This window comes from Novosphingobium sp. ZW T3_23, from assembly GCF_044987305.1.
GTDB lineage: Bacteria > Pseudomonadota > Alphaproteobacteria > Sphingomonadales > Sphingomonadaceae > Novosphingobium.
The window spans coordinates 1-57,671 of the sequence record NZ_JBJDRF010000034.1 but is presented as its reverse complement, the minus strand read 5'-3'; the positions used below and the strand labels follow the sequence as shown (position 1 = coordinate 57,671).

The following is a 57,671-nucleotide window of genomic DNA, read 5'->3' as shown; positions in this document are numbered from 1 at the left end:
CCTTCGCCTCGTCGGCCTGGCCCTGCTGCTCTCCACCGCGACCACCGGCATAACGCATGCCCAGTCCGCTGGCGTGGACGCGCTGCTGCAGCAGGCGAAGTACTGGCGTTCCAAGGGCCGTGAAGACCTGGCACAGCAGGCGCTGCGGCGTGCGAAGGCGCTCGATCCCGGCAATGCCTCGGTCAATCAGGCGCTCAATTCGCGTCCTGCGGCCCCCAAGCCGCAACCCGCGGCGAAGCCCTCATCGGCTCCCAAGTCCCAAACAGCGCCCAGGCAGGCTGCAAAGCCTGCGCCGGCACGCGCCCCGGCGGCCCAGCCCAATCCGCAGCCCGCGCGAGTTGCAGCGGCCACCCGGACCGCGCCTGCACCCACCACTTCGGCCAATCGCGCAGGTCAGGCCCGCGTCGCCGGTTTCGACGCACTCGAGGACGGCAATCTCGCTTCCGCCTCCAGCCAGTTCCAGCGTGCGCTTTCCGTCAACTCCCGCGATCCCGACGCCCTGGGCGGCATGGGCCTGGTGCGCCTGCGCGAAAGCCGGTTCGCCGAAGCGGCCAACTACCTCGAACAGGCTTCGCGCTACGGCAAGGCCAGCCAGTGGGCGGAGGGCCTGGCTTCGGCCCGCTTCTTCGCGGGTCTGGACGATGCCCGCAAATTCGTGGCGCAGGGCCGCCTGGCCGATGCGCAGTCCGTGGCCGAAGGGCTGGTCCGTTCCGGCTACAACGAGCCCGCACCGGCGCTTGAACTCCTGGCCGACATCTACGAAAAGCAGGGCCGCTACGCCGACGCCGCCGACCTCTATCGCCAAGCGGGCCAAGGCGGTGGCGGCTCCGACGACAAGCGCCTCCAGATGCGCGCCGCACGGGGCCGCGCGCTTGCCGCTGCCGCCAATGGCGACGACATGGGCGCCATGCGCGAATTCCAGAACGGCCTCGTGCTCGATCCGACCGATCCCTGGATCCGATACGAATTCGCGGAGTTCCAGATCCGACGCGGCCGCGTGCCCGAAGCGGAATCGCTGATCCGTTCGCTGGCCTCGATGGGCCAGCCCGACGCGATCTATGCCGCCGCGCTGCTCAACAACGATCTGGGCCGTGCATCGGAGGCCGCGCGCCTGATCGACATGATCCCTGAGGCACAGCGCACCGCCCCCATGCGCAGCTTCGCCATCGGCGTGAAAACCGACGGCGCGATCGCCCGTGCCAAGGCGATGGCCGCCAGCGGTCAGCAGGCCCAGGCCCTTGCCTCGCTGCGCCAGCTCGGCGCCATGTCGGCCATTCCGGTCGGCAAGCAGGCCGCCATTGCCAATGCGCTCTATGAACTCGGCGACGTGCAAGGCGCCGCCTCCGTGGCCGAAAACGCCATGCAGGGCCAGGTTTCCGGCGTTGCCGACTACGAGGGGCTGATCGGCGTGCTCGCGCGCGTCGGCCGCGACGATCTGGCGCAACAGGCGCTTCAACGCGCCGGCGCCATGGCCGGCACCTCGGCCGAGGGCCAGCAGGCCTACGCAAGGATGAACGCGGCGCTTCAGGTCAGCCAGGCCGACCGCGCCCGCCAGGAAGGTCGCTTCGCCGAATCCTTCGATGTTCTCCAGAGCGCCTGGAGCGCCTCGCCGCAGAACATGGACATCCTGGCCGGACTTGCCCGTCTGTACCAGAGCGGCCGGATGCCCGCGCGCGCGGCGCAGACCTGGCAGCTCGTGCTCGCCCGCAAGCCGGGAGACAAGGACGCCCTGCTCGGCCTCGCGGAGACGGCGCAGGCGGCTGGAGACAACGACCTGTCGCGCCGCGCCCAGACCGACGTGCTCCGCGCCTTCCCGCAGGACTACCAGGTGCGCCTCTCGCTGGCCAATGTCGAGCGCGCCCGCGGCAACGACCGCGCGGCGATGAACCTGCTCAAGGACGCGCAAAACCTCTACGCGCGCGGCCAGGGCGGCACCTCGATCGATGGACTGACCGGCGGCAACCCCTTCGCCGCGATGACCCCGGCCGGCGGCTCCAACCCCTTCCGCGACCGCCCTGTGGCGGCCCCGCAGCAGGTCAATCCATTTGCGCTGGGAAGCGGCACCCGTCTTCAGGCAACTGGGGCCACTGCGTTCGGAGCGCCTTCCGGCAACGGCGGATCGGGCGGCTATGCCGCTCCCGCCATGGCGCCGGCTCCTTACGGCGCCTCGGGCAATGCCTATGGGGGAAGTAGCTACGGGAACGGCGCCTATGGAGGGAGTTGGGCCGATACCGGCATGGACGCCGGTTCCGCGAACAACTATTCCGCCGACCCCGTCATGGCGCAGATCCAGTCGCAGATCGCCGATCTCGCCCATGACAGCGGTCCCCGTGCAGACATCGTCACCGGCTATCGCCGTCGCTCCGGCGAAGCAGGCCTCAGTCAGCTCGACGAGATCAAGGGCTCGGCCCGGTTTTCCACGGACGCACCCGGCGGCCGCGTCTACGCCAAGTCCGAAGCCTCGGTGATCGATGCCGGCCGCGCCAACCAGTCGGGCCAGGCCCGGTTCGGCCTCAACGGCCTGATCGAGGCGGCCTCCATCGTTGCCGAGCAACCCTCGGTGTTCCCTTCGGCGGAAACCCAGAACGCGTCCGGCGTCGCCTTCTCGGCGGGGTACGAGAGTGACTCGGTCAAGCTGGAAGGCGGCACCACGCCGGTGGGCATGGGCAAGACCAAGGCCACGTTCCGCGCCGAAGCCAGCCCCAAGCTGTCAGACACGGTGCGCGCCAAGGCCTTCGCGGAACACCAGCCCGTGACCGACAGCGTGGTCTCCTACGCCGGCGCCCGCGACCCCGTTACCGGCATGCGCTGGGGCCAGGTGATGCGCACGGCAGGCGGCGCCGGGCTGTCCTATGACGAGGACGGCAGCGGCATCTATGCCGAGGGCCGCTACTATCGCTTCCGGGGCACCAACGTCGCCCGGAACAGCGGGTTCGAGGCCAACGTCGGCGGCTATCTGCGCGCCTATCACGGCGCCCATTCGAACCTGACCGTGGGCCTCAACGTCAATTACCAGGGCTACGACAAGAGCCAGAACTACTTCACCTGGGGCAATGGCGGCTATTTCAGCCCTCAGAACTTCATCAGCGTCGGCTTCCCCGTGAACTACACGATGGAAGACGAACTGTTCGACATCAGCGCTTCGTTCACGCCCGGTTTCCAAAGCTACAAGCAGGATCGGACCAATCTCTATCCGATCAACCCCGAGTTGCAGACCGCGCTCGACCTGCTCAAGATCGCGAACAACGATGTGCGCTCCTATTACGACAGCATCAGCAAGACCGGGTTTGCCGTGTCCAGCAACCTGTCGATCTACTACAAGCTCAGCCCCACCACCCGCATCGGCGGCGAGGCGGGTTACAACACCTTCGGATCTTATGACGAGTTCCGGAGCTTATTGGGCGTGAGACAGAATTTCGGGAGCACAGGCCGATGAAACTGCACGCATTTCCCTCGCCGCGCTCGGAAGGCGAGCAGAGCGGCGCCGGAGGCCTCGCGCTTCTGGCGATGATGGCCGCGGCCGAAGTCTGCGAAGGCGCCCCGCCCGCGCAGGCGCAAGGCTTCTTTTCAGCCATAGGACGACGGATGGCGACGCTGGAGCCTTTGGAAGGCGTCAGCGACGCGGCCGTGCTGGCCGCGCGGATCAACGGCTTCTGGCAGGATCTCGGCTGGGGCGAAATCGAGCTGGCGGTCGGTGACGATGCCATCGTCGTCCACCATCGCAACCTGCCCAAGGCACTTGCCACCGATCAGCAGGGCAACTGGCAGACGATGATGCTGGGCCTGCTCCAGGGCGCCTATGACGCCTGGTTCCGCGTACTCGGCAGCGGCCCCGCGCTGCATACGGTCGCCCAGTGGCAAGGCGACGTGGTCGAACTGCGCCACGGCCGCTGAGCCCTTCGGTCGATCAACGAAAGAACATCGGCATGAACCTTCTTCTCGACACCGGCATCAACCGGCGCAACTTCACCCTGGGGCTGATGCTGGCGATGACGGCTGCATGCAACACCGACGCCCAGAGCCGATCGCCGGTTCGCGACCCTTTCTGGCGGGTCTGGCGCGATGCCTATGTCAAGCCGGACGGCCGCATCGTCGATACCGGCAACAACGGCGTCAGCCACAGCGAAGGCCAGAGCTACGGCCTGCTCTTTGCCTACCAGGCGGGAGATGCCGAAGCCTTTTCGAAAATAGCCGCATGGACGCAGACGCACCTCTCGCGGGCCGACATGGCGCTCCACGTCTGGCGCTACGATCCATCATCGCCGAACCCGGTGGCTGACCAGAACAACGCCACCGATGGCGATCTCGTCATCGCCTGGGCCCTGGGTATGGCCGGACAGCGCTGGAACCGGGGAGACTATACCGCCAGGGCCGCGCAGATCCGCTCGGCCATCCGCAGCCATTGCGTGATCGAACGCCATGGCCGCCGCCTGCTGCTTCCCGGCATCCAGGGCTTCGTGAACGGCGACGAAGTGACGCTCAACCCGTCCTACTTCGCCTGGCCGGCGCTGGACGCCTTCGTCAGGCTGGACGGCCAGCAGGTCTGGGGCCCAATCATCAGCGACAGCGAGGCGATTACGCGCCTGGCCCGCTTCGGCAACCATCGCCTGCCCTCTGACTGGGTCGTCATCAACGGCGCCAACCAGGTGGCACCGGCAAGGGACAAGCCCCCCCGTTTCGGATACGATGCCATCCGCGTGCCGCTCTACGCCGCCGTGTCGGGGCGCCAGTCGCTGGTTCCCGACGTGGCCGCCTACTGGCGCGCATGCCTCGCCGCCAACAAGCCGATCCCGGCCTGGGTCGACGTGGTGACCGGCGAAGAGGCGAACTATGTCATCTCCGCGGGCGGCGCTGCGGTAGTGGGAAGACTGCTCGGCAGCGCTCAGCCTTCGCAGCTCACCAACGACTATTACGCGGCGTCTCTGCAGATGCTGTCCCGTTACCAGTGATGCCGTCAATCGCCTCTGCAAATGCAGGGGCGATTGACGTATAGGTCAGTAGCAAAAAGCATCAGAATCATCGTTTTTGGTCGCAAATTGTCGCACTTGCGAAAACCCGTCTTGCGGGCAGCAACAATTGGCTGAATAGCAGCGCCGACTGGACTTTTTGACGGTGTGCGACTTGAAAATCACGTCTTCTGCGACAACGGCTTACCCTCTTCTGCGTCAGGCCGGCCTGACGCTGGTCTGCGCGGGCCTGCTCGCGGGCTGCTCCACAGGTGAGAAGAAGGACGACAAGCGTGGCGCGCCCGAGGTGGGCTTCGTCGTCGTGGAACCCGCGTCGGTTCCCGTGGCCGTCACCCTGAGCGGCCGCACCGTGGCGTTCGAGAGCAGCCAGGTGCGCCCGCAGGTCACCGGCGTCATCGTCAAGCGCCTCTTCACCGAAGGCGCGATCGTGCAGGCCGGTCAGCCGCTCTACCAGATCGACCCCAGCCTCTATCGCGCCGCCGTGAACCAGGCCTCGGCCGACCTCGCCAGCGCCCGCGCCACCGCCGAAGCCGCTTCCGCCAAGGCCCAGCGCTACAAGCCGCTGGCCGACATGGAGGCCGTGGCCCGGCAGGACTATATCGACGCGCTCGCCACCGCGCGGTCCGCCAAGGCATCGATCGCCCAGAACGCGGCGACGCTGGATACCGCGAAAATCAACTTGCGCTTCACCACCGTGCCCGCCCCGATCAGCGGCCGGATCGGACGCTCGCTGTCTACCGTGGGCGCCTTGGCCAGCGCCACGCAAACCGATCCGCTCGCGATCATCCAGCGGATGGATCCGATCTTCGTCGACATGCAGCAGTCCGCCGCCGACCTCACCGCGCTGCGCCGCAAGCTTGCAGCCGGCGGCGTCAATCCGGGCAGCACCGAGGTTCACCTCAAGTTCGACGACGGTTCGCAATATGCGCTGACCGGAACGGTGCAGTTCTCGGAAGTCACGGTCGACCAGGACACCGGCACCGTCACGCTGCGCGCCCGCTTCCCCAACCCGGATGGCCTGCTGCTGCCGGGCATGTTCGTTTCCTCAGTGTTCGACCAGGCCACCGATCCCAATGCCTTCCTGGTGCCGCAGAACGCGGTTCAACGCGATTTCGACGGTTCGGCCTATGTCATGGTGGTCGGCGCCGACAACAAGGCGGCACGCCGCAAGGTTTCCGCCGAACGGTCCCAGGGCGTGAATGCCGTCGTCACCGCCGGTCTCCAGAAGGGCGACAAGGTCATCGTCCAGGGTTTGAACGGCCTCAAGCAGGGCGCCCAGATCAAGCCGGTAGCCGCCTCCACCGCGCAGACGGTGGCACCGCCCTCCGGCAAGCCTGCCGAAGGCGAAGGCGCGCGTCCCGCCGCCAAGGGTCGCTGAACCGCCCATGTCACGCATATTCATCGACCGGCCGATCTTCGCCTGGGTTCTCGCCATCATCGTCATGCTGGCGGGCCTCGGCGCCTTGGCGTTCCTGCCCAACGAACAATACCCGGACATCGCCCCGGCCCAGGTCAACATCCGCGCCACCTACAACGGCGCGTCGGCCGAAACGATCGAGAACAGCGTCACCCAGGTGATCGAGCAGCAGCTCACCGGCATCGACGGCCTGCTCTATTTCAGCTCGCAATCCTCCAACCGTGGCCAGGCGACGATCAGCGTGATCTTCGCCAAGGGCACGGATCCCGACATCGCGCAGGTCCAGGTCCAGAACAAGGTCCAGTCGGCCCTCTCCCGCCTGCCTCAGGCCGTGCAGAGCCAGGGCGTCACCGTCACCAAGTCCAACCCCGACCAGCTCCTGCTGGTCGCGGTCTATGACGAGACCGACAGCCGCTCCAACCAGGACGTGTCCGACTACCTGACGTCGAACATCCAGGATCCCCTCTCGCGCGTGGAGGGCGTGGGCGACGTCAACGTCTTCGGCGCGCCCCACGCCATGCGCATCTGGCTCGACCCCACCAAGCTGGCCGCCGTGGCGCTGATGCCCAGCGACGTGACTTCGGCGATCACCGCCCAGAACACCGAAGTTGCCGCCGGCGAGATCGGCGGCCTGCCCGCACCCAAGGACCAGGCGATCGACGCGATCGTCACCGCCGGCACGCGCCTCCAGACCGCGCAGCAGTTCCGCGACATCGTCCTCAAGACCAACGCCGATGGCTCGGTGGTGACGATCGCCGATGTCGGCCGCGTCGAAATCGGCGCCGAGAACTACAACACCGTCAGCCGCATCAACGGGCACCCCGGCGCCGGCATCTCCATCTCGCTCTCCCCCGGTGCCGACGCACTGGCGACCGCCGAATTGGTGAAGGCGGAAATGAGCACGCTGGCCCAGGGCATGCCTGACGGGCTTGGCTACATCTACGGCAACGATACCACCTCGTTCATCAAGCTCTCGGTCGCGGAAGTCGAAAAGGCGCTGTTCGAGGCGATCGTGCTGGTCGTCATCGTCATGTTCGTGTTCCTGCAAAGCTGGCGCGCCACGCTGATCCCGGCCATCGCCGTGCCGGTCGTGCTGCTGGGCACTTTCGCGGTGTTCTACATCGCCGGATTCTCGATCAACACGCTGACCCTGTTCGGACTGGTGCTGGCCATCGGCCTGCTGGTGGACGACGCCATCGTCGTCGTCGAGAACGTCGAGCGATTGCTCGAAGAAAATCCGGGCATGTCCCCGCGCGAAGCCACCATCAAGTCGATGGAGGAAATCCAGACCGCGCTCGTCGCCATTGCCCTGGTGCTCTCGGCGGTGTTCCTGCCGATGGCCTTCTTCGGCGGATCGACCGGCGTGATCTACCGCCAGTTCTCGCTGACGATCGTCGTCGCCATGGTGCTTTCGGTGTTCGTCGCGCTGATCCTCAGCCCGGCACTCACCGCCACGCTGCTCAAGCCCAAGACGCTGGAAGGCGAGGAAACGCCTACCTGGATCGAGCGCCGCCTGCCCTGGCTCGCGCGAGGCTGGGAATGGTTCCACACCCGCTTCAACCGCGGCTTCGAGCGGATGACGAACGCCTACGCGCACCGCGTGGAGCGCGTCATCGAGCATAAGTGGCGCTGGCTGGTGCTGTTCCTCATTGCCTGCGTCGCCACGCTGATGCTGTTCCAGCGCCTGCCCACCGGCTTCCTCCCCAACGAGGACCAGGGCACGATCATGGTGCAGTGGCGCCTCCCCGCAGGCTCACCCCGCAGCCGCACCGAGGAAGTGCAGCGCGCGGTGGAGAAATACTTCGAGACTTACGAGAAGGGGAACGTCGCCAGCATGTTCACCCTCGCGGGCGGCGGCATGGGCGCATCCGGGCAGAACAGCGGCCAGGCCTTCATCACCCTGGTCGATTGGGAACAGCGCCCCGGCTCCGAGAACAGCGCGGAAGCCATCGTCCAGCGCGCCAATGGCGCCCTGCGCGGCTTGCGCGATGCCCAGGTGTTCACTCTGGTCCCCGGCGCCATTCGCGGCCTCGGCTCGTCCTCCGGCTTCACCATGGAGCTTCAGAACCGCAGCGGCATGAGCCGGGCGGACTTCCAGAAGGCCCGTGACGAAGTGCTGGCCAAGGCGATGGCCGACGACCGCCTGACCAATGTGCGCCTGAGCGACCTTCCCGACGTCTCGACGCTGAAGATCAACACCAATACCCGCGCGCTGACGACTTACGGCGTGACCGCCGCCAGCGCGAACTCCACGCTGCAAACCGCCTGGGGCGGCACTTACGTCAACGACTTCCTCGACAAGGGCCGCGTCAAGCGCGTCTTCGTCCAGGGCGACGCACAGTTCCGTTCGCGCCCCGAAGACCTCGCCAACTGGTTCGTACGCGGCACGAGCGGCCAGATGGTGCCCTATTCCGCCTTCTCGAACATCAGCTGGTCCACCGCGCCCAGCAGCTCCTCGCGCTTCAACGGCCTCCAGGCCTACGAATTCTCGGGCAGCCCGGCACCGGGCGTAAGCTCGGGCACGGCGATGGACGTGATGGAGGAACTGGCCAGCCAGGTGTCCGGAACCGCAGTGGCCTGGGCCGGCTCATCCTATCAGGAGCGGCTTTCCTCCGGCCAGGGACCCCTGCTCTATGCACTGTCGCTGCTGGTGGTGTTCCTATGCCTGGCCGCACTTTACGAAAGCTGGTCGATCCCCGTCGCGGTCATCCTGGTGATCCCGCTCGGCCTGCTGGGCGCGATCATGGCGGTGACGCTGCGCGGCCTGGAAAACGACGTCTACCTCCAGATCGGCCTGCTCACGACCATGGGCCTCGCCGCCAAGAACGCCATTCTCATGATCGAGTTCGCCGAACAGGCCGAACGCCAGGGCAAGCGCGTGATCGAGGCCGCCCTTGAAGCCGCCCGCATCCGTCTGCGTCCGATCCTGATGACCAGCTTCGCGTTCATCTTCGGCGTGGTGCCGCTCGCCATCGCCAGCGGCGCGGGCGCCAACAGCCGCATCGCCATCGGCACGGCGGTGGTCGGCGGCATGCTGACCGCGACGCTGCTGGCCATCTTCTTCATCCCGCTGTTCTTCGTGCTCGTCAGGCGGGGCGTCCGCGACGGCCTTGCTTCGGTCCGTCGCCATGTTCAGCAACGCCGCGCACGAAAGGGAGACGCCGCATGATCCGTTCGCGATGGCTGCCCGGCGCCGCGCTTGCCTCGATCTCCGCGCTGGCGCTCGGTGCATGCTCGATGGCGCCAAAGTACGTCACCCCCGCGCCGCCGGTTGCGGCGTCATGGCCAGTCGGAGACGCCTACCTCGCCCAGAGCGAGGCGACGCTGCCCTTGGTTTCCTATACGGAGATTTTCCAGGATCCTCGGCTTCAGTCGCTGGTCGAACAGGCGCTCACCAACAACCGCGACGTGCGCGTCGCCGCCGCGAACCTCGCCGCCGCCCGCGCGCAAGTGCGCGTGGTCCGCGCCAACCAGTTCCCCGCAATCGGCGTGAGCGGCTCCGCCAGTCGTACCGAGGCGAATGGAACGGCTGCCGGCGGCACGACCGGAAGCCTGACCGGCGATCGCTCCTCCTATTCGCTGCAAGGCGGCATTTCGAGCTTCGAACTCGACTTCTTCGGCAAGTACGCCAGCGCCACCGAGGCCCAGCGCAACACGGCGCTCTCCACGGAGGCGGCCGCCCGCACGGTGCGGCTTGGCCTCGTCGCCGATCTGGCCCAGGCTTGGGCGACTTATGCGGCGGACAGGGAGCTTCTGGAGATAGCGCAGGCAACCGCCGCCAATGCAGAGCGCAGCGTCACCCTCACCGGCGCTCGGCTGAAGGGCGGAATCGCGCCGCGTACGGACTTGCGACAGGCCGAGCAGGTGCTCGAAACCGCGCGGGGCGACGTCGCTTCACAGACCACCGCATTGGCGCAGGACGTCAACGCGGTACGCCTGCTGGTCGGCGCCGATTTCGATGAAGCCCTGCTTCCGGCCAATCTGGACGAGGTCAATCGCTCGCTGGCCGTGCTTCCGGCAGGCACGAGTTCTCAGGTTCTGCTGCGCCGTCCGGACGTGGTGGAAGCCGAATATTCCCTGCGTGCCGCCAATGCCGATATCGGCACGGCGCGTGCCCAGCTTTTCCCGTCGATCTCGCTGACCGGGCTGCTTGGTGTCGCCAGCAATGCCTTGTCCGCCCTGTTCGACAAGGGCGCCTTCTCCGCCACCGGCACGGCCGCCGCAAGCTGGTCGATCTTCAATGCCGGCGGAAGGACCGCCAATGTCGAGGTCGCCAAAGCGCAACGCGATGCCGCGCTGGCGACTTACGAGAAGGCGATCCAGACCGCGTTCCGCGAGGTGGCCGACGCCCTGGCCGACCAGGGAACGCTGGCCGAGCGCCTGCGGGCAGCCTCAAGGTTCACCGAAGCGGCCACCGATACCGCGCGGCTGACCGAGGCCAGCTACCGCCAGGGCATCACCAGTTCGCTCGAGAACCTGGACGCGCAACGCAGCCTCTACAGCGCCCGGCAGCAGGAAATCTCCGTGCGCCTCTCTGCGGCGGGTAACCGGATCACGTTGTATCGCGTGCTCGGCGGAGATCAGGCCACCCAGCCGCAAGTCCCATAGGCCTGAAGTAAGGAAGCCTTCGCGCTACTCGGCGGCTTGCGCAGCACGGTCGCGCGTATCGCGGATTGCCAGTTCGATGAGCCGGGCATTGACTTCCAGCAGGCTTTCCTCGCGGCGTCCGGGCAAGGTGCCCAGTATCCGTCGCAACCTGCGGTCGGTGGCCAGGGTGATCGAACGCTCGATACCGGTCATGAGCGTGGTGGCCATCATAACCGCAGTGTCGCCAAGGACTCCCCGTCGATCCATCTGCGCCACGAACAGCCCGATCAGCGGACGCGTCGAATTGACGCGCTGATGCATGATGCGCACATCGAACTGGTCCGCCATCGAGTTGCGCAAGTGCAGCAGTCCCGTATGGCGGGCCCAGAATTCGTGGTATGACCGCACGAAGGCCATGGCGCGGGTGGCAAGTTCCTCGTCCGACCAGTATTCTCTTACCAGAGCAAAATACTCGTCCTGGGCCGTGCCCATGACGGGCTCCAGAATGGCCAGCAGCAGTTCGGTGAAGTCGGTGAAGTAATTGTAGAGCGAGGTCATGCCGAGCCCTACCGAGCGCGCCACGGCCCCCAGTGTGACCGGCTCATCGGTATTCTCTACAAGCTCGATCGCTGCCGCGAGAATGCGTTCGCGGGTTATTCGGCCCTTCCGGCCCAGCCTCTGCCCGTGGAGATTGTGACTGATCCCCGCGCCCGCGCCCGTTACGGCTGCCGCCAGCTGGGCCGCGTAGGCGGAAGGACTGCCGTCCTGTCCGCCCTCGGTCGTCGTAAACTCACCCGGCGGCCCAGCCTGCTCCGGCAATGCCGGATCAGGCTGGCCAGAGGGAGGCGCCGCGTTCGCAGGCGGTTCGGTCGATCCCGGCCCAGGCGCCTCGGGCGGTGCCCCCACTTCCGCGTGCCGCTTGCCGTCAGGCCGCTTCGACCTGACCGACCGGCCAGGCGAGGATCTTGACGTCGGTGAACTCTTCAATGCCTTCGACACCCCACTCACGGCCCATGCCGCTCGCCTTGTAGCCACCGAACGGAATGTCGCCGGCGATGCACATGCCGTTGTTGACGCTCATCGACCCGGTGCGCACGCGCTTGGCGATATTGATGGCCCGGTTCAGATCACCCGAGCTGACTCCGCCCGATAGGCCATAGGAGCTCTGGTTGGCAATCCGCACCGCATCCTCGTCGTCCTCATAGGGAATGACCACCAGGACCGGGCCGAAGATTTCCTCCTGGGCAATGCGCATGTCGTTGGTAACGTCCGTGAAGCAGGTCGGCTCCACAAAATAGCCGCCGCCCTTGTCGGGACGGATCTGGCCTCCGGCAAGCAGCGTGGCGCCTTCTTCCTGGCCCAGATCGATGTAGCTCTTCACGCGCTCCATCTGACGCTTCGAGATCACCGGCCCCATGATATGCGCGGGATTGGCGATATCGCCCCAGTTGTCACCGAAATTGCCGTAGGCACCCTTGAGAATGGCCTTGGCCTCCTCGTAACGGCTCCGGGGGACCAAAAGGCGCGACTGTACGGCGCAGCCTTGCCCGGCGTGGAACACCAGCATCGCCATGCCCACTTCCATGGCGAAGTTCGGTGCATCGTCGAGCACGATCTTGGCCGATTTTCCGCCGAGTTCGAGGAACACGCGCTTCAGCGTCGCTGCGCCCTGCTCCATGATGCGCTTGCCGACACCGGTCGACCCGGTGAACGAGATGAGATCCACGCGCGGATCGGTGACGAGCATTTCACCCGCCAGCGCCGGATCGGCGCCGAACACTACGTTGATGACGCCATCGGGGAACCCGGCTTCGCTGGCCAGTTCGCCGAAGATCGCGCCCATGCCGGGGGTATCCGGCGCGGGCTTGAGGATCACGGTGCAGCCTGCGAGCAAGGCCGCGACCATCTTGCCGATATTGACATAGAGCGGGACGTTCCACGGCGTGATCGCCCCGACCACGCCGACCGCCTCGCGCACGCCGACCCGCTTGTGGATCATACCGAAGGCCGGCTTCTCGCCGTAATCCTTTTCCCACTCCAGCTGGTCGAAGACGCGCATGTAATCGTCCCAGCCGTCCAGCGCCATGTCGACATGGGCACGGTTCACCGCGCCCTGCGCGGCACCCGCCTCGTGCATGGCCAGTTCGGCCAGACGCGGGCGAGCAGCCTCGAACAACGCGCGGTACTTGTTTACCAGCGCCACGCGCTTTTCGATGTTGGTGGACCAGTCGGTCTCGTCGAAGGCCCGGCGGGCGGCGGCGATGGCGGTATTGACGTCATCGGCGGTGGCATCGGCGGCCTTGCCTACCGGCTCTCCGGTCCAGGGGCTGATCACGTCGAACGTGGCGCCGTTGCTGGCGCCGCGCAGTTGGCCGTCGATGTAGAGCTTGGCTTCGGGAAGAGTGGTCATCGTCTGATCCTTGGCGGAAACGGGTTCTTGCACGAGGTCTGAAGCGCTCACGGGCGGCGCGCCCCGACCGAGACGTGAAGCACGCGCACATCGGGTGGCAGGTCGAGCACCGAGCGGAACACGCCGGTGACGTTTTCGGTTTGGGAAATCGGCCGCGTACGCAAGTCGATGCCCTTGGCGGCGCAGCCCCCATGGAAACGCATTGCTGCATCCTGATCCCAGCCGGGCGCGGTCTTGCCCGGTTCGTACATCGGCCCGGCGCGCACGGTGGTCACGCGAATTCCGGCGGGCTCCAGTTCCTCGACCAGCGCCTCGGTAAAGCGCTCCAGTCCGGCCTTGGTGGTCTGGTAGAGCGAGAGCATGACGAACGGCACGGCGATGGATTCGCTGCCCACGTTGATGATCTGGCCGCCCTTTTCCATCATCGGGATCGCCGCGCGGCAGCAGTAGATCGGCCCGTTGAGGTTGGTGGCGATAATATCGTCGATCTGGGCGTCCGTAGCCTCGGCCACCGTGAAAGGCTCGTAGATCGCGGCGTTGTTGATCAGCACATCGATCTTCGGATAGGTTTCGGCGACGGTGGCGAAAGCCTTGCGCACGGAATCGGCGGAAGCGACGTCACATTCCACCGCCATGGCCGAGCCGCCGATTTCCCTGGCGGCTTCCTCCACCTTGGACAGCGTGCGCCCCAGGAGGATCACGGTCTCTCCCTCACTGGCGAAGCGCCTGGCCAGAGCCCGGCCGAGACCCGCACCCGCCCCCGTGATCACGATCGTCTTACCCACGCATCCTCCCGTTTTTTGGGCTTCCCAGTGCCGATGCTTGCCGACACGATTTCCCGGACTGTAGCTCTTGCACAACCCGCTGCCTATCGCGGGAACGATGGATCGCGATAACCGCCCGGGCGGTGCTCGCTCAGGTTCTCGCGATGTCCACGATCAGGCGCGAGAGCTTCTGCCGAGCGATTTTCCAGCCGTCGGCAGAGCGGCGATAGGTCTCATGATAATGGCCATAGCCCGTCAGCGAAAATTCGTCTTTCACGACCCGGTCTTGCATGGCCCAGACCGCTTCGCCGATATCGCCATCGATGGTTATTTCCGGCGAATGGACCTGATGGACGGTTTTCGCTTCCGCAAGAGAGCGGCGGACCATCGATACGAAATCGTCCCGCCCCGTCTCCAGCGTTCCCCCGGCAGGCCGCGTGTCGATCTCACAGTCCTCGGTGAACAGCGCTGTCCAGCCGTCCCAATCCTTGGTATCGAGGAGCCGGCAATAGCGGGCCTTGAGATTGCAGATCTCCAGCCAGTCGGCGAAATCGAATGTCTGCGACATGCGCCATTGCTCCCTTATCAGCCGGACTTGTCAGCCGGACGTCGTTTCCGCTTCCAGTCTCTCGGCAGCGAGCTTTCGCAAGTCGGCGGTCTTGATCTTGGCGCTGCCCGTGGTCTTGAGATCGCTTTCGGCGACGAACAGTACCCGGCGCGGCACTTTGTAGCTGGCGAGCCTCTGCTTGGCGAAATCGCGGATCGATCCCGCTTCCGGCCGCGTGCCATCGATCGGCACCACGCAGGATACCACCAGTTCACCCAGCAGATCGTCCGGCACGCCCACCGTCTGCACCATCTTCACCTCGGGATGGGCACGGATCACGTCGTCGATCTCGAGGGGAGAGACATTGGCGCCCCCGGTCTTGATGATGTCGTTGAGGCGTCCTTCCCAGAACAGGCGGCCTGCCTCGTCCAGGTAACCGCCGTCCGCCGTTCGCAGGAATCCCTCCCCGTCGAGCGTCTCGTCCAGCGGCACCCCGAGATAGCCGAGCATCAGCGTCGGGCCCTTCACCGCGATCTCGCCGCGCTCGCCCAAGGCCATCGTCGCCCCGGTGAGCGGATCGACGATCTTGATCGTGGAGCCCGCCGTCGGTGCACCATGCGACTTGCCCGCGATCTCGGCAGGCGTGCCGGAGGCGAAGACCGAGATCAGGGTGAAGGTTTCCGTGTTCCCGAAAGCCTGCGCCGGTTCGCGCCAGTCTGTATCGATCGTGGGATGCTGCGCGCATGGCGTGGCCGCGTCGATGTAATGCATCGCCGAAAGATCGACCGTCTCGTAGTTGGAGGCCGCCATCAGCTGCGCCCACTGGTGCGGCCAGGCCAGCATCATCGACGCTTTCTCCGCGGCCATAAGCGACAAAGCCTCTTCCGCGTCGAACCAGCGCTGAAGCACCAGCGAACCACCCGAGCCGAGCGTGCCGCCCAGCGCCATCGAGAAATTGCCCGACCAGAAGAAGCCGTTGGCCGACCAGGTGCGCGGCGGAACCTTCACATCGTACCACTGCGGCCAGCGCCAGAGCTGGAGACAGACGCCGCGATGCGCGGAGACAATGCCCTTCGCCTTGCCGGTCGATCCCGAAGAAAAGAACAGCACGCCGGGGTCGCTCGGCTGCACCGATGCAGCCGCCGCATCGACCAGAGCCGGATCGACGTCGTTCCCACGGGCAAGGAACGTGCTCCAGCCCTCGATCGCGCCGAGGCCTTCATCGCTGTCGATCAGGGCGAGATGGCGCAGGAACGGGAATTTCGTGGAAGCGACTTCGCCCGGTTTTGCGCTCGCGATCTGCGGTTCGAGATCGACGAGGATTTCCGCGAAGTCCTTCTTGAGCACCCGGCGTTCCAGCAGCAGCACCGAACAGCCGCCCATCTGCAACACGGTTTCCAGTTCGGCAGGCGTGGAGAACGTGCTCATCGTCATGGCCACGCCGCCTGCCAGGGCCGTGCCGAAAACGCCGGAAAGAAATTCAAGGCGGTTCGTCGCCAGCACGCCGACGCGGGTGCCCTTGCCGACGCCGCACGCAAGCAGCGCGCGGGCGACCTCTATCGAGCGCGCCCACAGATCGTCGTAAGTCCATCGCTCGACCCGGTCGCCCAAATGGATCACCGCCGCTTCGGCGGGGCCATGGCGGCGCGTGACCTCGCGTACGAAACCGCCGAGCGTCAGCGGGCCGATGCCCTGCTCTTCCGCCAGCGGGATGCCGCGCACGATGGACAAGCCCTCGGTAACCTCGACCATGCCTTCCTCTCCCATCGAAGCCCTACCGCAGCGGACGGCTCCCTCAAACCGCCCGCCGCGCCGGCTGCATCAGGCGTTCACGTCGACGATGTAACGGCCGGTGACCTCGCCGGACATGAACTTGCGCGCAGCCTCGATCGCCTCGCCCAGGCCGATGGTCTGGCCGATGGTTTCCAGCGCTGCCGGGTCGAGATCCCTAGCGAGACGGTCCCAGGCCTTCAGGCGCTTGGCCTTGGGGGCCATGACGCTGTCTATGCCGAGCAGCGAAACGCCGCGCAGGATGAAGGGCATGACGGTCGAAGGCAGGTCGAAGCCCTGCGCCAGCCCGCAGGCGGCAACTGCGCCGCCGTACTTCGTCTGCGCGATGGCATTGGCCAGGGTGTGGCTGCCGGCGGTATCGACGACCCCGGCCCAGCGCTCCTTCTGGAGCGGCTTGCCCTTCTCGGCGAGTTCGGCGCGGTCGATGATCGTTTCCGCGCCCAGCGTCTTCAGGTAATCCGCCTCACCCGGCTTGCCGGTGAGCGCGGCGACCGAGTAGCCCAGCTTCTTGAGGATCGCGATGGCGACCGAACCGACGCCGCCGGTGGCGCCCGTCACCAGAATTTCGCCCTGATCCGGGGTCACGCACCAGTCCACCAGCGCATCGACGCAAAGGGCGGCGGTGTAGCCCGCCGTGCCGATCGCCATGGCCTGCTTGGGCGTGAAAGCCGAAGGCAGCGGCACCAGCCAGTCCCCCTTGAGCCTGGCCTTCTGCGACAGGCCGCCCCAGTGCCCCTCGCCCACGCCCCAGCCGTTGAGCACGACGGTATCTCCCGCCTTCCAGTCTGCATGGCTGCTTTCGGTGACGGTGCCGACGAGGTCGATCCCAGGCACCATCGGGAACTTGCGCACGACCGGAGAAGCCCCGGTGACGGCCAGGCCGTCCTTGAAGTTCAGCGTCGAGAATGCCACGTCCACGGCGACATCGCCTTCGGGCAGAGCGCTTGCGTCAAGCTGCTGGAGAGTGACCGTCTGGCCCTCATCGCTCTTGTCGATCACGATAGCGGAAAACATGGCATACTCCCTGGCGTATTCCCTCGCGGCCTCGTTCAGGCCCGACGATGCAGGCCTTCGTTGAAAGGGAATATGCGCCGCGCCGTCAATGCCGCCACCCCATGCCATCGCCTAGGCGAAGCGGCATCATGGGTGGGGTATCAACCGGCGTATTCGTAGGGGCGTCAACCGGCGTATTCGTAAGGGGCGTCAACCGCCTGGCGAAACGCCGTGGGCCGCCAGCAGGTCCGCCACTTTCGGAAAGGCCTTGGCGCGCATGGTTCCGTACATCGAAAGCCGCAGGATCTCGCGCGAATAGCGACGCGACAGTTCCCGCCGCTGGCCCTCGTCGGCGGCATGGGCGCGGGCGAGGATGGGCCAGAAGAACACGCCGGCTAGGTTCATCACCGAGTAGACCTCGAAGTCGATGCCCGGCTCCGCCAGCTCGGTTCCCGCGAAACGGCCCAGCGAGCCGCAATATTCGCGCCAGAACGGATCCTGCGACGGGTCCGGCGAGGCCAATACCTGCTGGAGCCAGACGCGGCAGATGTCCGGATTTTCCATCGCGAAGTCGCACAGACGCTCGGTCAGGGCAACGACGTCGACTTCCTCGACGCGGCGCTCGCCCACGGTCTCGGGATCGCCGAAAACGGCATGGAACAGCTTGTCGGAAACCCACTGGATAGTCGCCTCGATCAGCTTTTCGCGGGTTTCGAAATGCTGGTAGGCCGTGCCGCGATTGACGGCGGCGAGATGGGCCACGGCCGAGAGGCTGACGCCCTCCGGCCCGTCCTTGGCCAGAAGGTTGGCCGCCGCATCAAGGATGACGACACGCGTGGCGACAGGATCGCGTGTCCTGCGCCGTGTTTTCGCCTCCATGCTCGCCCCTCTCTTCATCAAAGGGCGAGCATAGCGACGTGCCTACTAATCGACAATGTTGATTAGCTTGTCCTCAAAGGAAAGCTTTGACCTTTTCGAGCACCAGTTCGGCGTGCTCTTTTCGGCAGATCAGCAGGTCCGGCATATAGACGTCTTCCCGATTGTAGACCAGCGGGCTGCCGTCGATGCGCGAGACGTGGAGACCCCAGCCTTGCGCGACGGCAGCAGGAGCGCAGCTGTCCCATTCGTATTGGCCGCCAGAGTGGAGGTAGATATCCGCCTCTCCGCGCAGGATCGCCATGGCCTTGGCTCCGGCCGATCCCATCGGCACCAGTTCGGCGCCGATCTCTTCGGCCACGCCGGTCGCTTCCTTGGCGGGACGCGTGCGGCTGACGACCATGCGCAGCTTTTCCGGCGCGGGAGGAATCTCGCCCGGCTGGTCGGAGCGCAGGACCACGCCTGCACCCGGCAGCGCCACGGCACCCAGCACCGGAGCTCCATCCACCGCCATGCCCACATGGACTGCCCAGTCAGCGCGCTCCTCGCCATATTCGCGGGTGCCGTCCACCGGATCGACGATCCACACCCGCTCCTTGGCGAGCCGTTCGGCATTGTCCTTCTCCTCTTCGGAGAGCAGCCCGTCCTCGGGCCGCTGCTCACGGAGGGCATGGCAAAGGAACTGGTTGGCGGTCTGATCCCCCGCTTTGCCCAGCGACTTGCCCGAGAACAGGCCGGAAGCCCGCACGTCGAGCAGGATCTTGCCCGCCACTTCGGCCAGATGCGCGGCCAGATCGCCGTCGTTAGCGATAGTCATCACGCATCTCCCAGCAGAGTGTCGACGATCAGGTTGGCCGCATCTTCCGGCGAGATCGCCGTGGTATCGATGCGGATTTCCGGATTGCGCGGCGCTTCGTAAGGGCTGTCGATACCGGTGAAGTTCTTGAGCTCGCCCGAGCGCGCCTTCTTGTAGAGGCCCTTGACGTCGCGCGCCTCGGCCACCTTCAGCGGCGTGTCGATGAACACCTCGAAGAACTCGCCTTCCGGCAGCATCGAGCGCACCATCTCGCGGTCCGCCTGGAACGGCGAGATGAAGGCGGTGATCACGATCAGGCCCGCGTCGGTCATCAGCTTCGAGACTTCGCCCACGCGGCGGATGTTCTCGATGCGGTCGGCCTCGGTGAAGCCCAGGTCCTTGTTGAGCCCGTGACGCACGTTGTCGCCGTCGAGCAGGAAGGTGTGCCGGTTCATCCGGTGCAGCTTCTTCTCGACCAAGTTGGCGATGGTCGACTTGCCGGAGCCCGACAGGCCGGTGAACCACAGCACCGCCGGGCGCTGGTTCTTGAGGCCTGCGTGCTGCTTGCGGTCGATGTCCACGGCCTGCCAGTGCACGTTTTGCGAACGGCGCAGCGAGAAGTGGATCATGCCCGCCGCCACCGTGGCATTGGTCATCTTGTCGATCAGGATGAAGCCGCCCAGCGTGCGGTTGTCGGCATAGGCCTCGAACACGATCTGCTTGTCGGTGGTGAGTTCCGCCACGCCGATCGAGTTCAGCTCCAGCGTCTTGGCCGCCAGCTTCTCCATCGTGTTGACGTTGACTTCGTACTTCGGCTCCTGAACCGTCGCCGAAACCATCTGCGTGCCGACCTTCAGCCAGTAGGCACGGCCGGGCACCATGGCCTCGTCCGCCATCCACACGAAGGTCGCCTCGAACTGGTCGGCGGTCTGCGGCGGATTGTCCGCGATCGAGATCACGGACCCTCGCGAACAGTCGATCTCGTCGGCAAAGCAGACGGTGACCGACTGGCCCGCGACCGCTTCTTCCAGGTCGCCGTCATAGGTGACGACGCGGGTGATCGTGCTGGTCTTGCCCGAGGGCAGAACGCGGATCTTGTCTCCCGCCCTGACCGAGCCAGTGGCGATCAGGCCCGAGAAGCCACGGAAATCGAGGTTCGGACGGTTCACCCACTGCACCGGCAAACGGAACGGCTTGTCCGCGTCCACCGAGGAGAGAACCTCCACCGTTTGCAGATGCTCCACCAGTGTGATGCCCGCGTACTGCGGCGCCTTGTACCACGGGGTCTTGTCCGAGAGCGTGGTGATGTTGTCGCCCTTGAAGCCGGAGATCGGCAGGGCGGTGAAGCTTTCGATGCCGATTTCGCGTGCGAACTCGCCATATTCCTCGACGATCTTGTCGAAGACTTCCTGGCTGTAGTCCACCAGGTCCATCTTGTTGACGGCGAGGACGATGTTCTTGATGCCGATCAGGTGGCACAAGTACGAATGGCGGCGCGTCTGCACCAGCACGCCCTTGCGCGCATCGATCAGGATCACCGCAAGGTCGGCGGTGGAGGCGCCGGTCACCATGTTGCGGGTGTACTGTTCGTGACCCGGGCAATCGGCGACGATGAACTTGCGCTTCTCGGTGTTGAAGAAGCGATAGGCCACGTCGATGGTGATGCCCTGCTCGCGCTCTGCGGCGAGGCCATCGACCAGCAGCGCGAAGTCGATTTCTTGACCCTGCGTGCCGACCTTCTTCGAGTCCGACTGGAGCGCGTCCAGCTGGTCCTCGAAGATCATCTTCGAATCGTAGAGCAAGCGACCGATCAAGGTGGACTTGCCGTCATCGACGCTGCCGCAGGTGATGAAGCGCAGCATCGTCTTATGCTCGTGCTGGACGAGATAGGCGTCGATGTCGTCGGCGATCAGCTGGTCGGTGACGTAGACGGCTTCTTTGGTTTCGATATCGGCCATCAGAAGTACCCCTGCTGCTTCTTGACTTCCATGCCGGCACCGCCGGCGTCCTTGTCGATGGCACGGCCCTGCCGTTCCGAAGTGGTGGTGAGGAGCGTTTCCTGGATCACTTCGGGAAGCGTCTTCGCCTCGCTCTCCACCGCGCCGGTCAGCGGGTAGCAGCCTAGCGTGCGGAAGCGGATCGAGCGTTCGACGGGAACCTCGCCGGGCTGGAGCGGGAAGCGTTCGTCATCGACCATCAGCAGCATGCCGTCGCGCTCCACGGTGGGGCGCTTGTCCGCGAAATAGAGCGGCACGATCGGAATGTCGTTGAGGTGGATGTACTGCCAGATGTCCAGCTCGGTCCAGTTCGAGATCGGGAAGACCCGGATCGATTCCCCGCGCGCCTTGCGGGCATTGTAGAGGTTCCACAGTTCCGGGCGCTGGTTCTTGGGATCCCAGCCATGCGAGGAGGTGCGGAACGAGAAGATGCGCTCCTTGGCCCGGCTCTTCTCCTCGTCGCGGCGGGCGCCGCCGAAGGCCGCGTCGAAGCCGAACTTGTCGAGCGCCTGCTTCAGGCCTTCCGTCTTCCACATGTCGGTGTGGAGCGCGCCGTGATCGAACGGGTTGATGCCCTTCTCGGCCGCTTCCGGGTTCTGGTAGACCAGCAGCTCCATGCCGCTCTCGCGCGCCATCTTGTCGCGCAGCTCGTACATCGCCTTGAACTTCCACGTCGTATCGACGTGGAGCAGCGGGAACGGCGGCGGCGAGGGATAGAAGGCCTTGCGGGCGAGATGCAGCATCACCGCGCTATCCTTGCCCACCGAGTAAAGCATCACGGGCTTTTCGGCCTCGGCAACGACTTCGCGAATGATGTGGATGCTCTCGGCTTCGAGACGCTCCAGGTGCGTGAGTGTTTTCATCGGGTCATCCTCTGCCGGGGCGCGTGCCCGTTGGCTGGGTTCCTTGGAACGGAGTATTCGGTTCGCCCGATCCGAATCGCAGGGATGACAATCCCGCGAACCTCCCATATGGGAGGGTATGCCCCTCACGAGCAACGATGAGACCGATCTCCTGATCCCGCTCTTTCAAGGAAGCGGCGAAAATCCGCGTTTCTCGACATTTCTGGAAAGATTGCGCCGACGCACGCAAGCCGATTACGTCAGCCTAATCCTTCGCATGGGCGATGGACCTCATGCCGCAATCGTCGATAGCTACGCCGGAATCGACATCAGGCAACGCGCGCACGAATCGCGGCTTCAGGGGCCGTTCGACCTCGATCGCTATCTCTACGACAGCCTGCGTCCGGGGCGGGTCTATTCGATCGGCGAGATGATCGATCACGATCCGGTCGCCCGCGCCGATCGCAACCGCAGGATGGCGCAACTCGGCATCGGCGATGAGCGGGTCGTGCGGATCGCGGGTGGCGAACGCTATAGCGCCTGGCTGCTGATGGCGCGTGCGCGCGAATGCTCCGCTTCCGATAGTGCGTTGCTGTCGAGCCTGGCGCCCTATGTCGCGATCGCGGTGGAGAACCTCGTTGCGATGGACCGCGACCGCCTTTCGGCGCGGATCAATGCCATGGGGCTGGAGCGTACCGGCAAGGGCTGGATGCTGATCGACGCCGAGGCGCGTGTGATCGCGGCCGACCCGGCGCTCTCGCATTTCTGGCAGACGCACTGCGGCGCGGCCCTGCGCCCCGGCGAGCGCGTGCTGGGCCTCGATCTCGCCGCCGAACGCAAACTGGCGACCGCCGCCGCCGAGATGGTGCAAGACCGGACCCTGCCCGCGCGACCCGTGCTGCTGCGCAGCGACCCTCATGTCGAGGCTCTGCTGATGCCGGCCGAAGCTACCGAGGCACTCGCCGCTCCGGCGCTCATGGCACTCTGCACTTTGCCGCGCCCTCATTCCGGGGATAGCGCCGAACGGCTGGCCGAAGTCTTCAACCTGCCGCGGCGCGAAGCCGAAGTGGCGATGGCGCTAGCGGAAGGTCATTCCATTGCCGAGGCGGCCGGGCGGATGGGACTGACGCTGGAGACCGCGCGCAACTACTCGAAACGCCTCTACGCCAAGCTGGGCGTGCGCGGACAGGCGGAGCTGGTCAAGCTGGTGTATGAGAGCAGCGCGGTGATGGGGTAGTACTCCATCCGGTCAAGGGCATGCCTTCTGCGACCCTGCCCTGCCGATCCCACACACCGTCATCCTGAACTCGTTTCAGGATCCATCTTGCCCATCACCGGACGGCGCGAGACGAGAAATGGATCCTGAACCAAGTTCAGGATGACGTGCGCGTGAGGCGTGCCGAATGCGCGATGCGCAGCGTGCCCGCAATCAATCGCCCAGCTTGGCCTCCATCGCCGCGATCTCCGAGCGCAGCCACATCGTTTCGGACAGGTTCCTGCCCCCTGAGGCCGCCAACAGCGCCTCATGCGCGGCCTTGCGCACAGTGAGCGCCTCTGCATTGTCCGGCTCGGCACTCAGGGCGATGTCGGTCAGATGCACGGCTTCCAGCGGAGCCCCCGCCTCCAGCTTAGCCCCCGCCCGCTGCGCCAGCCTTGCCGCGCCGCCCGCCAGTTCGACGAGATCGCCGTCGATGCTGGAGCGCGGCACGCCATAGAGCGCGATAGTGCCGTCTTCATAGTGAAGCCAGCCCGAATACTCCCGCCAGATCGACTTGACCGCCCAGGCCGCCTTGCCGTGGAATTCGCCGATCTCCATGCCATCGGGCCAGGCGAATTCGCGCATCAGGGTGTGCACGTCCTTACCCGCGTTCATACCGTCCAGCGTATAGTCGCGCACATGGCTGACGGCGGCATGCATCCTGCCGAGGTCGGCACGGATGCGGTCGGCGCCGCGAATGGCCTCGCCGTGGCCGGTGACGACGATCTCGGCGCCGAGCGCGCGGATCGTTTCCAGCGACTTCAGGTAATGGCGAACCAGGCGCGGCTTGTCCCCGCGCAGCGTGTTGAGGAACGGCATCGACAGCCACACCGGCCCGAAGACATTGCCGGTAAAGGCGATCTTCTCCCTGGGCATCCAGACCGTCAGCGCGTCGATCGTCTCGCCTTCCGGCGTGGAGATCGCTTCGAAAGTCCGGCCGCCCAGTTCGATGGTCAGCTTGCGATCCACGAGAATGTCCGGCTCGACGTTCGGCGCAGGCTTCGGCGTTCCGCCGCGCTTCAGCGTCGATCCCCAGAGCTTGCCGCTTCTCGGGCCGAAAAACGGCTGTAGCCGCATCATGTCGCCCAGCGCCTCGTTGAAGCCCGGTCCGCCGATGACCTGCGTGCCGTCCTCCACGAACTCCGGCACGCCGCCATAGTGATCGGCATGGCTCTGCGTAAGCAGGATGAAGGCCAGTGGGCCGGTGCGATGCGGCGCCAGCAATCGTTTCGTCCGCTCCACATTGTCCATGAAGCCGGTGTTGACCATGACGTCACCCTCGGCGGTGGTCACCAGGTAGGCGTTCGAGATATCGTTCGCCTGGAACACGAAATCGGTGATGGCGATGGCTTCGGCCTGCTCGTCGCCCGAGCGGACGAGACCGGCCAGCTTCGGCGTCGCTTCCTTCACTTCACTCATTTCAGGCCTCCTCGAAACAGATCATGACTTTGGCCGATTGCGGCGTCGCCGCGATTTCCAGCCCCTTCATCACCTCGCTGAACGGCAGCTTGTGGCTGATCATCGGCGCGATCCTGTCCTTCAGGCGCGGCATGGCAGCCACGACTTCGGGCATTTCGGTGGGATAGCCAACCGCTGTGGTGATGGTCATCTCGCTGGTGAGCATGCGCCCGACGGGAAACTCGATGGGCCGCATATAGGCCGCCGTGATGACCAGCTTCGCATGGAGCTTGGCCATCATGATCACATCGGACAGGATGTTCGGCGCGCCCGCCGCGTCGATGAAGGCATCGGTGCCGACGCCCACGCGCCCATAGCTGGGCACTTCGCCATGCAGCTTCGCCAATTCCGCGCGAAGATCGATCCTGCTGGGATCGAGCGCCGCGCGAACGCCCAGCGCCCGCGCCCGCTCCAGCCGCTCCTCCGACAGATCGAGCGCGACGACATCGGTAACGCCGCGATCGATCAGCCAGAGCAGCATCCCCAACCCGATCGGCCCGCAGCCGAACACCACGACTTTGTCGCCCGGCTTCACATCGGCGCGATTTACGCCATGCATGGCGACCGCCAGCGGCTCGCACATGGCGGCGACGTCATAGGAAATCCCTGCGGGGATCGGCAGGATGGAATCGCCGAGGCGCGCCTCGCGCACCAGCAATTCCTGCGTGAAGGCGCCTTCCGGGCCGCCCGAGCCGATGTTGCTGGGCGTCATCATCGGATTGACGATCACCGCATCGCCAACGGCAATGCCGGAAACCTCCGCGCCCACTTCCATCACCTCGCCCGCCCCTTCATGGCCCAGCGCGGTTTCCACACCCGGCGGAATGCCGCCCATCTTGATGTAGGACAGGTCAGACCCGCAGATGCCGACCGACTTCATCCGGACCACCACGTCCTTCGGCCCCGCGGCCGGGCGGTCATAGGCATCGAGGCGCACATCGCCTTGCCCGTGGATCTTGAGCAGTTCCATCGCCTCTCTCCCTCCCGGCTCAGGGCCGAACCATGTAGCCACCGTCGATGGTGACGGTCTCGCCGGTCATGAACGAACTCGCGTCAGAGCACAGATAGGCGCCGATGCCCTCGAAATCTGCCGGATAGCCGGTGCGCTTCATCGGGATCGTCGGGGCGAAGTGCGCGGCGACGGCCTCGGCGCGGGCGCCCTCGCCCATCATCGGCGTGATGACCAGACCCGGCGCGACCACGTTGGCGCGGATGCCGAGCGGCGCCAGTTCGATCGCGAGGCAACGGATCGCCGCCGCGACTGCGGCCTTCGATGCCGCATATTCCATCTTGCCGGGAAGCCCCTGAAACAGCGAGAGCGAGCCGCAGGCGACCAGGCTGCCGCCGCTTTCGTCCCCGGCCTCGACCCGCTCCTTCATCAGCCGCGCCCCTTCGCGCAAGGTGAAGAAGGCGCCGTCCAGCGCGGTCTTCTGGAATTCGTGCCAATGCTCGGTCGGCATCTCGAACGCCGAGTTAAAGCGTGGGCTGGCGCCGGAGTTGGCGAACACGCAGTCCACCCGGCCGAAATCGGCCATCACTTGCGCGTAGCCATCGGCAATGTTCGCCTCTTCGGATACGTCCACCTGATAGGCGATCACCTTGCCCGCGCCGGCCGCTTCCAGTTCGGCCTTGGCCTTCGCGCTCTTCTCGGCATTGCGGGCCCAGATCGCCAGATCGCCTCCCATCCTGGCGACGCCCATGGCGAAGCCGAAGCCGATGCCGCCGTTACCGCCGGTCACCACCGTCACCTTGCCAGTGCAGTCGAAAAGGCCCTTGGCCATCATTCTCTCCTCAATCCCATCGCCGGCGTTTCGCCAGCACTTTCGTTGGCGCGATGTTTCCCGGCCAGCGCTTGCCCCGCAAGCGTCGGAGGCATAGAAATCAGGCCCTATCCAAGCATCAGGGACACGAATTCGGGCCATAGACCCGGAAACGCCCCGAAGCTTCCGGGAGAACGAGAAATGCCTGCCAGCACGGCCACCCCGCTGCCGACGATGATGGTGGACGCGGCCCTGTCCGCTCCCGGAATCCATGCCGAAATCGTGCGTTTCGACATCCCCTCGCCAACCGATTCCCACCATGCCGTGGGTCAGGACTATCACGTCAACATGTGCCTGACCCCGCGCCCGCTGCAATCGCGCGGCGGCTATCGCGACCGCTGGGGGCCGCACCGATTCGAACGCCTGGGAGACATCTTCGCGATTCCGCCAGGCGAATCGCTTTACATCCGGGGCGGCAGCGGGCGGCAGGCATCGCTCGTCTGCACGATCGACTCCGCACTGGTGCATGATCTCCTCGGTCGCGACCTGCCTTGGGACGACGCGCACCTCGCCGCCGCGCTCGACATCGGCAGCGCCCAGGTCCGCGCCCTGCTTTTCCGCATCACCGCCGAAGTGCGCCATCCCGGCCTGGCTTCGCAGCGGATGCTGGAACTGCTGGGCGGCGAACTGGCCATCGAACTGGGCCGCTACGGCCTGGAAGTCTCGGAGCGACCGATGACCGGCGGCCTGTCCGGCTGGCGGCTGCGCCTGATCGAGGAACGCCTGGCCGGAAACCTGACCGCGCCCGGCCTAAAGGAACTGGCCGATCTCTGCGGGCTTTCGGTGCGACAGCTCACGCGGGGTTTCCGGGTCAGCCGCGCCTGTTCGATCGGCGACTATATAGAACAACGCCGCATGGAAGCCGCCAAGCGCCTGCTGATGGAGGGAGACAGCGTGAAGACGATCGCCTTCGCCATGGGCTTCGCTTCGCCCTCCAGCTTCACTTTCGCATTCCGCCGCGCGGTGGGTGCCAGCCCCAGCACGTTCCGCCAGCGACAGGGTCGCGCGCTGTCGTCGATGCGCGAGGCCTCGCCGCAAGCGGGTCTTGGCCTGCATTCTACATAACGGCCCGATCTCAAGCGCCAGTCGCATTGCCAAGCGCCACCGTGCGCTGGCTATCTCGTGTCCATGAGGCCGCCCGAGCGGCCCGCTTTCGAACCACGGAAAGAGGATCACGCGAATGGCCGAGCAACTCACGGCGGACAAGCTCGTCGGCGACGCTCTCGTAGAACAGGCGATGAAGGACACGGGCGTAGACGCCTTCGACAACGACACCTGGCGCGAAGGCTTCGATGTCCTGATCAACGACTTCAACGCCGGAATCGCGCGCGGCCAATACACCGAGGGCGGCATCGCCCGCACCGCCAGCGACACGCTTCACTATCTGCGCGGCCGCCTGAAGATTTCGGACTACCTGCGCCAGAATCCGGAACTGCTCAGCCGCCCGGTCGAGCGTCCGGTCTTCGTGATGGGTGTGCCGCGCACCGGCACGACACTGCTGTCCAACCTGCTCGCTGCCGATCCGGCGCGCCGCTCGCCGTTGACCTGGGAAATCGACGATCCGGTGCCGCCGGTCGCCTCGAAGGATCTGCTCACCACCGATCCGCGCGCACAGGCCCGTCTGGCGCAGGAAAAGGCGATGCTGGAAGCCAATCCGTCGATGGGCAAGTATTATCGCGGCTCCGCCGTCTACCCCAACGAATGCGTGTTTTTCATGGCGCACGACTTCAAGACGCTGATGATCGATTCCAAGGGCAAGCTGCCGGAATACAAGGAGTTTATCTTCTCCTGCGACATGACCAGCGCCTATAAGTACCACAAGAAGTTTCTCCAGGTGCTCCAGCAGAACGCGGGCGGCGTGTGGAACGTCAAGAAGCCAAGCCATGCGCTCTGGCTGGAAACGATCTTCAAGGTCTACCCCGATGCCCGCGTGATCTGGACGCACCGCGATCCCTTCACCGCTACCGGATCGCTCTGCTCGATCATTTCGCTCAGCCACATGGCCCACATGGGCAAGCCGGACACGGCCTGGCTCAAGGAGAACTACACCTGGCAGGCCGCCGAACACGCCAACCGGATCATGGATTTCCGCGACAAGCACGGCGAGGACAAGGTGATCGACGTCCACTATGCGGACATGACCTCCGATCCGATCGGCACGATGAAGAAAGTCTACCGGCAACTGGGCGACGAATGGACCGCCGAAGCCGAAGCCGGCATTCAGAAGTGGGTGGACGAAAACCCGCAGAACAAGTTCGGCAAGCACGAATACAAGCTGGCCCAGTACGGCATAGAGAAGGCGGAGCTGGAGCCGCTCTTTGAGCGCTATCTTTCGCGCTACGACGTCGCCCGCGAAGGTTGAGGAGGTAGGAATGCTCGAAGGTCGCCATTACCAGAACGCCTATCTCTGCGACAAGCTGGAGGACGGGATCGACCTGTTCCGCGGGCGCGGACTGACCCGCGAACCGATGATCATCCCGGTGGACCAGCAAGTGCTCACCCCTCAGGGCCTCAAGCGCCAGAAGGGTCGCATCTGCTTCATCTGGATCGGCGAACTCCAGATCGAACTGATCGAGAACGAGATCGACGAAGCCGGCATCTATGCCAACTGCGCTTCGAGCGAAGGCCCGCTGCGCTTCCACCACATCTGCTTCGGCGTCGATGACTGGGCCGACTTCCGCCAGCGAGTGGATGCGCAAGAATTCCCGATCGCCATGGAGCGGCCAGAAGGGGACGATCCGGGCGCGCTGAAGTTCCTCTACCTCGATGCGCGCAAGGTTTTCGGGCACTACATCGAGTATACCTGGATGCCCGACGCAATGTGGCAGCAGATCAAGGCTATGTAAGAAAAGGGAAAAGCAGGGGCCATCGCCCCTGCACCCCGAACCTGTATGCCTTGCGTTTGCAGTCTACGTCCCGCGCTCATGTCGAGTTCGGGTTTAGGAAATGCCTGCGGCGCAGCTTTAAGCCGGCTCGGGAACCACTTCGCCATAGAGCGTGGTGCGCTGCTTCAGCGTGCGACCGACGCTTTCGGCGGCCTCCCGCAGTTCGGCGATCGTCACGCCCTGGCCGTGAGCCGCGCCGGCTGCGCGGCTTATGCTCTCGTCCATCAGCACGCCGCCGAGATCGTTTGCGCCCGCCGCCAGTACTGCGGCCGCGCCGCCCATGCCCAGCTTCACCCAGGAGCACTGGATCGAATTGATCGCCCCGTTCAGCGCAAGTCGCGCCACGGCGTGCATCATCACCGCCTCGCGCCAACTCGGTCCCTTGCGGCAATGCCCGCGCCGGTAGAACGGCGCTTCCATGTGCACGAGCGGCAGCGGCACAAATTCGGTAATGCCCCCGGTATCGAGCTGAAGGTTGCGCAATGCCAGCAGGTGGCGCGCCCAGTGCTCGATGCCTTCGAGGTGACCGAACATGATCGTCGATGTCGTCGGCAGGCCCACGCGGTGCGCGGTGCCGACGACATCGAGCCATTCCTCGGTCGTCAGCTTGTCCGGACAAATCTGCGTGCGAATGTCGTCGCAGAGGATTTCCGCCGCCGTGCCGGGCAACGAGCCGAGCCCGGCATCCCTGAGCATCGCCAGATAGTCGCGCACCGGCATGCCAAGCGTCCGCGCGCCCTGGCTCACTTCCAGCGGTGAGAAGGCGTGGACGTGAAGACCGGGACAGGCCTCCTTCACCTCGCGCAGGATCGAAAGGTACGTCTCACCGGTGTAGCTTGGATGGATGCCGCCTTGCAGGCAGACTTCGGTAGCCCCCCGCTCCACGGCCTCGCGCGCGCGCCCGGCGACTTCGGACAGGTCCAGATTGTAGGGCTTGTCGCGAAAGCCCGCCTTGCTGCTGGTCTTGGAAAAAGCGCAGAAGGAGCAGGTGTGGGTGCAGATATTGGTGTAGTTGATATTGCGGTTGACGACGTATGTCACTGTATCGCCGCTGACTTCCGCCCGCAGCGCGTCCGCCGCCTCCACCACCGCCTGCGCCGCCGCGCCGCGCGTGGCGAACAGCGCGACGATCTCGTCCTCGCCCAGCGTCGCCCCACTTGCCGCGCGATCCAGAATGCGGTGAAGCGAAGCCGCTACCGGCCCCTTGTCCCGGCGCCCCAGCGGCGCATGGACAGTGCCCGGCGCGGCATCGACCACGCCGGGGCTCCACCGACTATCGCGCGCGAGTCCTTCTGCATCGGCATGACGCAGTACGAAGGGCCGGATCGCGGGATCGAGCCATGATCGGTCCGCCCCCGTGACGAAGCGCGGATATACCGTCAGCCGCTCCACCAGCGGCAAGCCCTGGGCCGCACAGATCGCGCGCAGGCGTTCCACTTCCGGCCAGGGCGCTTCCGGGTTCACGTGATCGAGCGTCACCGGCGAAATGCCGCCCCAATCGTCGATCCCCGCATCGATCAGTTCGACCAGACGTTCGTCGTTGAGATTGGGCGGCGCCTGAACCGAAACCTCGTCCGGCAGCAGGATGCGCGCGGCCGCGACCACGCGCAGGAAATCCGCCTCGCTCGCTTCCGGCGCCCGGGCCATCTTCGTGCCCGGCTTGGGACAGAAGTTCTGGACGATCACTTCCTGCAAATGCCCATGCTCGCGGTGGAGATCGCGCAAGGCCAGCAGGGCGTCCATCCGCTCATCCGCCGTCTCGCCGATGCCGATCAGCACCCCGCTCGTCATCGGCACCCGCGCCCGCCCGGCGGCCGCCAGCGAGGCCAGGCGCAAGGCAGGCGCCTTGTCGGGAGAGCCATGATGGCACATGCCCTTGTCCAGCAGCCGCTCCGAAGTGCTTTCCAGCATCAGTCCCACCGAGGCCGATACGGGGCGGAGCGCGCGATAGTCGTCCTCTTCCAGCACACCGGCATTGATGTGCGGCAGCAACCCGGTTTCCGCCAGCACGCGTTCCGCGCAGTGACGCACGTAGTCGACCGTTCGTGCGAAGCCGCGCTCCGCCAGCCAGTCACGCGCGGCGGCGTAGCGGCGCTCAGGGGCATCGCCCAGTGTGAACAGGGCCTCCCGGCAGCCCGCAGCAGCACCCGCACGCGCGATCTCCAGCACCTGTTCGAGTGTCAGGTAAGGAGCTTCCAGTCGCGAGGGCGTCGTGGCGAAAGTGCAGTAATGGCAAACGTCGGTACAAAGGCGCGTGAGCGGGATGAAGACCTTGGGCGAATAGGTCATGCGCGCAGGGCTCAGAGCGCCTCCGCGCGCGGCGCGGCGGGCCCTTGCTAGAGCGGTGACCTCCTCCAGCGGAGCGGCCAGCAACCATGCCTTCAAATGGCGGGTCTCATCCTGCATCTGCTCACCCTTCAGATGCCTGCGATGGCAAGCACCTCTTTCGCGAGCCTTTCCCTATCGGCGGCTTCGCGCATCAATGTCCTGGTCACGGCGACCGTGAGGCCCCGTGCCTGTAACACCGGAACATCGGCCTCATCGGCATGATCGATCAAGAGGCAGTCGAGAAGATCGCCCCAATGATCTTGGTAGTGACGGGCGATGGCGAGGTTGTTCACCACCTGCCCGCGCTCCGCCAGCATCTTGGCCAAGGGGCCCTTCACCGCGCTCCCCCCGATGATGGGGGAAACGGCAATCAGCGGAACCTGCCGCTCCGCCAGGGCATCGCGCACTCCGGGAATGGACAGGATCGGATCGACGCTGAGGAACGGGTTGGACGGGCACAAGACGATCGCCGCAAGGTCATCCCGCTCCAGCGCCGCGCGAAACTCCGGAGCTGGACGGGCGCGTTGCGCACCCTCGAAACGCACATCGAAAACCTTGTCAGCACATTGATTTCCCACGAACCATCGCTGAAAATCAATCCACCCCGCATCGGTGAGAACCTGGGTCCGCACAAGGTCGTCGCTCATCGGCACGACGGCATGGTCGATACCGAGTTCACGCGTCAACCGCGCCGTCACCTGGGATAACGTCTCGCCTGCCCGCAAGCGCCACGATCGCGCGATGTGCATCGCCAGGTCACGGTCGCCAAGGTTGAACCACCCCTCTTCGCCCAGTGCCCGAAGCATCGCCATGGCCTGCCATGTCTCGTTCTCGACGCCCCAGCCGCGTTCGTTATCGTTGAGTCCGGCCAATGCGTAAGTCACTGAATCCATGTCAGGACAGATAGTTAGCCCCAGATGCTCGAAATCATCTCCGGTATTGACCACGATGGTGAGGTCGTCCCCGGACGTGACCGCCGCCAGTCCCGCCGCAAGCTTTGCCCCTCCGACGCCGCCCGAAAGCGCGAGTATGTGCTTTCCGCTCATCGGAACATGTCCTGCGCGATCGGCCTCAAGCCGCTGATGGCCCCTGGGCCGTCCTCTGACGTCACCCAGCGGGCGCAGCCGCGCACGAGGGCTACCGGAGTGCCTTCCGCGCCTTCGCCCATCGCCAGCGCCGCCATCGCGGCGATCGAATCCGCTATGGCGATCACGGTAGCCTGAAGGGTGCGGCCATAGAGGTCCGTCCCCGTGCCGCGACGATCTTCCAGCACGGCCAGTCCGGCGCAGCCGATCGCATTGCCCAATGTGCCGATCCGCCAGGCGCGGCCCATCGAATCTGCGATCACCACGCCGATCCTTACCTCAGATGCTTTCTGAAGTTCGGCCCGCAGCGACCGCGCGGAATCATCGGGATCGAGCGGCCAGAGCAGTACGCGCCCCTCGGCACCGCCATCCAGGTTCGAGACATCGATCCCGGCATTGGCCAGCACATGACCGGTGCGATGTGCCGCGATCACTGCCGCTGCCGTGCCGCGCAGTATCTGAGAACTCTCCTCAAGTATGGCCTGCATCATCGCGGGATCGCGACCTGTTGCATGGGAAAGCTCATGCGCCTCCTTAGAGGCGGAGAACCCAGCAAGATCGCGGGTGCGGCCCTCCACCTTGGAGACGATCTTCTGAGCCACCACCAAGATATCGCCATCGCGGAACTGATCACCTTCCGCCTCCATGCTCGCGCATATCGCTTGCGCAATCGACATTCCGGTAGCGAACATGGGCAATCCGGCGAGCGGTCGCACGGTGAGTTCTGGATTTCGCTGCATCGGCCCTTCCGAACGCCTGACTGAAGCCGCCACCGGAAACGAAAATATCGGTAACCACAATGACCGCGAGCAAGAATCCGCGGGGGAGATAATCTGATGGCAGCTATCGCGGTGATCGGCGGAACCGGCGCCTTGGGCAAGGGGATCGCTCGGAGGCTGGTCAAGGCGGGCCACCGCGTGACCATCGGCTCCCGTTCCGCAGACAAGGCCCGCGCCACTTCCGAAGAGCTGGGCGCCGCCGATTATGCCGAGAATGGGGATGCCGCCGCGAACAAGGATGTCGTCATCGTCGCCGTCCCCCATGGCTCCCAGGGCGATACGCTGCGCCAGATCGCAGGCGCGATAGGCACGGCAGTCGTAGTCGATACCACCGTGCCGCTGGTTCCGCCCAAGGTCATGCGCGTGCAGCTTCCCGCGGAAGGCAGTGCCGCCATGCAGGCGCGGGAGCACCTGGGCCCCGATGCGCGGCTCGTCACCGCGTTCCACAACGTTTCGGCCCACCATCTCGACAGCGACCATGCGATAGAATGCGACGTCCTGGTCTTCTCCGACGATGTGGAGGCGCGCCAGGTCGTAGTCGATCTCTGCCCCGGCATGGGCCTGCGCGGCCTTTCGGGTGGCGCACTGGCCAATTCGGCGGCGGCCGAGGCGCTGACCTCGATCCTCATCTACATGAACAAGACCTACAAGGCCGACGGAGCGGGCATACGCTTCACCAACCTTGCCGCAGCGCCGCAAATGCCGTGACGTGCTGGGCGCTCATCCCGGTCAAGGCGCCCGGTCTCGGTAAGACGCGGCTCGCGTCGGCCCTGAGGCCGCAGGAGCGCGAGGCTCTGGTGGCGGGGATGCTGCGCCATGTCCTCGATACGGTGAGCGCCTGCCCGGCGATCCAGAGGGTCTGCGTACTTGGGCCCGCGCGGCCGAATCTCGGCAAAGGGATCCTGCGCTTCGACGACCCCGGCCCGGACCTTAACGGCGCATTGGAGAGCACGATGGCGGCGATCACAGCCGCCGGGCCGGAGCGTATCCTGGTGCTTCCGGCGGACTTGCCATGCCTCGGCGTGGCCGATGTCGAACGGCTCGCCAGCCTCCCTGCCGGCACCCTGGGCATTGCGCCCGATCGCCATCGCACCGGCACCAACGGCCTCTCTATCCCCCTGCCCGGCGGCATCTGGTATCCTTTTGCCTTCGGTCAGAATAGCTTTTCAACGCATTGTAATAACGCCGAAAATAGCGGTTTTAACGTGGAGACGATCCTCTCTTGCGGGCTGGAGAAAGATATAGACGAGCCTCTCGATCTCGCTGATGCTGTTCGCGTTCTGAGCCGCATCCACGATCCTGATATCGGCTCGGCGGGCGGCGGCTGGCCGCGCCAGGGAGGCCGAAAGCGGTCCGCTTGATGGGAGAATGCCGATGAACGGCAGCGTGGTGGACGGCAGTGCTATCGACCTGACCGGAAAAGTGGTCTTCGTCACCGGCGGAGGCGGTGGGATCGGCCGGTCGGTTGCGCTCTGCATGGCGGACATGGGCGCCGATATCGCAATTCTGGAAGCGATCCCCGAACGCTGCGAACAAGTGTCCGAACTCGTCGCGCAGCGCGGCCGGAAAGCGCTCTGCATCCCGGGCAATGCGATGGAGGTGGAAACCGTCCAGAACGCAGTTGCCGAAACGGCCCGTCATTTCGGGCGACTGGACGTTCTGGTCAACAATGTCGGGGGCGTCTCGCGGCGTCCTTTCGTCAACCTTGCCGAGAAGAACTGGCGGCGCCATATCGATCTCAATCTGGTGTCAAACCTTGCGGCGACGCAGGCCGCGCTGCCGTTCATGATCGAGAGCGGCAACGGCGGATCCATCATCAACGTCACCAGCATCGAGGCGTCGCGGGCGGCGCCGGGCTACGCGGTCTACGCCGCCTGCAAGGCCGGGTTGAACAACCTGACGCGCACGCTGGCTGTCGAACTTGCCCACCATGGCATCCGCGTCAATGCGATAGCTCCCGACTATACGGTGACGCCGGGCACGCAAGGGCAGTTCGGCGGCGCCGTCGCGCCCGACCTCTGGCATCGGCCGACCCCGGCTCAGCAGGAAGCCATCCGCCGCCGCATTCCCCTGGGTCGACCTGGCATCGACGACGAGTGCGGCCGCGTCGCGGTGTTCCTGGCATCCGACATGGCCAGTTACGTCACCGGCGCGATCATTCCCGTCGATGGCGGCACCTGGGCTTCGGGTGGATGGGTGCGCAACGACCAGGACGATTGGGTTCTCCCGCCCCAGCCGATCGATTGAACGAAAGACGGAAAAAGCCATGACATTCACGCTCAGCACCAGCCTGCCATTCGATCGGATCGACAGGCCGGAAGAGTACGGCACGATGGAGGCCGTGCACGAAATCGCGCGCATCGTCGAACAGGCGGGCTTTTACGCTGGCACCGTCACGGACCATCCTGCGCCGTCCGCTCGCTGGCTGGATGCCGGCGGACACTATGCGCAGGATCCCTTCGTCATGCTGTCGATGCTCGGGGCGGTCACCACGAGGCTGCGTCTCCAGACCAACATCCTCGTCCTTCCCTATCGCAATCCCTTCGTGGTGGCGCGGGGGGTGTCGACGCTCGATCATTTCACGCAGGGGCGCGTGATCCTTGGCCTGGGGGCCGGGTACATGAAGGCGGAATACAAGGCGCTGGGCGTGGACTTCGATGCCCGCAACGACCTCATGGACGAATATATCACCGCCATGAAGCTGGCCTGGACCGGCCAGGACTTCAGCTTTGAAGGCACGGGCTACACCGCGCTGGGCAATCGCATGCTGCCGACCCCAGCCCAAAAACCGAACCCGCCCCTGCTGGTCGGCGGGAACTCGAAGCGCGCCCTACGCCGCGCCGCCGAGATGGGCGACGCCTGGCATCCGTTCTTCGTGCCCAAGGCAGTGACGGACACGGCGCGCACCGCCAATCTGGAAGGCGACGAGGACGTCAGCGAGGCGATCGCCTACATGCACGCCCATGCCGAGAAGATCGGCCGGGCGGAGCCTCCGAAGGTCATCGCCTCGTCCACTTACGCCATCAAGCAAGGCTGGAGCGCTCAGGAAGCGCTGGACCACTTCGCGCACCTGAAATCTCTCGGAATTCATGGTTCCGGGGCGACCGTCCACGCTGAAACGCGCGCCGAATACTGCGATCTGGCGCTGCGGTTCGGCGAAGAGGTGATCGCCCGAATCAACTTCTGACGATCAGGTCACCACGTCGGGCGCGCTCCGACCGGTGTGGCGCGCAATCCCGGCGATGGCCTGCGCGGCGGCGATTTGCGGCTCCAGCATCGTTCCGGTGTCTGCGTCCAGCTGTCCGGAAACCGGCTCGTAACGCTCCAGGTAAACGCGCAAGGTCGCGCCTTGCGTGCCGGTGCCCGAAAGACGGAAGACCACTCGGCTGCCATCCTCGAACAGGACCCGGATGCCCTGGTTTTCGCTGACGGACTGATCGACGGGATCAGTATAGGCAAAACTGTCGGCATGAGCGACCGTGAGCGGTCCGAACTGCTGGCCCGGCAGCGCCGCAAGCGCACCGTTCAGTTCGGCCATCAAACCTGCCGCGGCCTGGCTGTCCACCGCCTCATAGTCATGACGCGCGTAGTAGTTGCGCCCGAACCGGGCCCAGTGGGTACGAGCGAGTTGATCGACGCTGATGTCCCTTGCGGCGAGGATGTTGAGCCAGAGCAGCACGGCCCAGAGACCGTCCTTCTCGCGAACATGGTCCGAACCGGTGCCGGCGCTCTCCTCGCCGCAGATCGTGACCATGCCTGCATCGAGGAGCGTGCCGAAGAACTTCCAGCCTGTCGGAGTCTCGAAACAGGGAATCCCCAGCGCCTCGGCTACCCGATCGGCAGCGGCGCTGGTCGGCATCGAACGGGCGATACCGGACAGGCGCCCGCGATAGGCCGGTGCAATCTCGATATTGGCCGCCAGCATTGCCAGCGAATCGGACGGCGTGACGAACCGCCCCCGCCCGATGATCAGGTTGCGATCGCCGTCCCCGTCAGAGGCCGCCCCAAGATCGGGCGCGTCCGGCCCCATCATCAGGTCGTAAAGATCCTTGGCGTGGATCAGGTTCGGATCGGGATGATGCCCGCCAAAATCCTCAAGCGGCGTACCGTTGATCACGGTGCCGGCGGCGAAGCCCAGCCGGTTCTCCAGGATTTCGACGGCATAAGGACCGGTCACGGCGCTCATTGCGTCGAAGCGCATCGCGAAGCCACTGCCAACGGCCTTGCGGATGGCGTCGAAATCGAACAGGTCTTCCATCAGGTCGGCATAGTCGGCCACCGGATCGATCACCTGCACGATCATGTCACCCACGGTGACTTCACCCGGCGTGTCGAGGTCGATATCGTCGGCATCAACGGTCAGCCAGAGGTCGATCTCCTTCGTCCGCGCGAGGATGGCACCCGTCACGCTTTCGGGAGCAGGGCCGCCGTTGGCAATGTTGTACTTGATGCCCAAGTCTTCTTCCGGACCGCCGGGATTGTGGCTGGCCGAAAGGATCAGGCCGCCGCTGGCGCCGTACTTTCGGATCACATTGCTGGCGGCCGGGGTCGATAGGATACCACCCTGCCCCACGATCACGCGGGCGTAGCCGTTGGCGGCGGCCATGCGGATGGCCTGCTGGATCACCGTTCGGTTATGGAAGCGGCCGTCGCCGCCGATTACCAACGCCGCGCCGTGCGACTCGGCATTGGACGAACGCGAATCCGATTGCGGCTTCACCACATCGAAGACCGACTGAATGAAATTCTCGGCGTAGTTCGCCTGCTGGAAAACGCGCACTTTCTTGCGCAGGCCAGACGTTCCGGGCGCCTGTCCCTCGAAAGGCGTGGTCGGTACGGTGACGATGTCGGTCAAACCCAATCTCCAAGCAGGACGTTCACGCGCGAATGCGCTCGCCGGTATAGATAGCGCCTACGACAATCCGGTTGCACGTCCCTTAAGGCAAATCGCCATCTAAATCAGACCGTTGTCACTCATACTGAAGATACCCCCCCTGGCGACGACGAAATGGTCGTCCAGACTAAGCTCCAGCGCTGCCATGACTTGCCGGAAAGTGCGGGTGGACTGGACGTCGTCGGCGCTGGGCCGAGGATCGCCTGAAGGGTGATTATGCGCCAGGATCAGGCGACGTGCATCCAGGTCGAAAGCCCGGCGCACCGTGCGGCGCAGCGGCAGGTCGCAAGTCGACTGACGGGTTCCGACATGGATATCCTCGGCAATGAACAGCCCCTCGCCGGTGAGGAACAGCACCATCACACATTCTTCGCGTCGGCTCGATATGCGCCGGGCAAGATATTGTCGAAATGCGGGGCTTCCAAGATCGACCGGATGCCCCAGAACGGTTTCGCGCATCGCCACGGCGGCCAGATCACGGGCGGCAACGATGACGGCAGCGATTGCAAGTCGATTCGGACCGAACTCGTCGATCTCCTCGGCAATGGCCTGGGCGCTGGCCGAATAGATCGTGCTCAGCGAACCGAAGCGGAGGATCAGGCGGCGTGCAGCGGCTTCGCTACCTTCGCCGAGGACGGGCCGGAGTATATGCGCCAGGACGGATAGTTGCCCCGTATCTTCTGCCGCCGCATGTGACATGCCAGCCCCAGCGCCATTGCCAGCAGCTGGACGTAGGATGGAATGATCGACATCACCTGATAGGCGGTCGTGTGGATACCCACGTTCCCCAGTCGGTAGAAGTGACTCGAAAACGCGATGATCTGCGCCCCACCTATCCATAAGGGATAAAACCTGTTGGCATGAAGCGCGACATAGCCGATGCCCAGCAGGCTCGACGTATCGATCGCCAGATGGACGACATCGACCCCGTAGAAGACCAGGAGATCAGCTCCGCGGCCGAGATGGTAGATCCGGTCCACCACCACCATGCCCAGCATGATACCTGCGAGGATCCGCTCAGGCGCACCACCGCGCCTCCAGGCGACGAGGAAGAGAACCAGATAGGCTGCATATTGCAGGTAGGCCCGCGCGCCCCAGGTCAGCATGCAAGCCCCCCATGGCCATGCCGCCGGAAACGCGCGGAACCCGCGATCAGGCCTGGGTCGCTTAGGCCGATCGCAACATCATTGCGTCGTCCACCAACTGTGCCTGATTCGGGCAGGCTTCCGGCTCGTCGGCAATCGCGCTGATATCGCGGCCGATCCCCAGCAGTTCCTGATGAACGCGGATCATGTCGTTCTGGCTTTCCAGAAGCGTGCGCTGCGTCTTGGCAAGGCGCATGAGCGCCGTCTGGCCCGTGAAGGTAGCCACGCCGTCGGCCTGGCGAGCAAGCAGCATCGATTCCATCAGGCGTGCCGAGGCAAGCAGAGCGGAATCCAGCGAGAGTTCGGCCTCGGGAAGCTGGCGCGCGATCCGGGCGGTAGCAGCGGAAATCGTGATCGACATAAAGACCCCCATCCAGCAGCATCGGCCCGTTCGATGCGCTTGAAAACGTCATGGCGGGAGGCTGGGTCAAAGCAGGCTGCTCAGCTTGGTGGCCAGGTCCAGACCGAACACCGCCACGAGAAGAAGTCCTCCGGCGATGGCGATCATGGCGGCCGTGCGGCTGAGACCCGCATTCGCTCCATCGAGCACCTCCGGAACGACCCGTGCGAAATTCTCTTCCTGCCAGGGCGCCGTCACCTTGAATGTGGCGCCGTCGGCAAGGGTGAGCCTTTCGATCAGTTCGTCCCTGCCCTGATCTTCATCGAACATGGGCACGGCCGGAACCTGAGGATTCTTCTCTGGTAGCGGATTACAGGCAGCGGCCTGGTCCTGCTGAAACTGCCTGTAAGCGCGGGCCAATTCCGCGCGGGGAGGAGAGCCGGTGCGGCTTCGCACGCCTTCGATCCGCTGGTTGACCGCGCTTTCGGATATACCGAGTTCCCAGGCGATTTCCTTGCTGGTGCGGTTCTCCGCCACGAAAGCGAGAACTTCGTGCTGCTTGGAAGTCAGTGACGGAAAGACCGTCATGATACGTTGAATCTGCGTCATGTCGCCGCCAGCGTCCAGTCGCTCAAGGTCCATAAACGCTACCGAACCACCCTCGTTCCGCCGTGCCCCACCACGCCGTCCGTCCTGGAGGTTTATAGGTCGTCTGCAAACGCTCTATCAACCCATTGCAGGCGGCAATTTAACCACATCGGATCGATATCCGGCCGACGGAGAAAGAAGCGCAACGCTGGAATCGATTGTTGCCGCAATCGATTCAGCATCGCAATGCGACCTATCTACCAGACGATCCTTAACCAACCTTGCTCACCTTGCGATTCGGGGGCCACGATCCGTCGCGCAAGCGAAGATAGATCGAAAATGGATCAATGATCCGGTTCTTCGCCCGAAACGAAAACGCCGCGCAAAGGCGCGGCGTCACGTCCGGTTAAAGATGCAGACGTCGGCAAAGCGATCGATCGGCTTGCCGCCAGTCCGCTCGGCCCAGCGCGGACTACTCCTCGCCCATGCGCAGCGCGGCGATGAAGGCTTCCTGCGGAATCTGCACGTTGCCGTACTCGCGCATGCGCTTCTTGCCTTCCTTCTGCTTGTCGAGAAGCTTCTTCTTACGGCTGATGTCGCCGCCATAGCACTTGGCGGTAACGTCCTTGCGCATCGCGCTGATGGTCTCGCGCGCGATCACCTTGGCGCCGATCGCGGCCTGGATCGGCACCTTGAACATGTGCCGGGGGATCAGTTCCTTCAGACGCTCGACCAGCGCACGGCCACGCGGCTCCGCCTGGCTGCGATGAACCACCATCGACAGCGCATCGACCGGCTCGTTGTTCACGAGAATGTTCATCATCACGAGATCACCCTCCTGAAGCCCGATCTGCTCGTAGTCGAAGCTGGCGTAACCACGGCTGATCGACTTCAGGCGATCGTAGAAGTCGAACACCACTTCGTTGAGCGGCAGCTCGTAGGTAACCTGAGCGCGCCCGCCGACGTAAGTCAGTTCCTTCTGGATACCGCGGCGATCCTGGCAGAGCTTGAGGATCGAACCGAGATATTCGTCAGGCGTGTAGATCACCGCCTTGATCCACGGCTCTTCCATGAAGTCGATCTTCACCGGATCGGGCATGTCGGCCGGGTTGTGCAGTTCCTTCACGCTGCCGTCGGTCATCGTCAGGCGATAGACCACCGAAGGCGCGGTGGTGATGAGGTCGAGGTCGTACTCGCGGCTCAGGCGCTCCTGGATGATCTCCAGGTGCAGCAGGCCCAGGAAGCCGCAGCGGAAGCCAAAGCCCAGCGCCGCGCTCGATTCCATTTCGAAGCTGAACGAGGCATCGTTCAGGCGCAGCTTGCCGATCGATTCGCGCAGCTTCTCGAAGTCGTTGGCGTCGACCGGGAACAGGCCGCAGAACACCACCGACTGCACTTCCTTGTAGCCCGGCAGGGCCTGCGTCGCGCCGCCCTTCACCGTGGTGATGGTGTCGCCGACCTTGGCCTGTTCCACTTCCTTGATCTGCGCGGTGATGAAGCCGATTTCGCCCGGCCCGAGTTCGGGCAGGTCGATACGCTTTGGTGTGAAGCAGCCCACGCGGTCCACCAGGTGCTCGGTGCTGCCCTGCATGAACTTGACGTTGAGGCCCTTCTTGATGACGCCGTCGATCACGCGCACCAGGATGACGACGCCGAGATAGGGATCGTACCAGGAATCGACCAGCATCGCCTTGAGCGGCGCAGTGCGATCTCCCTTCGGCGCGGGGATCTTGGCGACGACGGCTTCGAGAATCTCGTCGATGCCGATGCCGGACTTGGCCGACGCCAGCACGGCCCCGGAAGCATCGATGCCGATGACTTCCTCGATCTCGTTACGCACCTTTTCGGGCTCGGCGGCGGGGAGGTCAATCTTGTTGATCACGGGCACGATCTCGTGGTCGTGCTCGATCGACTGGTAGACGTTGGCCAGCGTCTGCGCTTCCACGCCCTGCGCCGCGTCCACTACCAGCAGCGCGCCTTCGCAGGCGGCAAGGCTGCGGCTGACTTCGTAAGCGAAGTCGACGTGGCCCGGCGTGTCCATCAGGTTCAGCTCATAGGTGAGCCCGTCGGAGGCGGTGTAGTTCAGGCGCACGGTCTGCGCCTTGATGGTGATCCCGCGCTCCTTCTCGATATCCATGTTGTCGAGCACCTGCGCGCTCATCTCACGGTCGGAGAGGCCTCCGGTACGCTGGATGAGACGATCGGCGAGCGTCGACTTGCCGTGGTCGATATGGGCAATGATCGAGAAATTTCGGATCTGGGCGAGTTCGGTCATGGAAGCGCCGTTAGCAGCGCTTGAGGCGTTTGAAAATGCGTCTGTGAGCGCATTTTCAAGAGGCCTGTCAGCCCGCCTTGCGCATCAGCCCGGCATCGCCGCCATCCGGGCGCCCTTCGCCCCCCTTCGGCTCGGGCGCAAACAGCACCGCGCCGCTGGCATCCACTTCGAGCGGCCGGAGGAATTCCACGCCCATGCGATCCTCGCGGCACCAACGCGCCGTGGCCAAGACCACGTTGTCTCCCGCCAGATGAAGACCGAACTGCGTCTCCACCGGAACGTTCCAGAGGCCTTCCACCATGGCGCCCGTGCTGGAAATGTTCCGGATCGTGGCGTGATAGATATGGCCGCCATGCTCCAGGACGACCCGGCGCAGCATCGTCTGCCGGGGCGCTCGAGCCGACCGAGGGCCCGCAGCGACAGCCGTCAGGCCACCTTCGAGGCGAGCCATGACTTCGTCCGAGCTCAAGGACTTTTCATAGATGTAGCCCTGGACGTGGCTGCATCCAAGCTGGCGCACGAGGTCAAGCTCGTCGTGGGTTTCCACGCCTTCGGCCGTGGTTTCCATGCCCAGTGCTTCGGCAAGGCCAACAATGGAAGAGATGATCGCGCCATTGCGGCTGCCTTCCACGGTAGCCCCTCGCACGAAGCTCTGGTCTATCTTGATCTTGTCGAAAGGCGCCTTCTTCAGATAGCCCAGCGAGGAATAGCCGGTTCCGAAATCGTCGAGCGCCAGGCGTATGCCCACGTCCTTGAGCGCCGCGAACATCACTTCGGTGGACTTGTCCTCGCCCAGGAAGACGCTCTCGGTGATTTCCAGTTCGAGCCGCCCCGGATCGATGCCCGAATCGGCAATGGCTCCAGCCACGATCGAGGGAAGCTCGGGGTTGGCGAATTGCAGGGGCGAAACGTTCACCGCCACGCGCACGTTGTGCGGCCAGCCGGCAAGGTCACGGCACGCCTTGCGGAGCACCCATTCGCCGATCTCCGCCACGAGCCCGGTTTCTTCCGCCACGGGGACGAACCGGGCGGGCGAAAGATAGCCGTGCCGGGGATGCTTCCAGCGGAGCAGCGCCTCGAAGCCGGTGATCTTTTCGGTCGTCGTACGGACCTGCGGCTGGTAGTGCAGTTCCAGCGCGCCCGCGTCGATGGCGTCGCGCAGATCCTGCTCCAGCTGCTGGCGTTCGCGCGCGTCGGAGTGGAGATCGTCATCGTAGAAATGGTGGCGGCCCCGCCCCCCGTCTTTCGCCGCATAGAGCGCAAGGTCGGCGTTGCGGATCAGCGCTTCCACCGTGGTGCCGTCCTCGGGGCACATGGCGATGCCCACCGAAGCGCCGATGGTGACGCGCGTACCGTCGATGGAATAGGGCTGCGACAGGGCTTCGATCACGCGGCGCGCCAGGTGGCCGAGGCCCTCGTGCTGGTGGTAGCCCGGCAGGATCACCTGGAACTCGTCGCCACCCAGGCGCCCCACGCGGCCCATATTGGCCACGGTCACCCGCAGTCGCTCCGCCACCTGCTTGAGCAGGGCATCGCCCGCTGGGTGACCCATGGTGTCGTTGACCTGCTTGAAACGGTCGAGGTCCAGCAGGAACACGGCGCAGGCGCGGTTCTCGGTGCGCGGCGAGTTGATGACCTTTTCCAGCCATTCCGACATCTGGAAACGGTTGGCGAGCTTGGTCAGCGAATCGAAGCGCGCCAGCTGGGTGACATGCTGCTGCGATTTGCGCGTCTCGGTCAGGTCGATGCCGGATCCGCGAAAGCCCAGGAAATTGTGGAACTGGTCCAGCACCGGCCGACCGCTGATCGACCACCAGCGTTCGTCCTCCTCATGCGTGGCGGCGCGAACCGCGACATCCTGGAACGAGGAGCGGGTCGAAAGATGGAAGGCCAGCGTGCGTTCGCTGTCATGATCTTCCGCTCGAAGGTGGAACAGGCTGAGGAACGGCCTGCCGTAAAGCTCGGACTGCGCCGTATCGAGCAGCTCCGCGATGCGCGGCGAAACATAGGCCACCAGGCCGCGCCGATCGGTTTCCCAGAACCAGCCCTGCCCTGTTTCCTCATATTCGCGCAGCAGTTCCTCGGCGCGATGCCGTTCCCGCTCCTGCCCGGCACGACGCGTAGATTCCTCGCGGGCCATGCGCGCCTGCCGCATCGCCGCCACCAGCCCTATCCCTCCGCCGGCCGCGAGCAGGCCCAGCGTCGCCAACGAACCCGAATGGATCGAGGCCCCCGCCCACAGGCCTACCGTTGCGGCAACGATCGAGGTCACGCGGCGTTCGAGCAGCACCGTCGCCAACAGGACGAGCAGGCCATAGCCCTTGATCGTCAAGCGCCAGTCCAGCGCCGCGATCTCGCGTGTCCACTGCGTGGCGGCAACGCCGAACAGCAGCATCGGCAAGGCCACCGCCAGCAGCATCAGCGGGTATCGCTTCCAACTGCGGTGGTCGAGACGCGCCTCCAGCAGCGCCAGCGAAGGCGCTGCCAGACAGAGCAGCATGGCGGCGAAAGCCAGCGAGAGCGACAATGGCCCCGGCGCGCTGCGGGACGCCACGCCCAGCGCCACCATGATGCAGACCATGGCGGGCGCCATGAGTTCCCAGCGCCGGGCGATGAAGAAATGAAGCGGGTCACTGCTCGGCCCGCGCGGGCGCAGGAAGGCGAAGTTCGGAATGCCGGTGCGGATGGTGCTTTCGGCCTGATCGCCGGGCGCGCGGATTTCCATCGCGCTTTCGCACGACCGGACTTTCAGCGCCTTCAGCCCCTTGCTCGCCATCCCATCGGCTATTGCCCGCCGCCCATTGCAAAAGTGTTAAGTTCCGGCAACCAAACCCCAAATCGCCGGATATGTCATCCTATGCCCGCCCTGCCGGATTTCGCTTGCCGCGGATCACGAAGCATGTTTGCTTCAACCCTGGCGGGCGTGCTGATCCAGTCTCCGTCCGCTTGGGAGAAACATCCATGCGACATATCGCCATCGTCGGATCGGGACCGGCCGGATATTACACGGCCGAGGCAGCGCTCAAGCAATGGAAGGACGATGTCAGGGTCGATATCTTCGATTCCTCACCCGTCCCTTTCGGACTGATCCGCACGGGCGTGGCGCCCGATCACCAGAGCATCAAGAGCGTGGCGCGCCGATACGAAACGACGGCCCTCAGCGATAACGTCCACTTCGTGGGCAATGTCATGGTCGGCCAGGACATCTCGATCGACGAACTGCGCGGTCTCTACGATGCCGTGGTACTGGCGACGGGCGCGCCCAACGATCGCAGGCTCGGGCTTCCCGGTGAAGACCTGCCCAATGTCTACGGCAGCGCGGGTTTCGTCGGCTGGTACAACGGACACCCCCAGTTTGCGGAACTTCACCCCGATTTCAGCCATGACACGGCGGTGATCGTGGGTAACGGCAATGTCGCGCTGGATGTCGCGCGGATTCTCGCCAAGTCGGGAGAGGAATTCCAGGGCAGCGACATCGTTGCCCATGCGCTTGCGGCGCTGGACGCCTCCCGGATCCGGCGCATCGTCATTCTCGGACGGCGCGGGCCGCATCAGGTGACGATGACGCCGAAGGAACTGGGCGAGCTTGCCAAGCTGGCGCGGGCCTGTCCGCGCGTCGACGCCGCCGATCTCCCGCCACTGGCGCAGGACGCGGCGCTGGATGCCGGGATGCGCAAGACCATGGGCCACTTGCGCAGCTTCGCCATGGGCGAAACCGCGAACGACAACGCCGCCGAGGGTGGCCAGATCGTGTGTCCCGGCCGTGACATAGCGATCGAGTTCGATTTCTTCGCCGCGCCGCGCGCCATCCTCGGCACCGATCGCGTCGAAGGCGTGGAAGTCGAACGCACGAGGCTGGCGGAAGGCAAGGCGGTGGGCACGGGCGAAACCTATCGCATCCCCGCAGGGATCGTCATCGCCTGCATCGGCTACCAGACCTCTCGAATCCCGGACGTCCCCTATGACGAGCAGGGCGGACGTTTCGCCAATGTCGAAGGGCGCATCATGCCCGGCCTCTATTGCGTCGGCTGGGCGCGACGCGGCCCGACCGGCACGATCGGCACCAACCGGCCGGACGGTTTCGCGATCGTCGAGAAGATCGACGCCGATCTCGGGGCTGCTGGCGGAACGGGCAAACCGGGCCGCCCCGGCTTCGAAGCCCTTGCGGCGGAACGCGGGATCGACTTCGTGAAGTTCACCGAGTGGCAGAAGATCGACGAAGCCGAAGTCGCCAATGCCCGGCACGGCGCCCCGCGCGAGAAAATCGTCGAAGTGGACCGCATGATCGCCAAGGCGCACCCCTCCGTGCAGGAAAGCTAAGCACGTGATTGAAAAATGCCCGTAGGGCATTTCAGAGCGGCACCGGCCCGCGCCCCCACCCTACCACCCGCAGGATAATACCGTTGGGTGGTAGGGTGGGGGCGCGGGCCGGTGCCGCAAAAATTCGCGTTCCGCGAATTTTCAAACGGGCTCTGAGCCTCCAACGAAAAAGGCCGGGCATCAACCCGGCCTTTTCCTGTTCACTGGATCCTGCGATCAGACGCGCATCGGCATCAGCACGTAGAGCGCGGGGCTCTTTTCGTCCTGGCGGATCAGCGTCGGCGCGCCGGCGTCAGCCAGGTGGAGTTCCACCGTGTCACCGTCGATCTGGCCAAGGATGTCCTTGAGATAATTGGCGTTGAAGCCGATCTCGAAACCATCCGAAGAGTAGTCCGCCGGGACTTCTTCCGCCGCCGTGCCGTTGTCGGGCGAGGTCACCGAAAGCGTCACGCGGTCCTGCTCCAGCGCCATCTTCACCGCGCGGGTCTTCTCGGTGGCGATGGTCGCCACGCGGTCGACGCCTTCGAAGAAGCTCTTGGGATCGACCTTGAGCAGCTTGTCGTTGCCGGTGGGAATGACGCGCGTGTAATCGGGGAACGTGCCGTCGATCAGCTTGCTGGTCAGCACCACGCCGTGTTCGCCGCCCAGCGTGAAGCGGATCTTGCTGGCAGAAAGGTCGACCAGCACGTTGGTGTCGAGCGCCTCTTCCAGCAGCTTGCGCAGTTCGCCCACGCATTTGCGCGGCACGATCACGTCCGGCATGCCTTCCGCGCCGTCCGGACGGGCCAGGGTGAAGCGGGCAAGGCGGTGACCGTCGGTGGCGGCGGCCTTCAGTTCCTCGTCCGAGACGTGGAGGAAGATGCCGTTGAGGTAGTAGCGCGTTTCCTCGGTGGAGATCGCGAAACGGGTGCGGTCGATCAGCTGGCCCAGCGTGGCGGCCGGGATTTCGAAGCTGGTCGGCAGCTCGCCCTCGGCGATCATCGGGAAGTCGTCACGCGGCAGGGTGGGCAGCTGGAAGCGGCTGCGCCCGGCCTTGACGACCATGCGGTTGTCCGCAGCGTCGAGGCTGACCTGACTGCCATCGGGCAGCTTGCGCGCGATGTCGAACAGCAGGTGCGCGGAAACCGTGATCGCACCGGCCTGTTCGACCGAGACGGCGCCCAGGGTTTCGACGACCTGCAAGTCGAGGTCGGTCGCCATGATGCGCAACGATCCATTGCCCGACGCCTCGATCAATACGTTCGAGAGAATGGGAATGGTATTGCGCCGCTCGACTACGGACTGCACGTGCGACAGGCAGCGCAGGAGCGTGGAACGTTCGATTGTGGCCTTCATGGCAGCCTCAAGTCCCCCTTGGTCGGGCTAGGGATGTGCACATCCCGAATTTCAGGACGAATATCTCTAGCGAACGTTAGACAACCGGCAAGCGGCGATTGCCCGTTCAATGGTGTTTCTGGGGATAAATGAGGGGATTTCAGGCGTTTTTAATCCGATCCGAACGCATTTATGCAGCGGGTCAGGCAAAATGCTTCAAATGAGGTTGTCCCAAACATTTACCTTCAAGTCCCGGGAACCGCGCAAGGAGCCTATCGACCCAGGTTCCGCACATGCCCCTGCCCGTCCAGGACGAAGCGGGCGCTGCCATAAGCGGAGCGGGGCGCGAGGATGAAGGCCTCATAGACCACGTTGGGCGAAAGCTGCTTGGCCTGCACATGAGGCCGCTCCCGCCCGCTGCGCCTGTCGAGAACGGGCGCGCCCTTCAGCGGCTGACCGTAGACGAAGGGAAACTTGTTGTCGCAACCCTTCAGCCAGTAGGACCAGTAGGAACCCTGGGCGATCTGGCCAGGATCGTCGCCCGCCTCGGCCGTGGCCTGCGGGCCGGATGACGTTCGGACATCCACCATGCAGAAGCGGTCCGGCCGGGAGAACCAGGTTCCGGTAGGCACGAACGTCAGGCGCCCTTCGATCATTTCCGCATGGAAATCGAAGTCGGACGAGCACGACTCCAGCAACAGGGCCCCCAGTGACAGGGCAAGCAAGCCTGCCACAAGGGTTGCACCCGCTTTCATGACCTTAGATCATCACCATGCCGCCGTTGACGTGGATCGTCTGCCCGGTGACGTAGCCGGCTTCCTTCGAGGCCAGGAACACGGCGGCGGCGGCGATATCGTCGCCCTCGCCCATGCGGCCCATCGGGATGCGGCCGTTCAGCGCATCCTTCTGCGCATCAGGCAGCACATCCGTCATCGCCGTGCGGATGAAGCCCGGCGCGACGCAGTTGACGGTGACGTTGCGGCTGGCGAGTTCCTGCGCGAGGCTCTTCGACATGGCGGTGATGCCGCCCTTCGCCGCGCAGTAGTTCATCTGGCCGGGGTTGCCGGTGGTGCCGACCACCGAGGTGACGTTGATGATGCGGCCGAAGCGCGCCTTCATCATCGGCTTGGTCACGGCGCGCATCAGGCGGAAGGTCGATTCGAGGTTGATCCTGATGACCTGGTCCCACTCCTCGTCCTTCATGCGCATGGCAAGGTTATCGCGGGTGATGCCGGCGTTGTTGATGAGGATGTCGATCTTGCCGAGCGATTCGAGCGCGGCGGGAACCAGCTTCTCCACCTGCTCAGGATCGCCGAGGTTGCAGGCGATGGCGACGTGATCGACGTCCTGCACATGCTGCGGGGTGTGTTCGTCCAGCTCGTCGCGGAAGGCGCGCAGCTTTTCGGCGTTCGAGCCCGAGATGGCAAGGCGGGCGCCCTGCGCGGCCAGCGCGCGGGCGACGGCGGAACCGATACCGCCCGAGGCGCCGGTGACGAGGGCAGTCATTCCGTTGAGGTTGAACATCTTTTCAAATCTCCGTGACGCGCTCTCCCGAGGCGGGGAGCGCTGGCCCGCTGAACGGGCCTTTCTTCAAGCCTCCAGCGGTCCCGGGTCAAGCCCGGGACTACGCGGATCAAAGGGTTTTGGTCAGTTCCTCGATCTCGGCCATGGTCACGGCGGAGATCACCTCCACCTCGCCGGCCGAACGCTTGATCATCGGGCCGAGCACCTTGCCGCCGAGTTCGACGAAGGTCTCCACGCCCGCCTCGCGCATGGCGATCGCGCTTTCGCGCCAGCGGACGCGGCCGGTGACCTGCTCGACCAGCAGGCGCTGGACTTCGGCGGGATCGGTGACGACCGAGGCGGTGACATTGGCGAAGAGCGGCACGTGGAGGCTTCCCGGAGGAGTCTTGCCCAGGGCTTCGGCCATGGCGTCGGCGGCGGGCTGCATCAACGGGCAGTGGAACGGCGCCGAGACCGGCAGCAGGACGCCGCGCTTGATCCCGAAGTCCTTCACCAGCGCCACAGCGCGCTCGATGGCCTCGCGATGGCCGGAAATCACGACCTGGCTGGGATCGTTGTCGTTGGCGACGGTGCAAACCTGGCCTTCGGCGGCGGCAGCGGCGAGTTCAGTCGCCTTCTCGATATCCGCGCCGAGCAGCGCGGCCATCGCACCGAGGCCGACCGGAACGGCGGCCTGCATCGACTGTCCGCGCAGCTTCAGCAGGCGCGCGGTGTCGGCAAGGCTGAAGGCACCGGCGGCGCAGAGCGCGGTGTATTCGCCGAGCGAGTGGCCCGCGACGAAGTCCGCCTTATCGGCCAGCGTAATGCCGCCTTCCTTCTCCAGCACGCGCAGTACGGCGATGGCATTGGCCATGATCGCCGGCTGGGCGTTCTCGGTCAGGGTCAGCTCATCTTCGGGGCCTTGCGTCATGACGCGGAACAGGTTCTGGCCGAGAGCCTCGTCCACTTCCTGGAAGACTTCACGCGCGACGGCGCTGGCTTCGGCGAGTTCGGCGCCCATGCCGACTTTCTGGCTGCCCTGACCGGGGAAAACGAATGCACGCATCTTGGCGGCTCCTTCTGTCCGGCGGGCCCTACGGATTAGCCCTGCCGTTTTTTAAAATTCTTGTGTGGCGCGGCGCGTTATTGACCTTGGGGCCGCTCTGCAAGCCCGAAGGGCACGATACGGTTCGCCGCATCGTGGCCGATATCCGCGCGGCCAAGGTAGGGGATCGAATGGTGCGTGCACCAGTGACGCGCGATCTCCTCGGCCTCGACGCCGAACGGACGGTCGTTTTCAGGCACGTCGCTGACCCGGCCAAGCCGCAATCCCGCCACCCCGCCGAGATGCGCGGTGAGGTGGAAGAACAGCCGGTCCACCGCGTAGAGATACTCCGAAACTTCCTCCACCAGCACGACATGCTTGGCCAGTCCCGGCATCAGCGGTGTGCCGCAGAGCATCGCCAAGGTCATAAGGTTGAAGGCGACGCGTGGATGGCCGTCTCCGCTCGGCTCCACGTCCGAAGCGTCGCCGGTCAGCCACCGCAAGGCACGACGCACCGCCTCCGCGCCGAAATCGCGCCGGATATCGGCCAACATCGGGCCATGCACGGGCTTGCCAATCCGCGCCCGGTAGAGACCGCCGAGCAGATAGCCCGCATCGGAATAGCCGAGGAAGGTCTTGGCCTGCGCGTCGTGCGTGAACCTGGCGATGGCCGCTTCCGCAACCCGGCAGGCACCATAGCCGCCCCGCGCGAACCACACCGCGTCCACCGAGGAATCGTTGGCGCACTCGACCAGCGCCGCGATCCGCCGCGCGTCGCTTCCCGCGAAGTGGCCTTCCACCTCGAAGCACTGCTTGTGAATCAATAGCTCCACCTCCGGGAACTCGGCAGAGGCCAGGGCGACGACTGCCTCCGCATCTTCGCGAGTGATCGGGGTGGACGGTGCACAAACTGCGATACGGGTCATCGCTCCTTCCTATCGAGGTTGTCAGGACGAACAAGGCCGCATACCGAAGCGTCATGACTTCCGCGCATAACGATCTCACTTCACATCCCTGGTTCTTCTGCGGCATCGGCGGATCGGGCATGTTGCCGCTCGCGCTGATCCTGAAGGGGCACGGTGCGCAAGTGGCCGGCTCCGACCGCAGCCGCGACCAGGGCCGCACGCCCGAGAAGTTCGCCTGGCTGGAAAGCCTCGGTTTCGAGCTGCATCCGCAGGACGGCAGCGGCGTCACCGGGCCGGAGCAGACGCTGGTCGCCTCGGCAGCGGTGGAAGATACCGTGCCGGAAGTAGTTCGTGCCAAGGCGTTCGGCTGCCCGCGCATGAGCCGCGCCGAGCTTCTGGCGACCCTGTTCAACGCCGCGCCTTTCGGCATTGCCATCGGCGGCACCTCCGGCAAGTCCACCGTCACCGGCATGACCGGCTGGATCATGACGCACGCGGGCTGCGATCCCACGATCATGAACGGCGCGGTGATGAAGAACTTCGCCTCTCCCGACGCGCCCTTCGCCAGCGCGCGCGTGGGCGCTGGTCCAAATGGGGGCGACGCCTTCGTGTCGGAAGTGGACGAGAGCGACGGCTCCATCGCGCTCTATCGTCCGAAGGTAGCGGTGCTGGGCAATGTCAGCCTCGATCACAAGAGCCTGGAAGAACTGCGCCAGCTTTTCGGAGACTTCCTCGGCCGAGCGGACGTCTCCGCGATCAATCTGGACGATGCGGAGACGGCTGCCCTCGCCCCGCATGCCAAGGCGCTGGTGACCTTCGGCATCACCTCGGAAAACGCGCAAATCGGTGCGATCGACGTGGTCGAAGGGCCGACTTCGCTGACCGCCACCCTGCTCGATCGCCGCGATGGCAGTTCCCATGCGCTCCGTCTGAAAGTGCCGGGACGCCACAACCTCTACAATGCGCTGGCCGCCATCGCCGCCGCCAATGCCGCCGGGGTTCCGGTGGCCGAGGCGGTCGAGGCACTGGCCAGCTTCGTCGGCCTGGCGCGCCGGTTCGATATCGTCGGCACCTCGCCCTCCGGCGTGACGGTGATCGACGACTTCGGCCACAATCCGGACAAGGTCTCCGCCACGCTGGCGACGCTGAAGGCGCATCCGGGCCGCGTGATCGCGTTCTTCCAGCCGCACGGCTACGGCCCGCTCAAGCAGATGGGCCATGAACTGGCGGAAGTGCTCGCCACGAAGCTGGGGCCTGACGATGTGACGATCCTGTGCGATCCGGTCTACTTCGGCGGCACCGTGGACCGCTCCGAGGGCAGCGAGCGGATCGTTCGCCTGATCGAGGCGGACGGCGGAGCCAATGGACCTGGGGCCGAATATGTCCCCTCCCGTGAGGATTGCGCCAGCCGCATCGTCGAGATCGCGCGGCCCGGCGACCGCGTGGTGGTGATGGGCGCACGCGACGATACCCTGACGGTGTTCGCGAAGGACTTGCTGGCGAGGCTGTAGCATCGTCGTCCCGGACTTGATCCGGGACCGCTGTCAGAGTCGAGCAAGCTCTCGGCGTGGCCCCGCCCAGACGCGAGGTTGCGCCTAAAGAATTGCCAGCGGTCCCGGATCAAGTCCGGGACGACGGCTGTTCTGAATCAATGCGCCGTGCCGCGCGCCTTGGCGATCAGATGCACGACCACTGCGATCACCGCGCCCAGCACCAGCCCGACCACGGCCGAGGCCACGGCGTAGCCCAGCCAGCCGAGCACGCCGCCGAGCGGCCCGCCCAGCACGGCCAGCCAGTGCTGGAAATCATGCGCCAGATGGGCCGGAGCGGGAACGCCCAGTTCCTCCAGGCCGTGGAGGATGATCCCGCCGCCGACCCAGAGCATCGCCAGCGTGCCGACCGAGGCCAGCACCGTCAGCACGTTGGGCATGCCGTTGACCAGCATGCGCCCGAAAGCCTGAGTGCCCTGACCTTGCTTCTTGGCGAGATGCAGCCCGATGTCGTCCATCTTCACGATCAGCGCGACCGCGCCGTAGACGCCTGCGGTGATGATCACGCCGACCAGCGCCAGCGCCACGGCGCGCGATACAAGCGAACTATCGGCCACTTCCGCCAAAGCGATGGCCATGATCTCGGCCGAGAGGATGAGGTCGGTGCGGATCGCGCCGGACACCCTGCCCTGCTCGAACGCGGCAACGTCCTGCACGGGTTCTTCCAGTGTCTCGCCATGATGCGCGCCGCCGAGCTTCTCGATCACCTTCTCCGCGCCTTCGAACGCCAGATAGGCGCCGCCCAGCATCAGGATCGGCGTGATCGCCCAGGGCAGGAATGCGCTCAGCAGCAGGGCGATCGGCAGCAGGATGACCAGCTTGTTGAACAGGCTGCCCTTGGCGATCTTCCAGATGATCGGCAGTTCGCGTTCCGGCGTGAAATCGGTGACATAGCCCGGCGTCACCGCCGCATCGTCGATCACGACGCCGGCGGCCTTGCTGCCGGCCTTGGCCACGCCCAGCCCCACGTCGTCCAGCGAGGCGGCTGCGGCGCGGGCGATCACCGCGACGTCATCGAGAAGAGCAACGAGGCCGGAAGCCATCTGAAAGAATATCCCACACAGTTGAAAATGCGAAGCGCAGCCATGCGGGGGAAAGTTCCGCCGATCAAGCGAAAGCGGACAAAGTCGTGCGGGCGAAAGGACTTGCGAGCGATCCCGACATTCTTCGCGACATTCCTTGAGGTCGGGCCCTTAACGGACCGCCGCCCCATCCGTTCTCAGCATCGTCCGGAAGAGAGCTTCCGAAACGAACCAAGACCCTGACAACGCAGACTTCTTCCAACACTGGGGATAGCAATGACCGTCATCAACACCAATATCAGCGCCGTCCGTGCCTCGAATGCCTCGAACGCCGCCAACAAGCTGCTCGGCACCGCCATGGAGCGTCTGTCGACCGGCAAGCGCATCAACTCCGCCAAGGACGATGCCGCCGGCCTCGCCATCTCCACCTCGATGACGGCGCAGGTCCGCGGCATGAGCCAGGGCATCCGCAACGCCAACGACGGCATCTCGCTGGCCCAGACCGCCGACGGCGCCCTTTCGGAAGTGTCGAACATGCTCCAGCGGGTGCGCGAACTGGCGATCCAGTCGTCGTCCGGTACCTACCAGGACAGCGACCGCGATGCCATGCAGCAGGAAGTCACCGCCCTCACCGACCAGATCGACGACATCCTCACGCAGACCACCTTCAACGGCAACAACCTGTTCGCCACCACCGGCAGCGACGTGACGTTCGACATCCAGACCGGCGCGAACTCCGGCGAAACGGTGACCCTGACGTCGAGCGTGATCGACGGCAGCAACCTCAACGCCTCGGCGCTCGACGTTTCGACCAGCAGCGCCGCCTCGGACACGCTCGACTTCATCGACGATGCCCTGGAAGACGTGAACCAGACGCGCGCCTCGCTGGGCGCCGGCCAGAACCGCCTCGAATCGGCGATCAACAACCTGACGAACAACGTCACCAACCTGTCCGACGCCAAATCGCGGATCGAGGATGCCGACTATTCGGCCGAAACGACCCAGATGGCCAAGGCGCAGATCCTCAGCCAGGCCTCCACGGCCATGCTCGCCCAGGCCAACCAGGCCCAACAGAACGTCCTCAGCCTGCTGCGCTGACGGCTCCGGACCCCGGCAGGGTCGCAAGCGAAGAGACGGCGGGCCGCAAGGTCCGCCGTTTCCCGTTGGTCGGACCTTGTCGGCTCGCTCTTTTCATCCGCCGCTCTTGCGCTTCGTGCACGATTTCGTATGTCCCGAGTTCAGCGTATCTCGGGGGAAATCCGCGTGAAAATCCGTTTCGTCATGATCGCCGCCCTGGCGACAGTACCCGGCCATGCCTTCGCCGGGGAAACCATTCTCTATCAACCGACGCCGTCCTGGGTGAAGCTTGCCGCAATTCCGGCCTCGGGTGCGGCTTCAGGGGCGGGCGATGCCCCCTCCCTGCTCGTCTACGACACCCAGCAGCGCGTGGAGAACGGCCAGCTCTGGCAATATTCCGACACCGCCGCCAAGATCGCCTCGCCAGAAATGCTGGCGCAGTTCTCGACCGTCGGAGCGCAATGGTCCCCCGACAAGGGCGACCTGATCGTCCATGAAATGGCGATCATCCGCAATGGCGAGACTATCGACCTCCTCGCCAAGGGCATGAAGCTGGATGTCCTGCGCCGCGAGGAACTGCTGGAGCAGCGCCAGCTTACCGGGATGCTCAGCGCCACCGGCGCGATCGAGGGCCTGCGCGTGGGCGACGTGTTCCGCATGCGCTATTCGGTCACCATGCGCGATGCCGTGCTGAACGGACGGGTGCAGTCGATCTCCGGCCTTCCGGCCCGCCCGCTACGCCTCGGCGCCGGGCATCTCCGCGCGATCTGGCCGGCCTCGGAGAAGGCCAAATGGCAGTTCCTTGCCTCCGGCATTACCGCCGCGCCGGTCCGCCGGGGTGACACGATGGAGCTGGACCTTGTCCTTCCCGTGCCGAAGCAGCCCGAAATGCCGGGCGATGCCCCGGCGCGCTATGCCTCGCTTGGCCTGTTCGAGCTTTCGACGTTCGCCGACTGGCCCGACGTTTCGCGCACGTTCTTTCCGCTCTATCGCCCCAAGGGCCTGATCGCGGACGGTACACCGCTGGCGGCGGAGGCGGACAAGATCGCGGCAGCCTCTTCCGATCCGCTCGCCCGCACGCAGGCCGCGCTGCAACTCACGCAGGACCAGGTGCGCTATCTGGCGCTCAACATGAACGCGGGCAATTATACGCCGCAGAGCCCGGAAGAGACCTGGAAGCTGCGCTACGGCGACTGCAAGGCCAAGACCCTGCTGCTGCTGGCCCTGCTGGATCGCCTGGGCATCGAGGCCGAGCCCGTGCTCGCCAGCGCCCGCGGCGGCGGGCATGCCCTGCTCAAGCATCTGCCCAGCGCCGCCGTGTTCGATCATGTCTTGGTGCGCGCAAGGCTGGACGGACCTAAGCTGGACGGACAAAGCCTCTGGCTGGACGGCACCGGCATCGGCAGCCGCCTGGAGGACATCCACGACACGCCGGACCTCGGCTACGTGCTGCCCCTGCGCGCGGATGGCGCCGAGCCCGAACGGATCGTCACCCATGCCAATGCGCGCCCTTCGGTGGACCTCGCGATCACTTATGACGAGAGCACCAGCATAGACCTGCCGCCCGCGCTCGACGCGAAGCTTACCCTGCGCGGCCCGCAGGCGCTGTCGCTGGGCCTGGCCGCCAATGCTCTCGATCCGGAGCAGCGCGACGAACTGGTGCGCCAGCAATTGACCCAGGCCGTCGGCGAAGGCCTGTTCACCGACCTCTCGCTGGAAACCTCCACCGCCACCGCCACCACCGTGCTGAAGGGGCGCGGCATCGTCACCGGTGCCTGGAAGTCGAACGACCGCCAGACCGTCCGGCGGTTCAACGGCCTGCTGAGCCAGTTCAGTTTCGCGCCGGACCGTGCCCGCGCGGAATGGCGAGACATTCCCGTCGCCACCATGTCGCCATTCGCGATCGCCTATCACGTCACGGTCCGTCTTCCGGACCAGGGCAAGGGCTATGTCCTGGAAGGCGTCCCGGAGATCGACACCACCCTGGGCGGCACCCGCTTCGTCGGCCGAGCCCGGCTGGACGGCGGCACCTTCGTCTATGAAGAGCGGAGCGACAGCACCGGCGCCGAGGTCGCGCCGGCGCAAGTCGCTGC

48 protein-coding genes (1 of these 48 running past the window's edge) are annotated in these 57,671 nt (G+C 65.1%); 19 read left to right on the top strand and 29 right to left on the bottom strand.

Annotated features, from left to right (window positions below; all coding sequences use genetic code 11):
• From ACI3K3_RS16900 to ACI3K3_RS16875, 6 genes are all read left to right on the top strand, one after another.
• A protein-coding gene (locus tag ACI3K3_RS16900; RefSeq protein WP_404915721.1) for a cellulose synthase subunit BcsC-related outer membrane protein crosses the window boundary here: on the top strand, window positions 1-3,436 show its 3' portion. Its footprint begins 20 nt before the window's first position; the window shows 3,436 of its 3,456 coding nt (coding positions 21-3,456); the start codon falls outside the window, past its left edge; it ends in the stop codon at window positions 3,434-3,436.
• The gene (gene bcsD, locus ACI3K3_RS16895; RefSeq protein ID WP_404915719.1) at window positions 3,433-3,894 is read left to right on the top strand and encodes a cellulose biosynthesis protein BcsD; all 462 of its coding nucleotides are present in this window, start codon (window positions 3,433-3,435) and stop codon (window positions 3,892-3,894) included. Before ACI3K3_RS16900 ends, bcsD begins: the two co-directional genes overlap by 4 nt.
• Before the next feature lie 32 nt (window positions 3,895-3,926).
• Window positions 3,927-4,949, top strand: a complete 1,023-nt coding sequence (locus ACI3K3_RS16890; protein ID WP_404915717.1) for a glycosyl hydrolase family 8 — start codon at window positions 3,927-3,929, stop codon at window positions 4,947-4,949.
• 172 nt (window positions 4,950-5,121) lie between these two features.
• Entirely contained in the window at window positions 5,122-6,345 is a 1,224-nt protein-coding gene (locus ACI3K3_RS16885) for an efflux RND transporter periplasmic adaptor subunit (RefSeq protein WP_404915727.1), read from the top strand.
• Window positions 6,346-6,352: 7 nt separating this feature from the next.
• The gene (locus tag ACI3K3_RS16880) at window positions 6,353-9,553 is read left to right on the top strand and encodes a multidrug efflux RND transporter permease subunit (RefSeq protein WP_404915715.1); all 3,201 of its coding nucleotides are present in this window, start codon (window positions 6,353-6,355) and stop codon (window positions 9,551-9,553) included.
• Window positions 9,550-10,992 carry an efflux transporter outer membrane subunit gene (locus ACI3K3_RS16875; protein WP_404915713.1) on the top strand — a complete coding sequence of 481 codons (1,443 nt, stop codon included), beginning with the start codon at window positions 9,550-9,552 and terminating at the stop codon, window positions 10,990-10,992. The genes ACI3K3_RS16880 and ACI3K3_RS16875 overlap by 4 nt, the downstream gene beginning before the upstream one ends.
• A gap of 24 nt (window positions 10,993-11,016) precedes the next feature.
• Here ACI3K3_RS16875 and ACI3K3_RS16870 read toward each other — a convergent pair whose 3' ends face one another.
• The 10 genes from ACI3K3_RS16870 to cysD all read right to left on the bottom strand — a co-directional run bounded on the left by ACI3K3_RS16870 (window position 11,017) and on the right by cysD (window position 22,116).
• Window positions 11,017-11,877 (bottom strand): TetR/AcrR family transcriptional regulator, encoded by an 861-nt coding sequence (locus ACI3K3_RS16870; protein WP_404915711.1) that lies wholly within the window; start codon window positions 11,875-11,877, stop codon window positions 11,017-11,019.
• A 19-nt stretch (window positions 11,878-11,896) separates the two neighbouring features.
• Entirely contained in the window at window positions 11,897-13,381 is a 1,485-nt protein-coding gene (locus tag ACI3K3_RS16865) for an aldehyde dehydrogenase family protein (protein ID WP_404915709.1), read from the bottom strand.
• Between the two features lie 47 nt (window positions 13,382-13,428).
• A complete protein-coding gene (locus ACI3K3_RS16860; protein ID WP_404915707.1) occupies window positions 13,429-14,166 on the bottom strand; it encodes an SDR family oxidoreductase in 738 nt (245 codons plus the stop codon).
• Window positions 14,167-14,296: 130 nt separating this feature from the next.
• Window positions 14,297-14,713 carry a nuclear transport factor 2 family protein gene (locus ACI3K3_RS16855; RefSeq protein ID WP_404915705.1) on the bottom strand — a complete coding sequence of 139 codons (417 nt, stop codon included), beginning with the start codon at window positions 14,711-14,713 and terminating at the stop codon, window positions 14,297-14,299.
• A 30-nt stretch (window positions 14,714-14,743) separates the two neighbouring features.
• Window positions 14,744-16,444 (bottom strand): class I adenylate-forming enzyme family protein, encoded by a 1,701-nt coding sequence (locus ACI3K3_RS16850; RefSeq protein WP_404915703.1) that lies wholly within the window; start codon window positions 16,442-16,444, stop codon window positions 14,744-14,746.
• Window positions 16,445-16,513: 69 nt separating this feature from the next.
• Entirely contained in the window at window positions 16,514-17,497 is a 984-nt protein-coding gene (locus ACI3K3_RS16845; protein WP_404915701.1) for an MDR family oxidoreductase, read from the bottom strand.
• Window positions 17,498-17,686: 189 nt separating this feature from the next.
• Window positions 17,687-18,355, bottom strand: coding sequence for a TetR/AcrR family transcriptional regulator (locus ACI3K3_RS16840; protein WP_404915699.1), 669 nt, complete (start codon window positions 18,353-18,355; stop codon window positions 17,687-17,689).
• A gap of 73 nt (window positions 18,356-18,428) precedes the next feature.
• A complete protein-coding gene (locus ACI3K3_RS16835) occupies window positions 18,429-19,169 on the bottom strand; it encodes a 3'(2'),5'-bisphosphate nucleotidase CysQ (protein WP_404915697.1) in 741 nt (246 codons plus the stop codon).
• Window positions 19,169-21,106, bottom strand: coding sequence for a sulfate adenylyltransferase subunit CysN (cysN, locus tag ACI3K3_RS16830; RefSeq protein ID WP_404915695.1), 1,938 nt, complete (start codon window positions 21,104-21,106; stop codon window positions 19,169-19,171). The genes ACI3K3_RS16835 and cysN overlap by 1 nt, the downstream gene beginning before the upstream one ends.
• Complete coding sequence (gene cysD, locus ACI3K3_RS16825; RefSeq protein ID WP_404915693.1) at window positions 21,106-22,116, bottom strand: sulfate adenylyltransferase subunit CysD; 1,011 nt, start codon at window positions 22,114-22,116, stop codon at window positions 21,106-21,108. Before cysD ends, cysN begins: the two co-directional genes overlap by 1 nt.
• A gap of 148 nt (window positions 22,117-22,264) precedes the next feature.
• Here cysD and ACI3K3_RS16820 point away from each other — a divergent pair, with 148 nt between their 5' ends.
• Window positions 22,265-23,224, top strand: coding sequence for a helix-turn-helix transcriptional regulator (locus tag ACI3K3_RS16820; RefSeq protein WP_404915691.1), 960 nt, complete (start codon window positions 22,265-22,267; stop codon window positions 23,222-23,224).
• 192 nt (window positions 23,225-23,416) lie between these two features.
• Here the strand turns inward: ACI3K3_RS16820 and ACI3K3_RS16815 are convergent, their stop codons facing one another.
• Genes ACI3K3_RS16815 through ACI3K3_RS16805 form a run of 3 tightly spaced genes read right to left on the bottom strand, consistent with a single transcriptional unit; the run spans window position 23,417 to window position 26,484 of the window.
• Window positions 23,417-24,664: an MBL fold metallo-hydrolase gene (locus tag ACI3K3_RS16815; RefSeq protein ID WP_404915689.1), complete on the bottom strand. Its 1,248-nt coding sequence runs from the start codon at window positions 24,662-24,664 to the stop codon at window positions 23,417-23,419.
• A 1-nt stretch (window position 24,665) separates the two neighbouring features.
• Window positions 24,666-25,673, bottom strand: coding sequence for a zinc-binding dehydrogenase (locus ACI3K3_RS16810; protein WP_404915687.1), 1,008 nt, complete (start codon window positions 25,671-25,673; stop codon window positions 24,666-24,668).
• Between the two features lie 19 nt (window positions 25,674-25,692).
• Window positions 25,693-26,484, bottom strand: a complete 792-nt coding sequence (locus tag ACI3K3_RS16805) for an SDR family NAD(P)-dependent oxidoreductase (protein ID WP_404915685.1) — start codon at window positions 26,482-26,484, stop codon at window positions 25,693-25,695.
• Window positions 26,485-26,664: 180 nt separating this feature from the next.
• On the opposite strand from ACI3K3_RS16805, the gene ACI3K3_RS16800 reads away from it, so the two are divergent.
• The 3 genes from ACI3K3_RS16800 to ACI3K3_RS16790 all read left to right on the top strand — a co-directional run bounded on the left by ACI3K3_RS16800 (window position 26,665) and on the right by ACI3K3_RS16790 (window position 29,369).
• A complete protein-coding gene (locus ACI3K3_RS16800) occupies window positions 26,665-27,588 on the top strand; it encodes a helix-turn-helix transcriptional regulator (protein WP_404915683.1) in 924 nt (307 codons plus the stop codon).
• Between the two features lie 115 nt (window positions 27,589-27,703).
• Window positions 27,704-28,885, top strand: coding sequence for a sulfotransferase family protein (locus ACI3K3_RS16795; protein WP_404915681.1), 1,182 nt, complete (start codon window positions 27,704-27,706; stop codon window positions 28,883-28,885).
• A gap of 10 nt (window positions 28,886-28,895) precedes the next feature.
• Window positions 28,896-29,369, top strand: coding sequence for a hypothetical protein (locus ACI3K3_RS16790; RefSeq protein WP_404915679.1), 474 nt, complete (start codon window positions 28,896-28,898; stop codon window positions 29,367-29,369).
• A 117-nt stretch (window positions 29,370-29,486) separates the two neighbouring features.
• On the opposite strand, the gene cofH is transcribed toward ACI3K3_RS16790, so the two are convergent.
• From cofH to cofE, 3 genes are read right to left on the bottom strand one after another with little or no spacing between them, the layout of a single operon-like run.
• A complete protein-coding gene (gene cofH, locus ACI3K3_RS16785; protein WP_404915677.1) occupies window positions 29,487-31,814 on the bottom strand; it encodes a 5-amino-6-(D-ribitylamino)uracil--L-tyrosine 4-hydroxyphenyl transferase CofH in 2,328 nt (775 codons plus the stop codon).
• Between the two features lie 11 nt (window positions 31,815-31,825).
• Window positions 31,826-32,782, bottom strand: coding sequence for a 2-phospho-L-lactate transferase (cofD, locus tag ACI3K3_RS16780; RefSeq protein ID WP_404915675.1), 957 nt, complete (start codon window positions 32,780-32,782; stop codon window positions 31,826-31,828).
• On the bottom strand, window positions 32,779-33,498 hold the full coding sequence (cofE, locus tag ACI3K3_RS16775) for a coenzyme F420-0:L-glutamate ligase (RefSeq protein WP_404915673.1): 720 nt from the start codon (window positions 33,496-33,498) through the stop codon (window positions 32,779-32,781). The genes cofD and cofE overlap by 4 nt, the downstream gene beginning before the upstream one ends.
• On the opposite strand from cofE, the gene ACI3K3_RS16770 reads away from it, so the two are divergent.
• From ACI3K3_RS16770 to ACI3K3_RS16750, 5 genes are read left to right on the top strand one after another with little or no spacing between them, the layout of a single operon-like run.
• Window positions 33,467-33,658, top strand: a complete 192-nt coding sequence (locus tag ACI3K3_RS16770; RefSeq protein WP_404915729.1) for a hypothetical protein — start codon at window positions 33,467-33,469, stop codon at window positions 33,656-33,658. The two genes, cofE and ACI3K3_RS16770, sit on opposite strands and share 32 nt — an antisense overlap.
• Window positions 33,658-34,308: an NADPH-dependent F420 reductase gene (gene npdG / locus ACI3K3_RS16765; protein ID WP_404915671.1), complete on the top strand. Its 651-nt coding sequence runs from the start codon at window positions 33,658-33,660 to the stop codon at window positions 34,306-34,308. The genes ACI3K3_RS16770 and npdG overlap by 1 nt, the downstream gene beginning before the upstream one ends.
• Window positions 34,305-34,961 carry a 2-phospho-L-lactate guanylyltransferase gene (cofC, locus tag ACI3K3_RS16760; protein WP_404915669.1) on the top strand — a complete coding sequence of 219 codons (657 nt, stop codon included), beginning with the start codon at window positions 34,305-34,307 and terminating at the stop codon, window positions 34,959-34,961. Before npdG ends, cofC begins: the two co-directional genes overlap by 4 nt.
• A 13-nt stretch (window positions 34,962-34,974) precedes the next feature.
• Complete coding sequence (locus ACI3K3_RS16755) at window positions 34,975-35,847, top strand: SDR family NAD(P)-dependent oxidoreductase (RefSeq protein WP_404915667.1); 873 nt, start codon at window positions 34,975-34,977, stop codon at window positions 35,845-35,847.
• A 19-nt stretch (window positions 35,848-35,866) separates the two neighbouring features.
• Window positions 35,867-36,787: a TIGR03619 family F420-dependent LLM class oxidoreductase gene (locus ACI3K3_RS16750; protein WP_404915665.1), complete on the top strand. Its 921-nt coding sequence runs from the start codon at window positions 35,867-35,869 to the stop codon at window positions 36,785-36,787.
• Window positions 36,788-36,790: 3 nt separating this feature from the next.
• Here ACI3K3_RS16750 and ACI3K3_RS16745 read toward each other — a convergent pair whose 3' ends face one another.
• From ACI3K3_RS16745 to ACI3K3_RS16715, 7 genes are all read right to left on the bottom strand, one after another.
• Window positions 36,791-38,455: an alpha-D-glucose phosphate-specific phosphoglucomutase gene (locus tag ACI3K3_RS16745; RefSeq protein WP_404915663.1), complete on the bottom strand. Its 1,665-nt coding sequence runs from the start codon at window positions 38,453-38,455 to the stop codon at window positions 36,791-36,793.
• Window positions 38,456-38,554: 99 nt separating this feature from the next.
• Window positions 38,555-39,193, bottom strand: a complete 639-nt coding sequence (locus ACI3K3_RS16740; RefSeq protein WP_404915661.1) for a JAB domain-containing protein — start codon at window positions 39,191-39,193, stop codon at window positions 38,555-38,557.
• Window positions 39,091-39,600 (bottom strand): hypothetical protein, encoded by a 510-nt coding sequence (locus tag ACI3K3_RS16735; RefSeq protein ID WP_404915659.1) that lies wholly within the window; start codon window positions 39,598-39,600, stop codon window positions 39,091-39,093. Before ACI3K3_RS16735 ends, ACI3K3_RS16740 begins: the two co-directional genes overlap by 103 nt.
• 61 nt (window positions 39,601-39,661) lie before the next feature.
• Window positions 39,662-40,000, bottom strand: coding sequence for a hypothetical protein (locus ACI3K3_RS16730; protein WP_404915657.1), 339 nt, complete (start codon window positions 39,998-40,000; stop codon window positions 39,662-39,664).
• Between the two features lie 66 nt (window positions 40,001-40,066).
• A complete protein-coding gene (locus ACI3K3_RS16725) occupies window positions 40,067-40,588 on the bottom strand; it encodes a helix-turn-helix transcriptional regulator (protein WP_404915655.1) in 522 nt (173 codons plus the stop codon).
• Window positions 40,589-41,039: 451 nt separating this feature from the next.
• Window positions 41,040-42,842 carry a translation elongation factor 4 gene (gene lepA, locus ACI3K3_RS16720; RefSeq protein WP_404915653.1) on the bottom strand — a complete coding sequence of 601 codons (1,803 nt, stop codon included), beginning with the start codon at window positions 42,840-42,842 and terminating at the stop codon, window positions 41,040-41,042.
• 67 nt (window positions 42,843-42,909) lie between these two features.
• Entirely contained in the window at window positions 42,910-45,618 is a 2,709-nt protein-coding gene (locus ACI3K3_RS16715) for an EAL domain-containing protein (protein WP_404915651.1), read from the bottom strand.
• Between the two features lie 185 nt (window positions 45,619-45,803).
• Here ACI3K3_RS16715 and ACI3K3_RS16710 point away from each other — a divergent pair, with 185 nt between their 5' ends.
• Window positions 45,804-47,162, top strand: a complete 1,359-nt coding sequence (locus tag ACI3K3_RS16710; RefSeq protein WP_404915649.1) for an FAD-dependent oxidoreductase — start codon at window positions 45,804-45,806, stop codon at window positions 47,160-47,162.
• Window positions 47,163-47,378: 216 nt separating this feature from the next.
• Here ACI3K3_RS16710 and dnaN read toward each other — a convergent pair whose 3' ends face one another.
• The 5 genes from dnaN to ACI3K3_RS16685 all read right to left on the bottom strand — a co-directional run bounded on the left by dnaN (window position 47,379) and on the right by ACI3K3_RS16685 (window position 51,950).
• Window positions 47,379-48,497, bottom strand: a complete 1,119-nt coding sequence (dnaN, locus tag ACI3K3_RS16705; protein ID WP_404915647.1) for a DNA polymerase III subunit beta — start codon at window positions 48,495-48,497, stop codon at window positions 47,379-47,381.
• 251 nt (window positions 48,498-48,748) lie between these two features.
• A complete protein-coding gene (locus ACI3K3_RS16700) occupies window positions 48,749-49,231 on the bottom strand; it encodes a hypothetical protein (RefSeq protein WP_404915645.1) in 483 nt (160 codons plus the stop codon).
• A gap of 4 nt (window positions 49,232-49,235) precedes the next feature.
• On the bottom strand, window positions 49,236-50,000 hold the full coding sequence (gene fabG / locus ACI3K3_RS16695; RefSeq protein ID WP_313440821.1) for a 3-oxoacyl-[acyl-carrier-protein] reductase: 765 nt from the start codon (window positions 49,998-50,000) through the stop codon (window positions 49,236-49,238).
• 109 nt (window positions 50,001-50,109) lie between these two features.
• A complete protein-coding gene (gene fabD / locus ACI3K3_RS16690; protein ID WP_404915643.1) occupies window positions 50,110-51,045 on the bottom strand; it encodes an ACP S-malonyltransferase in 936 nt (311 codons plus the stop codon).
• Window positions 51,046-51,122: 77 nt separating this feature from the next.
• Window positions 51,123-51,950, bottom strand: a complete 828-nt coding sequence (locus ACI3K3_RS16685) for an LD-carboxypeptidase (RefSeq protein WP_404915641.1) — start codon at window positions 51,948-51,950, stop codon at window positions 51,123-51,125.
• Between the two features lie 53 nt (window positions 51,951-52,003).
• Between ACI3K3_RS16685 and ACI3K3_RS16680 the strand changes: the two genes are divergently transcribed.
• Complete coding sequence (locus ACI3K3_RS16680) at window positions 52,004-53,440, top strand: glutamate ligase domain-containing protein (protein WP_404915639.1); 1,437 nt, start codon at window positions 52,004-52,006, stop codon at window positions 53,438-53,440.
• Window positions 53,441-53,577: 137 nt separating this feature from the next.
• On the opposite strand, the gene ACI3K3_RS16675 is transcribed toward ACI3K3_RS16680, so the two are convergent.
• Window positions 53,578-54,522, bottom strand: a complete 945-nt coding sequence (locus tag ACI3K3_RS16675) for a DUF808 domain-containing protein (protein WP_404915637.1) — start codon at window positions 54,520-54,522, stop codon at window positions 53,578-53,580.
• Between the two features lie 255 nt (window positions 54,523-54,777).
• Here ACI3K3_RS16675 and ACI3K3_RS16670 point away from each other — a divergent pair, with 255 nt between their 5' ends.
• Together ACI3K3_RS16670 and ACI3K3_RS16665 are read left to right on the top strand one after the other, a co-directional pair.
• A complete protein-coding gene (locus ACI3K3_RS16670) occupies window positions 54,778-55,599 on the top strand; it encodes a flagellin (protein WP_404915635.1) in 822 nt (273 codons plus the stop codon).
• 165 nt (window positions 55,600-55,764) lie between these two features.
• The coding region (locus ACI3K3_RS16665) for a DUF3857 domain-containing protein (RefSeq protein ID WP_404915633.1) at window positions 55,765-57,671 on the top strand (1,907 nt) is incomplete at its 3' end.

Bases quoted from the DNA above. Each gene is read 5' to 3' on its own strand.
- npdG (WP_404915671.1), top strand. From the start codon at position 33,658: ATGGCAGCTATCGCGGTGATCGGCGGAACCGGCGCCTTGGGCAAGGGG.
- ACI3K3_RS16755 (WP_404915667.1), top strand. From the start codon at position 34,975: ATGAACGGCAGCGTGGTGGACGGCAGTGCTATCGACCTGACCGGAAAA.
- lepA (WP_404915653.1), bottom strand. From the start codon at position 42,842: ATGACCGAACTCGCCCAGATCCGAAATTTCTCGATCATTGCCCATATC.
- ACI3K3_RS16710 (WP_404915649.1), top strand. From the start codon at position 45,804: ATGCGACATATCGCCATCGTCGGATCGGGACCGGCCGGATATTACACG.
- cofD (WP_404915675.1), bottom strand. From the start codon at position 32,782: ATGAGCGGAAAGCACATACTCGCGCTTTCGGGCGGCGTCGGAGGGGCA.
- cysN (WP_404915695.1), bottom strand. From the start codon at position 21,106: ATGGCCGATATCGAAACCAAAGAAGCCGTCTACGTCACCGACCAGCTG.
- bcsD (WP_404915719.1), top strand. From the start codon at position 3,433: ATGAAACTGCACGCATTTCCCTCGCCGCGCTCGGAAGGCGAGCAGAGC.
- ACI3K3_RS16790 (WP_404915679.1), top strand. From the start codon at position 28,896: ATGCTCGAAGGTCGCCATTACCAGAACGCCTATCTCTGCGACAAGCTG.
- ACI3K3_RS16740 (WP_404915661.1), bottom strand. From the start codon at position 39,193: ATGTCACATGCGGCGGCAGAAGATACGGGGCAACTATCCGTCCTGGCG.
- ACI3K3_RS16725 (WP_404915655.1), bottom strand. From the start codon at position 40,588: ATGACGCAGATTCAACGTATCATGACGGTCTTTCCGTCACTGACTTCC.
- ACI3K3_RS16685 (WP_404915641.1), bottom strand. From the start codon at position 51,950: ATGACCCGTATCGCAGTTTGTGCACCGTCCACCCCGATCACTCGCGAA.
- cofH (WP_404915677.1), bottom strand. From the start codon at position 31,814: ATGCAGGATGAGACCCGCCATTTGAAGGCATGGTTGCTGGCCGCTCCG.
- ACI3K3_RS16875 (WP_404915713.1), top strand. From the start codon at position 9,550: ATGATCCGTTCGCGATGGCTGCCCGGCGCCGCGCTTGCCTCGATCTCC.
- ACI3K3_RS16735 (WP_404915659.1), bottom strand. From the start codon at position 39,600: ATGCTGACCTGGGGCGCGCGGGCCTACCTGCAATATGCAGCCTATCTG.
- cysD (WP_404915693.1), bottom strand. From the start codon at position 22,116: ATGGGAGGTTCGCGGGATTGTCATCCCTGCGATTCGGATCGGGCGAAC.
- cofE (WP_404915673.1), bottom strand. From the start codon at position 33,498: ATGTCGATTGCGCAAGCGATATGCGCGAGCATGGAGGCGGAAGGTGAT.
- ACI3K3_RS16865 (WP_404915709.1), bottom strand. From the start codon at position 13,381: ATGACCACTCTTCCCGAAGCCAAGCTCTACATCGACGGCCAACTGCGC.
- ACI3K3_RS16820 (WP_404915691.1), top strand. From the start codon at position 22,265: ATGGGCGATGGACCTCATGCCGCAATCGTCGATAGCTACGCCGGAATC.
- ACI3K3_RS16800 (WP_404915683.1), top strand. From the start codon at position 26,665: ATGCCTGCCAGCACGGCCACCCCGCTGCCGACGATGATGGTGGACGCG.
- ACI3K3_RS16835 (WP_404915697.1), bottom strand. From the start codon at position 19,169: ATGACTATCGCTAACGACGGCGATCTGGCCGCGCATCTGGCCGAAGTG.
- fabD (WP_404915643.1), bottom strand. From the start codon at position 51,045: ATGCGTGCATTCGTTTTCCCCGGTCAGGGCAGCCAGAAAGTCGGCATG.
- ACI3K3_RS16890 (WP_404915717.1), top strand. From the start codon at position 3,927: ATGAACCTTCTTCTCGACACCGGCATCAACCGGCGCAACTTCACCCTG.
- dnaN (WP_404915647.1), bottom strand. From the start codon at position 48,497: ATGAAGGCCACAATCGAACGTTCCACGCTCCTGCGCTGCCTGTCGCAC.
- ACI3K3_RS16815 (WP_404915689.1), bottom strand. From the start codon at position 24,664: ATGAGTGAAGTGAAGGAAGCGACGCCGAAGCTGGCCGGTCTCGTCCGC.
- ACI3K3_RS16770 (WP_404915729.1), top strand. From the start codon at position 33,467: ATGCTCGCGCATATCGCTTGCGCAATCGACATTCCGGTAGCGAACATG.
- ACI3K3_RS16810 (WP_404915687.1), bottom strand. From the start codon at position 25,673: ATGGAACTGCTCAAGATCCACGGGCAAGGCGATGTGCGCCTCGATGCC.
- ACI3K3_RS16680 (WP_404915639.1), top strand. From the start codon at position 52,004: ATGACTTCCGCGCATAACGATCTCACTTCACATCCCTGGTTCTTCTGC.
- ACI3K3_RS16670 (WP_404915635.1), top strand. From the start codon at position 54,778: ATGACCGTCATCAACACCAATATCAGCGCCGTCCGTGCCTCGAATGCC.
- ACI3K3_RS16795 (WP_404915681.1), top strand. From the start codon at position 27,704: ATGGCCGAGCAACTCACGGCGGACAAGCTCGTCGGCGACGCTCTCGTA.
- fabG (WP_313440821.1), bottom strand. From the start codon at position 50,000: ATGTTCAACCTCAACGGAATGACTGCCCTCGTCACCGGCGCCTCGGGC.
- ACI3K3_RS16675 (WP_404915637.1), bottom strand. From the start codon at position 54,522: ATGGCTTCCGGCCTCGTTGCTCTTCTCGATGACGTCGCGGTGATCGCC.
- ACI3K3_RS16715 (WP_404915651.1), bottom strand. From the start codon at position 45,618: ATGGCGAGCAAGGGGCTGAAGGCGCTGAAAGTCCGGTCGTGCGAAAGC.
- ACI3K3_RS16855 (WP_404915705.1), bottom strand. From the start codon at position 14,713: ATGTCGCAGACATTCGATTTCGCCGACTGGCTGGAGATCTGCAATCTC.
- ACI3K3_RS16750 (WP_404915665.1), top strand. From the start codon at position 35,867: ATGACATTCACGCTCAGCACCAGCCTGCCATTCGATCGGATCGACAGG.
- ACI3K3_RS16730 (WP_404915657.1), bottom strand. From the start codon at position 40,000: ATGTCGATCACGATTTCCGCTGCTACCGCCCGGATCGCGCGCCAGCTT.
- ACI3K3_RS16850 (WP_404915703.1), bottom strand. From the start codon at position 16,444: ATGGTCGAGGTTACCGAGGGCTTGTCCATCGTGCGCGGCATCCCGCTG.
- ACI3K3_RS16840 (WP_404915699.1), bottom strand. From the start codon at position 18,355: ATGGAGGCGAAAACACGGCGCAGGACACGCGATCCTGTCGCCACGCGT.
- ACI3K3_RS16700 (WP_404915645.1), bottom strand. From the start codon at position 49,231: ATGAAAGCGGGTGCAACCCTTGTGGCAGGCTTGCTTGCCCTGTCACTG.
- ACI3K3_RS16880 (WP_404915715.1), top strand. From the start codon at position 6,353: ATGTCACGCATATTCATCGACCGGCCGATCTTCGCCTGGGTTCTCGCC.
- ACI3K3_RS16805 (WP_404915685.1), bottom strand. From the start codon at position 26,484: ATGGCCAAGGGCCTTTTCGACTGCACTGGCAAGGTGACGGTGGTGACC.
- ACI3K3_RS16845 (WP_404915701.1), bottom strand. From the start codon at position 17,497: ATGTTTTCCGCTATCGTGATCGACAAGAGCGATGAGGGCCAGACGGTC.